Source organism: Streptomyces gottesmaniae, from assembly GCF_031845845.1.
In the GTDB taxonomy this organism is placed as follows: domain Bacteria; phylum Actinomycetota; class Actinomycetes; order Streptomycetales; family Streptomycetaceae; genus Streptomyces; species Streptomyces akebiae.
Genome location: NZ_JAVRFJ010000042.1, coordinates 57,672 through 101,969, shown reverse-complemented (window position 1 = coordinate 101,969; position 44,298 = coordinate 57,672). Strand labels below are relative to the sequence as shown.

Annotated in this window: 43 protein-coding genes and 4 pseudogenes (1 of these 47 cut by a window edge); 32 read left to right on the top strand and 15 right to left on the bottom strand. The window is 68.7% G+C overall.

What is annotated here, in order from left to right; genetic code table 11:
* On the bottom strand, positions 1–676 hold a 676-nt coding region (locus RM704_RS36095; protein ID WP_311592127.1), incomplete at its 3' end, for a TerD family protein.
* Between the two features lie 152 nt (positions 677–828).
* On the opposite strand from RM704_RS36095, the gene RM704_RS36090 reads away from it, so the two are divergent.
* From RM704_RS36090 to RM704_RS36075, 4 genes and pseudogenes are all read left to right on the top strand, one after another.
* A complete protein-coding gene (locus RM704_RS36090) occupies positions 829–1,194 on the top strand; it encodes a hypothetical protein (RefSeq protein WP_311592123.1) in 366 nt (121 codons plus the stop codon).
* A 380-nt stretch (positions 1,195–1,574) separates the two neighbouring features.
* On the top strand, positions 1,575–2,903 hold the full coding sequence (locus tag RM704_RS36085) for a pentapeptide repeat-containing protein (RefSeq protein WP_033525702.1): 1,329 nt from the start codon (positions 1,575–1,577) through the stop codon (positions 2,901–2,903).
* Positions 2,904–3,353: 450 nt separating this feature from the next.
* Positions 3,354–3,911, top strand: a pseudogene (locus RM704_RS36080) (Tn3 family transposase); the annotation flags it as partial.
* 138 nt (positions 3,912–4,049) lie between these two features.
* Positions 4,050–5,000: a hypothetical protein gene (locus RM704_RS36075; protein ID WP_033525619.1), complete on the top strand. Its 951-nt coding sequence runs from the start codon at positions 4,050–4,052 to the stop codon at positions 4,998–5,000.
* Positions 5,001–5,355: 355 nt separating this feature from the next.
* Here RM704_RS36075 and RM704_RS36070 read toward each other — a convergent pair whose 3' ends face one another.
* Both RM704_RS36070 and RM704_RS36065 read right to left on the bottom strand, forming a co-directional pair.
* A complete protein-coding gene (locus RM704_RS36070) occupies positions 5,356–6,135 on the bottom strand; it encodes an alpha/beta hydrolase (RefSeq protein ID WP_033525620.1) in 780 nt (259 codons plus the stop codon).
* Entirely contained in the window at positions 6,132–6,488 is a 357-nt protein-coding gene (locus tag RM704_RS36065; RefSeq protein ID WP_052145858.1) for a hypothetical protein, read from the bottom strand. Before RM704_RS36065 ends, RM704_RS36070 begins: the two co-directional genes overlap by 4 nt.
* A gap of 249 nt (positions 6,489–6,737) precedes the next feature.
* On the opposite strand from RM704_RS36065, the gene RM704_RS36060 reads away from it, so the two are divergent.
* From RM704_RS36060 to RM704_RS36040, 5 genes and pseudogenes are all read left to right on the top strand, one after another.
* Positions 6,738–7,613, top strand: coding sequence for a helix-turn-helix transcriptional regulator (locus RM704_RS36060; RefSeq protein ID WP_033525621.1), 876 nt, complete (start codon positions 6,738–6,740; stop codon positions 7,611–7,613).
* 311 nt (positions 7,614–7,924) lie between these two features.
* On the top strand, positions 7,925–9,250 hold the full coding sequence (locus RM704_RS36055) for an MFS transporter (RefSeq protein WP_063774456.1): 1,326 nt from the start codon (positions 7,925–7,927) through the stop codon (positions 9,248–9,250).
* A gap of 9 nt (positions 9,251–9,259) precedes the next feature.
* Positions 9,260–9,481 (top strand): annotated as a pseudogene (locus RM704_RS36050) (helix-turn-helix domain-containing protein); the annotation flags it as partial.
* Positions 9,482–9,571: 90 nt separating this feature from the next.
* Positions 9,572–10,339: an SDR family NAD(P)-dependent oxidoreductase gene (locus RM704_RS36045; protein ID WP_033525704.1), complete on the top strand. Its 768-nt coding sequence runs from the start codon at positions 9,572–9,574 to the stop codon at positions 10,337–10,339.
* Between the two features lie 359 nt (positions 10,340–10,698).
* Complete coding sequence (locus RM704_RS36040; RefSeq protein ID WP_311592109.1) at positions 10,699–11,052, top strand: DUF6233 domain-containing protein; 354 nt, start codon at positions 10,699–10,701, stop codon at positions 11,050–11,052.
* 127 nt (positions 11,053–11,179) lie between these two features.
* Here the strand turns inward: RM704_RS36040 and RM704_RS36035 are convergent, their stop codons facing one another.
* Complete coding sequence (locus RM704_RS36035; RefSeq protein WP_033525623.1) at positions 11,180–12,025, bottom strand: NAD(P)H-binding protein; 846 nt, start codon at positions 12,023–12,025, stop codon at positions 11,180–11,182.
* Positions 12,026–12,174: 149 nt separating this feature from the next.
* Here RM704_RS36035 and RM704_RS36030 point away from each other — a divergent pair, with 149 nt between their 5' ends.
* Positions 12,175–12,567, top strand: coding sequence for a winged helix-turn-helix transcriptional regulator (locus RM704_RS36030; protein WP_033525624.1), 393 nt, complete (start codon positions 12,175–12,177; stop codon positions 12,565–12,567).
* 218 nt (positions 12,568–12,785) lie between these two features.
* Here RM704_RS36030 and RM704_RS36025 read toward each other — a convergent pair.
* The 3 genes and pseudogenes from RM704_RS36025 to RM704_RS36015 all read right to left on the bottom strand — a co-directional run.
* A pseudogene (locus RM704_RS36025) lies at positions 12,786–12,881 on the bottom strand (recombinase family protein); the annotation flags it as partial.
* 593 nt (positions 12,882–13,474) lie between these two features.
* Positions 13,475–13,639: a hypothetical protein gene (locus RM704_RS36020; RefSeq protein WP_311592106.1), complete on the bottom strand. Its 165-nt coding sequence runs from the start codon at positions 13,637–13,639 to the stop codon at positions 13,475–13,477.
* A gap of 344 nt (positions 13,640–13,983) precedes the next feature.
* Positions 13,984–14,622 (bottom strand): TetR/AcrR family transcriptional regulator, encoded by a 639-nt coding sequence (locus tag RM704_RS36015; protein WP_033525625.1) that lies wholly within the window; start codon positions 14,620–14,622, stop codon positions 13,984–13,986.
* 138 nt (positions 14,623–14,760) lie between these two features.
* On the opposite strand from RM704_RS36015, the gene RM704_RS36010 reads away from it, so the two are divergent.
* Positions 14,761–17,097, top strand: coding sequence for an MMPL family transporter (locus RM704_RS36010; protein ID WP_033525626.1), 2,337 nt, complete (start codon positions 14,761–14,763; stop codon positions 17,095–17,097).
* Between the two features lie 498 nt (positions 17,098–17,595).
* Here RM704_RS36010 and RM704_RS36005 read toward each other — a convergent pair whose 3' ends face one another.
* Positions 17,596–17,718, bottom strand: coding sequence for a hypothetical protein (locus RM704_RS36005; protein WP_311592104.1), 123 nt, complete (start codon positions 17,716–17,718; stop codon positions 17,596–17,598).
* Positions 17,719–17,754: 36 nt separating this feature from the next.
* Positions 17,755–17,922, bottom strand: a complete 168-nt coding sequence (locus tag RM704_RS36000) for a hypothetical protein (RefSeq protein WP_157856652.1) — start codon at positions 17,920–17,922, stop codon at positions 17,755–17,757.
* Between the two features lie 178 nt (positions 17,923–18,100).
* On the opposite strand from RM704_RS36000, the gene RM704_RS35995 reads away from it, so the two are divergent.
* The 4 genes from RM704_RS35995 (at position 18,101) to RM704_RS35980 (ending at position 20,347) form a co-directional block, all read left to right on the top strand.
* Positions 18,101–18,871, top strand: a complete 771-nt coding sequence (locus RM704_RS35995) for a hypothetical protein (RefSeq protein ID WP_192829587.1) — start codon at positions 18,101–18,103, stop codon at positions 18,869–18,871.
* Entirely contained in the window at positions 18,813–19,337 is a 525-nt protein-coding gene (locus tag RM704_RS35990; RefSeq protein ID WP_157856654.1) for a transposase, read from the top strand. The genes RM704_RS35995 and RM704_RS35990 overlap by 59 nt, the downstream gene beginning before the upstream one ends.
* A 79-nt stretch (positions 19,338–19,416) precedes the next feature.
* Positions 19,417–19,776: a hypothetical protein gene (locus tag RM704_RS35985; protein ID WP_157856655.1), complete on the top strand. Its 360-nt coding sequence runs from the start codon at positions 19,417–19,419 to the stop codon at positions 19,774–19,776.
* A gap of 58 nt (positions 19,777–19,834) precedes the next feature.
* Positions 19,835–20,347, top strand: a complete 513-nt coding sequence (locus RM704_RS35980; RefSeq protein WP_157856656.1) for a hypothetical protein — start codon at positions 19,835–19,837, stop codon at positions 20,345–20,347.
* 131 nt (positions 20,348–20,478) lie between these two features.
* Here the strand turns inward: RM704_RS35980 and RM704_RS35975 are convergent, their stop codons facing one another.
* Complete coding sequence (locus RM704_RS35975; protein ID WP_311592100.1) at positions 20,479–21,048, bottom strand: hypothetical protein; 570 nt, start codon at positions 21,046–21,048, stop codon at positions 20,479–20,481.
* 464 nt (positions 21,049–21,512) lie between these two features.
* Here RM704_RS35975 and RM704_RS35970 point away from each other — a divergent pair, with 464 nt between their 5' ends.
* Positions 21,513–22,511: a YdcF family protein gene (locus tag RM704_RS35970; protein WP_052145859.1), complete on the top strand. Its 999-nt coding sequence runs from the start codon at positions 21,513–21,515 to the stop codon at positions 22,509–22,511.
* A 1,272-nt stretch (positions 22,512–23,783) separates the two neighbouring features.
* Here the strand turns inward: RM704_RS35970 and RM704_RS35965 are convergent.
* A pseudogene (locus RM704_RS35965) lies at positions 23,784–24,409 on the bottom strand (IS6 family transposase).
* Between the two features lie 165 nt (positions 24,410–24,574).
* Here RM704_RS35965 and RM704_RS35960 point away from each other — a divergent pair.
* Positions 24,575–25,114, top strand: coding sequence for a hypothetical protein (locus RM704_RS35960; protein ID WP_052145860.1), 540 nt, complete (start codon positions 24,575–24,577; stop codon positions 25,112–25,114).
* Between the two features lie 151 nt (positions 25,115–25,265).
* On the opposite strand, the gene RM704_RS45230 is transcribed toward RM704_RS35960, so the two are convergent.
* Positions 25,266–25,529, bottom strand: a complete 264-nt coding sequence (locus RM704_RS45230) for a transposase (protein ID WP_369015710.1) — start codon at positions 25,527–25,529, stop codon at positions 25,266–25,268.
* Here RM704_RS45230 and RM704_RS35955 point away from each other — a divergent pair.
* Entirely contained in the window at positions 25,488–25,787 is a 300-nt protein-coding gene (locus RM704_RS35955) for a hypothetical protein (protein WP_033525630.1), read from the top strand. The genes RM704_RS45230 and RM704_RS35955 overlap by 42 nt on opposite strands.
* A gap of 589 nt (positions 25,788–26,376) precedes the next feature.
* On the opposite strand, the gene RM704_RS35950 is transcribed toward RM704_RS35955, so the two are convergent.
* The gene (locus RM704_RS35950) at positions 26,377–29,535 is read right to left on the bottom strand and encodes a DUF1349 domain-containing protein (RefSeq protein WP_052145861.1); all 3,159 of its coding nucleotides are present in this window, start codon (positions 29,533–29,535) and stop codon (positions 26,377–26,379) included.
* Positions 29,536–29,745: 210 nt separating this feature from the next.
* Positions 29,746–30,513: a FadR/GntR family transcriptional regulator gene (locus RM704_RS35945; protein ID WP_202808127.1), complete on the bottom strand. Its 768-nt coding sequence runs from the start codon at positions 30,511–30,513 to the stop codon at positions 29,746–29,748.
* A 131-nt stretch (positions 30,514–30,644) separates the two neighbouring features.
* Between RM704_RS35945 and RM704_RS35940 the strand changes: the two genes are divergently transcribed.
* The 14 genes from RM704_RS35940 (at position 30,645) to RM704_RS35875 (ending at position 43,711) form a co-directional block, all read left to right on the top strand.
* Complete coding sequence (locus tag RM704_RS35940) at positions 30,645–31,760, top strand: enolase C-terminal domain-like protein (protein ID WP_033525710.1); 1,116 nt, start codon at positions 30,645–30,647, stop codon at positions 31,758–31,760.
* Between the two features lie 94 nt (positions 31,761–31,854).
* Positions 31,855–33,219 carry an ABC transporter substrate-binding protein gene (locus RM704_RS35935; RefSeq protein WP_033525631.1) on the top strand — a complete coding sequence of 455 codons (1,365 nt, stop codon included), beginning with the start codon at positions 31,855–31,857 and terminating at the stop codon, positions 33,217–33,219.
* Between the two features lie 12 nt (positions 33,220–33,231).
* Positions 33,232–34,152 (top strand): carbohydrate ABC transporter permease, encoded by a 921-nt coding sequence (locus RM704_RS35930; protein ID WP_033525632.1) that lies wholly within the window; start codon positions 33,232–33,234, stop codon positions 34,150–34,152.
* A 77-nt stretch (positions 34,153–34,229) separates the two neighbouring features.
* Positions 34,230–35,114, top strand: a complete 885-nt coding sequence (locus RM704_RS35925) for a carbohydrate ABC transporter permease (RefSeq protein WP_033525633.1) — start codon at positions 34,230–34,232, stop codon at positions 35,112–35,114.
* Between the two features lie 163 nt (positions 35,115–35,277).
* A complete protein-coding gene (locus RM704_RS35920; protein ID WP_033525634.1) occupies positions 35,278–35,616 on the top strand; it encodes an L-rhamnose mutarotase in 339 nt (112 codons plus the stop codon).
* 61 nt (positions 35,617–35,677) lie between these two features.
* Positions 35,678–36,529: a fumarylacetoacetate hydrolase family protein gene (locus tag RM704_RS35915; RefSeq protein ID WP_033525635.1), complete on the top strand. Its 852-nt coding sequence runs from the start codon at positions 35,678–35,680 to the stop codon at positions 36,527–36,529.
* A gap of 29 nt (positions 36,530–36,558) precedes the next feature.
* The gene (locus RM704_RS35910; protein ID WP_033525636.1) at positions 36,559–37,317 is read left to right on the top strand and encodes an SDR family NAD(P)-dependent oxidoreductase; all 759 of its coding nucleotides are present in this window, start codon (positions 36,559–36,561) and stop codon (positions 37,315–37,317) included.
* Entirely contained in the window at positions 37,314–38,381 is a 1,068-nt protein-coding gene (locus RM704_RS35905) for an aldo/keto reductase (protein WP_052145862.1), read from the top strand. The genes RM704_RS35910 and RM704_RS35905 overlap by 4 nt, the downstream gene beginning before the upstream one ends.
* A complete protein-coding gene (locus RM704_RS35900; RefSeq protein WP_033525712.1) occupies positions 38,362–39,267 on the top strand; it encodes an amidohydrolase family protein in 906 nt (301 codons plus the stop codon). Before RM704_RS35905 ends, RM704_RS35900 begins: the two co-directional genes overlap by 20 nt.
* On the top strand, positions 39,258–39,998 hold the full coding sequence (locus RM704_RS35895) for a (Fe-S)-binding protein (RefSeq protein WP_033525637.1): 741 nt from the start codon (positions 39,258–39,260) through the stop codon (positions 39,996–39,998). The genes RM704_RS35900 and RM704_RS35895 overlap by 10 nt, the downstream gene beginning before the upstream one ends.
* Positions 39,995–41,479 (top strand): LutB/LldF family L-lactate oxidation iron-sulfur protein, encoded by a 1,485-nt coding sequence (locus RM704_RS35890; protein ID WP_033525638.1) that lies wholly within the window; start codon positions 39,995–39,997, stop codon positions 41,477–41,479. Before RM704_RS35895 ends, RM704_RS35890 begins: the two co-directional genes overlap by 4 nt.
* Positions 41,476–42,144, top strand: coding sequence for a LutC/YkgG family protein (locus tag RM704_RS35885; protein ID WP_033525639.1), 669 nt, complete (start codon positions 41,476–41,478; stop codon positions 42,142–42,144). Before RM704_RS35890 ends, RM704_RS35885 begins: the two co-directional genes overlap by 4 nt.
* A 65-nt stretch (positions 42,145–42,209) precedes the next feature.
* Positions 42,210–43,130 carry an SDR family NAD(P)-dependent oxidoreductase gene (locus RM704_RS35880; RefSeq protein ID WP_078936984.1) on the top strand — a complete coding sequence of 307 codons (921 nt, stop codon included), beginning with the start codon at positions 42,210–42,212 and terminating at the stop codon, positions 43,128–43,130.
* 308 nt (positions 43,131–43,438) lie between these two features.
* Positions 43,439–43,711 (top strand): hypothetical protein, encoded by a 273-nt coding sequence (locus tag RM704_RS35875; RefSeq protein WP_052145864.1) that lies wholly within the window; start codon positions 43,439–43,441, stop codon positions 43,709–43,711.
* A gap of 5 nt (positions 43,712–43,716) precedes the next feature.
* Here RM704_RS35875 and RM704_RS35870 read toward each other — a convergent pair whose 3' ends face one another.
* Positions 43,717–44,298: the 3' portion of an MmyB family transcriptional regulator gene (locus RM704_RS35870; protein WP_311592088.1), read on the bottom strand. It continues 180 nt past the right edge of the window; 582 of the gene's 762 nt are visible here — the last part of the coding sequence; the start codon falls outside the window, past its right edge — the gene reads right to left on this strand; it ends in the stop codon at positions 43,717–43,719.

The following is a 44,298-nucleotide window of genomic DNA, read 5'->3' as shown; positions in this document are numbered from 1 at the left end:
GGGGGGCGGGGGGGGGGGTGGGAGGGCCAGGCTGGGGCGGAGCGCTCGCGACGGCAGGGGTGGACGCCGGGGCGGCGGGCGCGGACGGGAACGTGGGTGCGGGCGTGGCCGCGGAGGAAGCCGTCGAGGCGGTGGCGCCCGGTTCTTCGTCCACGCTGATCCCGAAGTCCGTGGCCAGCCCCGCGAGTCCGGACGCGTACCCCTGTCCCACCGCACGGAACTTCCACTGACCGGCCCGCCGGTACAGCTCTCCGCCGATGAACGCCGTCTCCGTCGTAGCCTCCATCTCGAACAACGCCAAATGCCCACCCGTCCCGGCGTCGAGCAGCCGCAGCCGCAGACCCGACAACTGGCCGAAGGTGCCCCCGTCTGCGGAAGCGCCGAGAACGACCCGTTCGATCTCCGGCTCCAGGGCCCCCAGATCCACCCCGACGGTGTCCGTCGTGCCGTCACCGCTCCGCCGCTTCCCCAGATGACGTACGGCACCCGAGGCGTGCTGCGGCTGGTTGTAGAAGACGAAGTCCCCGTCGTCCCTCACCCGCCCATCGGCACGGAGCAGCAGCGCCGAGGCATCGGCGTCCGGCGCACCCGGGCCCCCGGACCAGCCGAGCTCGACCTGCACCGCCTTGGCGGCGACGGAGAGGTTGCCACCTTTGCTCATCGATGTCGCTGTCATGCGCCCAGTCTGCACAGAGAATCCGGCACCGGGACCGTCCGATACATAACTACACGCACACGGCCTGCGGTTCGCCGGCCCGTCCCGGCCCCGAGCGGGAGCAGGCACGGGGGTGGCCAGCATCGGCTCGGGCAGCGTCCACGTCACGCGCGATGTCTCCCCCACAGGTCATCGGCCGCCCGAGTGACTTGCCATGGCCGGACCGGTCTTGGTCAGGACAGTGGAAGATTTCCGACCCCTGTGCCCGCCACGTCCTCACCCGACGGCTCTTACGACGCCACTCCCTGCGCGCCGCAGCGGTTCGCCGCCTGCTGCGCCTGCTGCGCCTGCTGCGCCTGCTGCGCCTGCGCGACACCGAGCGCCTGACCCACCACGACGTGCGCACCGTCGCCGCCGCTTTCACCGTCGACTGGCGCACCGTGCGCCACTGGATGGACAACGCCGACACCCGCAACGGCACCTACACCCCCAAGGCCGCCGCCACTTCACCCTCACCCCGGCCATGCACGACGCCCTGACCCAATGGCACGGCAACGCGGCAGCCGCCTACCGCGAAGTCGTCGACGACGGCATCTTCGGGAGCCCGCCCCGCGAATCCCAGGCAACCTTTTACAGCACGGCGGCAGCGGCTCGAAGGAGACCGGTAGCACGGGTCTTACGAGCCGCCCACTCCACGCGGCGCGGCCGCACCCCATCCCTATAGCCGGGACTTCGTGCGCGCCGTCCTCAGCCGACTCGATCCCACCCAACGCCACACCGACACAAGCGTTTCCGCATTCACGCCATGCCGGCAGGGAAGTCTCCTCACCACCGGTCCACCGTGTGAACGGCGTTCGTGACGGGCCTGTCAGGCAGGCCGAGGTGCAACCACAGATACTCGCGATGCATCCTGATGGTCATGAGTCTCCGTCTTCCCGGCCGCCGTACTGAGCAGCGTGGCCTGCGCCTCTGGCCGGTCGGTATCGCCCTCTGCCTCGCCTTCCTCACCGCGATACTTGTCGCTTCGGCCGTCTTCTACACGGGATGGGACCTGCTCGGAGCCAGGGGGATGAAGGCTCAGCCGCAGATCGACTCCAAGACTCTGTTCGACCTCGTGAAGTTGTCTTTCGGAGTCGTCGCCGGAGCCGGAGCGCTCGTTGCTCTCGTGGTGGCCTATCGGCGTCAGCGCGTCGACGAGGACGGTGCTCTCCGCGATGCAACCCGTCTTCACACCGAACGCTTCACCACTGCCGTATCCCAGCTCGGCGACGGCTCCCCCGCTGTCCGTCTCGGCGGTGTGCACGCTCTCGCCGGACTCGCAGACGACGCCCCCACCCGCGACCTGCGCCAAACCTGCATCGACGTCCTGTGCGCCTATCTCCGCCTGCCCTATACCGCCAAGAGTGCCCTGCCAGCCAATGATCCGGAGGCCCTACACACTTACCTCGCACTCCGTGAAGTCCGACACACGATCATCCGTCTCATACGCGACCACCTCCGCCATCCGGCAGACCACCCCCACTCCTGGCAGGGACACGACCTGGACTTCACGGGCTCCGTCTTCGACGGCGGCGATTTCAGCGGTGCGGTCTTCTCTGGCGGAACCGTCAATTTCGCCGACGCCACGTTCTCCAGCGGAACGTTCCGCTTTCTCAACTCAACCTTCCGCGGGGGCACCGTCAACTTTACAGGTGCCAAGTTTGCCGACGGCACCGTCGGCTTCAACAACGCCACCTTCGACGGCGCAACGGTCACCTTCCTGCGCACGGAGTACACGGGCGCCACTGTCGTCTTCAACGAAGCCGCCTTCACCGACGGCACCGTCGCCTTCAACAACGCCGCGTTCCGCAGCGGTACCGTCAACTTCGTCCGAACGAAGTTTCTCGGAGGCACCGTGAATTTCCGGACCTCAACGGTCGATGGAGGCACGATCAACTTCACTGACGCCCGACTGGACGGGAGCTCCGTCCATTTCACGGGCATGACGGTTCTCGACGGCAACTTCCGCTTCAAGAGGACAAGATTCGAAGGCGGCACAGTCCTGTTCAAAGGCTCATCCTTCAGAGGCGGTTCCGTCACCTTCCCCCGGGCGGTGTTTGCTCGTAGCACTGTCGTCTTCAACAGCACGACGTTCGGTGGAGGCGTGGTCACTTTCGCTCAAGCCACAGGAAATGCCCCAGTCGGTCTCCCCGGCGTCGGCGGTGGAGCACCTACGCCCACGGGCTTGGTCCTGGCCACAGGCTGGTGAGCAGGGGTGTCACAACTGCTCCCCGACGCGACCGCGACAGTGCTTCCGGGCCGCGTACGGGCACTTCGTCTGCTGTCCGTTCTCCGGTTCTGGCTCAGCTTCTGTGACGCGGCCACGCTGAGTAAACGGTTGGGGTGACAGTCCCCCGACTGACGTCATGCGGTTGAGGCTGCATCGGGACCTGCAGAATGACTCGTGCCGGTGCGGGGTGTTGGGCTCGATCGGTACTGCCGGGGAACGCTGCGGTGGTACGGGCGATCACTGCATGGCGCAGGGTGTAGTTCTGGGAGTTGTGCTCCAGCAGTCCCACTTCGACGGCACGGGTGAGAGCGGTGGGCAGCCGCATGGCGCTGAGGTCGCGCAGGAGCACAGGGCGCGAGATCGCGGCAGACAGCCATTGGCCGGTCGGGGTCGTCAGGAGTGCGAAGCGGAACTCGATGATCACGATAGGAGGTCGTGTTCGACAGCACCAGCGAGCAGGTCGACACCGACACCGGCGAGATCACCCCGCCCGAGGTGGAGACGCTGGAGGCGATGTGGGAGCGGATCGAGCAGGTGGTGCCCCGGCATGAGCTGGCGGCGGCGATTGCCGCGCTATTCGAGCTGACTCCGCCGCTCGACTCGGACGCGGACGAGGCATGGCGGACCCAGCTGGTCACCCGGTTCGGCACCGTACGGCCGTTCCTGAAGCTCCTGGTGACGGTGGTCGACTTCGGCGCCACGCCGGAGGGCCTGCCGGTCCGGAAGGCGTTGAAGCCGCTGTCGGACCTGATGGGACGCAAGAAGGTCGGCCCGGCCGAGATCGACACCGGCCTGCTCACCGGGTCGTGGCGGCGCCTGGTGTTGTGCGCGCCGCACCTGGAGCCGGGCACTGTCGACTGGAAGGCGTACGCGTTCTGCGTGCTGGAGCAGGTGCACCGGATGCTGCGGAGCAAGCAGGTGTTGCGGACGCCTACCAGGACGCACTTCAACGCATCGCCGAAATCGCCGCCGCGACCAAGGCGTCTTCCTCGACGAGGCACAACGCTCCTGAGGAGATGACCATCGGGCCTCGAACCCGTCGATGCGGGGACCCCTCCACCCGGCCACGGAATCGGGGACCGGGATCTACGCTGGGCACTCCTTCCGCCCCGTCCAAGGAGTAGCGTGCCGCCGGCCTACGTCCACCGGATCACCAAATACGACCCCGCCGACCGCGACGAGCACGGCCACTACGCCGGCGCCGAGGACGCGGTCAGCGACCACGGACCTGTCGAAGCGGCGTACCTCGCGGCGATCGCCGCCTTCGCGGAGGCATCGGACATCGACCGGTTGGAGATCCGCGAACCTGCGGTCACCGGCTTCGTCCACTTCGGTGTGGAGCCGCCGGTTGAGGGGCACGGTCTCGGCGGGCTCTTCCCGCCCGACCTCACCGGCTACCACGACGGGGCCGAGGTCTCCCTTCCGGTCGCCCTGGAACTGGTCCGAGCCATGCTCCGCGACCAAGGCGCTTGGTGCCGACTGGAAGTAGGGGATTTGTTCACCGTGCATGTCGGGTGGGACCAGTATGTGTACGTGGGCAGCGATCGGCCCTGTGCGGACGCCGTGGCCCGTACGCGGGAACTCGGCCTCTTCCCGGAACCGCTTACGGCCTCGCCCTACGCGGCCGAGGTCGACGAAGCGGAAGTGACGGAGCCAGCCGACGAGCACTTCTGGATACGCTTGCACACCGCGCTGGCCTCACGGCATGCGTTGCTCCTCGAGGAAAGCTACGTTCGCAACGCCGCACGCTGGCACCGAATCACGCCGGAGAACCTCGGCGCAGTGCGCGCCAGTCTCGGCCCGCGCGCCTTGCTGACCGTCTGGCCCGACCTGACCCCGGACGTCGGCGCCGTCCTCGCCGCATTGCCCCAGGAGGAATCCATCGACTTCGTCTGGGAGGCGCAGGACGGGGCGATCAGCCACGCGATCGTCGACGACACCGACTACCAGGCGCTCAGCGCCCACGTGGCCGATGCCCGAGCCGCCTGCGCCCTGCCCCTGTCCTCCGCCGAACACCACCCGCTGCTCTGTGCTGCCCTCCCGGACAGCGACGGCGTACTGCGCGCCCGGTGGTGACCCGGTTCGCGCGCCGGGCGAGCCAGCAGGCCCTGTGCATCGAAGTTGTCCTGCCAGACCAGATGTCGCACTTAGTCACAAGAGATGTGACTGAGTGTGATAGTTGGCGCTTGAGCGCGCTAGTGCCGCGACAGGCGACGTTCGCCCCGTCGCGACGCCCGGCACGCCCTCTCGCCGCACCGGCCGAAAACCCAAGTACATCCAGTACGAGGGCTTCCGGCCGGCACACCGAGAGCACGCACCGGACGCCGCTCCTTGACGGGCAAACGTTGCCTGCCGCAGCACTAGTTGGCGGCTGAGCGCGATAGCTGGCGCGCAGGGTAGCGGCCAACCGCCGTTAGGGAGCGGAACGCACTTACCAGGTGTGGCGGTCGAGCCAGGTACTGATGCGCTCCGCGGTCTCGCGCCAGCCCGGTTCGAGGAGGACGTTGTGGGAGCGCCCTCGGACGAAGAGGTAGTCGGAGCCGAAGTGGGCGGCGCTGCGGCGGATGGCTTCGGCGGGGACGATCACGTCGTTCTCCGCTGCGATCACCAGCGAGGGTCCGTCGATGCGGGTGCGGTCCACTCGGAGTGAGGTCGACAGCGTTTCCTTGATGGCCATGGCCGATTCCCTGCACAGCAGAGCGTAGTAGCGGCGGGCGTCGTCCTCCGGGCTGCCCTCGAACACCGTCTGCCATGCGGTCTCGAAATCGGGGATGTCGGTCGGCTGCGTGAGGTCGATCTCGGTGTGGGGGTGGAGGCCCACTTCGGCGCTGATGGCAGGGGTGATGTGGACCTGCGCAAGGACGGGGTGCTTCTCTGCGTACTTCAGTCCGACCAGCGCACCCATGCTGTGAGTGATGAGAATCGGCACGTGCCCGATGTGGTCGACGACGGTCTCCAGCTCTTCCACGGTGTCGGCCATGGAGCGGAGCGTGAACTGGTCTTCCGGCAGGTCCTGAGACCCGTGGTGGTTGAACCAGCTGAACGCGTAAGAGTCGTGGCCGGCGGCGGCGAAGTAGGGCAGGTAGTTCTCCCACGCCCAACTGCCCTGTAGACCGCCATGAACGAAGACGATGGGCGGACCGGACGGACTGCCTTCCGAGGGGACATGCTCGATGAAGACACCATCGATCGTCTTGTTTTCAACCTTCACTGTGATTCCTTCTCGCGGAGTGGGGGCAACGCGGTGGGGAGTGGGGTGCGGTGCCGTGAGCGGAGTTCCGCTGGTTCCGGGGAACCGGCGGCCGGGGCCTCGCATGCAGTCACGCGGCTGGTCAGCACAGACGGCTTGCCGCTGTCGGTGCAAGCCGCGATGGCCGTATCCGCGACGGCGGCCTGGACGGCCGCGCTGGTCTCGTCGCCCGGGCTCGCAGTGTGGATCGTGCCGTCTGCCTGGGCCATCTGGCCGGCGAGCCAGGAGCTGTCGGTGGTGTCGCCAATCACCGGCGTCGCGCTGGCGGCGGTGACCTTGGCCGCGGGCGTCTCGCTACGCACGAGGCCCGTCACACGGTTCCGTCGGCGACCAGGCGCCGCAGCACTGCCGAACCGATGAAGCCGGTGCCGCCGGTCAGAAATACATGCACGGTGATCTCCAGAATCCATGGGTGCCCGAGGTCCGCCGAAGGGGCGCTACAGGCCCGAACCCACACGGGGCAATGAAGAGAAAACCGGCTTTAGCCCGCCGGTGGGAGTTCACGCTGTGAGGGGTACTGGCAGGGACCCCCACCATGCGCTTCGGCTTCCTACGCTGGAGCCATGGACAATCGGGCGGAAGTCAGCGCGTTCCTCAAGTCCCGCCGTGGCAAGATCACCCCCGAGCAGGCGGGCCTGCCGGCGTACGGGCGGCGGCGGGTGCCCGGGCTGCGCCGCGTCGAGGTCGCGATGCTCGCCGGGGTGAGCGTCGAGTACTACACGCGCCTGGAGCGCGGCAACCTCGGCGGTGTTTCCGACAGCGTCCTGGACGCCCTCGCCAAGGCCCTGCGCCTGGACGACACCGAGCGCGACCACCTGCACGCCCTGGCCCGTGCGGCCAATGCCCGGCCGGCGCGCGTGCGCCGCCCGAAGAAGACGGCCGTGCGGCCCAGCGTGCTGCGCATCATCAACGGACTGCACGACCAGCCGGCCTACGTGCGCAACAACCGCATGGACATCCTGGCGGCCAACGCCCTGTCCCGGGCCCTGTACGGGGAGGTGCTGGAGCAGAAGCCGGCCAACACGTGCCGGTACGCCTTCCTCGACCCGCGGGCCACCCGCCTCTTCCCCGAGTGGGAGCGCGTGGCCCGTGACGCGGTGGGGGCGCTGCGGGTCGAGGTCGCCAAGAGCCCCTACGACCGCGAGCTGTCCAACCTGATCGGCGAGCTGTCCACCCGCAGTGACGCCTTCCGCACCCTGTGGGGCGCGCACGACGTGCACGCCTTCACCGACGGCGTCAAACGATTCCACCATCCCGTCGTCGGCGAGATGGAACTGGTCCACGAGAGTCTGGACCTGCCCGGTGACGAGGGGCTGTCCATCACCATCCACAGCGCCGATCCCGGCACCCCGGCCTCGGACGCCCTCCAGTTGCTGGCGGCCTGGGCCGCCAGCCAGGACCGGTCGACGGCCGTCACGCAGGACGACACCGAGAACTGACCGCTTCCGGCTCGGCCGCTCGCCCCGATCCCCCTGTTCCACGATGACCGCCGTCACCCGGAGCCTTCCTGAGGGTCGCGGCTGCCTCAGCATGCCTGTGTCGTGCTTCCCCTGCCTGCCGTCGCGGCCCGGCCTGGGGGTCCCTGCCATTACCCCTCACGAGCGTGCCTGTTTGCGGCGCGCGGCGGCTGGTTCCATAAATCTCGGCGCGGTCCACGAGGCCCCGCCCGCACATCCCCTCGGCACGCCCTCGGCCTTCCGGCCGGCTCCCCGGTGACCGTCGTGCGCGCCGACGCTTGAAAGGACCTCTGGTGACTGCTGCCGCCTCCCCCACACCCACCCGGCCGGGCGCCCCGGCCGTCGCAGGTCCGCCCCGGCCCGACGGCGACACGACCGCTCCGGCCGGGAAGGTCAAGCTGCCGCCGGTGGTGTGGCTGCTCGGTGCCGTCTCGTTCGTCATGAGCACCAGCTCACTCATCGTCGCCGGCCTGCTGCCACAGATCTCCGACAGCCTCGGGGTGCGCGTGTCCAGCGCCGGACTGCTGATCACCGTCTACGCGCTCGGCATGGGCATTGGCGCGCCCGTGATGTCCCTGGCGACCCTGCGGCTGCCGCACCGCTCGGCGATGATCGCCGCCCTTCTCGTCTTCGCCGCCGGGCACATCCTCGGCGCGCTCGGTTCCAACCTGGCGCTCGCGCTGGTGGGCCGATTCGCCGCGGCGCTGGGCAACGGCACCTTCTGGGTCATGGGCGCGGTGGTCGCCACCGCCGCGGCCGGACCGGCGGCCCGCACCCGCGCCATGAGCGTGATGGTCGGCGGCATGACCCTCGCCAACGCCGTCGGCGTCCCGCTGGGCACGGCGGCCGGCCAACTGGTCGGCTGGCAGGCCCTCTTCTGGACCCTCGCCCTGATCTCGTTGGCCGCCACCGTAGTAGTGGCCCGCCGAGTGCCCGCCGACAACGGCGGCGGCGACAGCTCGCTGCGCGCAGAACTCGGGGCCCTCAAGCACCCCCGCCTGTGGCTGATCTACCTCGCCGCCGCGCTGATGCAGGGCGGCCTGCTGGCCTTCTACAGCTACATCGCCCCGCTACTGACCGAGCGGGGCGGGCTCTCGACGACGGTCCTTCCGCTGGCCATGCTCGGCTACGGCGCCGGCGCCCTGGCCGGCACCGCCTTCGGTGGGCGTCGCGGAGACCGGCGGCCGTACGCCACATTGATCCCCGCCGCCGCCGTCACCGCCACCCTCCTGGCCACCATCACCTTGTGGGCGACCAACAGCGTCGCGGCCGTGATCCTGCTCGTGCTGCTCGGCGCCGTCGGCATCTCGTCCACCCCGATCCTCGTCGGCCAGGTGATCCGCATCGTCGGACCGGGCCGGGCCCTGCCCGTAGCCCTGACCACGTCCGCCTTCCAGGTCGGCATCGCTTCCGGCTCCTGGATCGGCGGCGTCGCCCTCACCTCCGCCCTCGGTCTCAAGGGCCCGTCGCTGGTGGGCCTCGCTCTCGCCCTGGCGGCCCTGCTGCCGCTGAGCCTGCTGGCGGCCGCCTCGCAGCGCACGGCTGGGGCTGCTGTCCTGGGGGGTTCTCCCAGTACCCCTCACAGCCGAGACTCCCACCTTCATCCGCCTCATTCCTAGGTTGGACGTATGGACAAGCAGGCCGAAGTCAGCGCATTCCTCACATCGCGCCGCGCCCGGATCACGCCCGAACAGGCAGGGCTGCCGTCCCACGGAAAGCGCCGGGTACCCGGCCTGCGCCGCGGCGAGGTCGCTCAGCTGGCCGGCATGAGCGTCGAGTACTACACACGCCTGGAACGCGGCAACCTCAGCGGCGTCTCCGAGAGTGTCCTGGACGCCCTGTGCGACGCCCCGCACATACCCCCTGCTCCGGCGTCCGCGCACTGGATGGACGACCGACGCCCACCACCCCTGTTCACCCCTTCACAGAAACCCAAGGACATGACGATCAACTTCTCTTTCACCAACAAGGCTGCCCTCGTCACCGGCGCCGGCTCGGGCCTCGGCCTGGCCGCCGCCAAGGCGTTCGCAGAGGCGGGCGCCGCGGTCGCGCTCGCCGACCGGGACCTGGACGCCGTCCAGGCTGCGGCCGAGCAGCTGACGGCGGCCGGACACCGGTCGATCGCCCTGCGCTGCGACGTGGCCGACGAATCCGACGTGGCCCGGGCCGTCGACGAGACGGTTAAGGCGTTCGGCAGTCTGGACGTCGCCTACAACAACGCCGGCATCCAGGCCCCGGTCAGCGAGGTGGCGGACGCCGACGGCGACGACTTCGACCGCGTGATCGCGGTCAACCTCCGCGGTGTCTGGAACTGCATGAAGCACGAGCTGCGCCAGATGCGCGAGCAGGGCGACGGAGCGATCGTCAACTGCTCCTCCACAGGCGGCGTCGTCGGTACCGGAGGACTGGGCGCCTACACCGCCTCCAAGCACGCGGTGATCGGCCTGACCCGCAGTGCCGCTCTGGAGTACGCCACCCGCGGCATCCGCATCAACGCGATCTGCCCGGGCGTCACCGAGACCCCCATGGTCACCAACGCGATCGCCGAGGCGCCCGAACACATGGCAGCCATCATCAACGAGATCCCCATGAAGCGCTCCGGCAGTGTCGAGGAGATCGCCTCCGCCGTGCTGTGGCTGTCCAGCCCGGGAGCCGCCTTCACCACAGGCCAGGCACTCGTCGTCGACGGCGGCTTCACCGTCAAGTAATCACCAGCGGCGCGGTACGGCCGGGACACCGGCCGTACCGCGCCACCCAGCCAGGCTCCTGATCGTCAGACCCGTATACGCGTGCCGCGTTCGCTCCCCTCGCGTCGGCCCGCTTGTCCCCATCACCCCGCACGTTTCGCCGACGCTGCCTCCGGGCCCGTTCCCGGCCGCGTAGCCGGCCCGCCTGTACGAGGAGGACCGCGAGGCGTACGCCATCAAGGTTCGCGAGGCCGTCAGGCGCGCAGGCTGATTCGACCTGCCTCCTCTGTCCTCTGCGGGCGCCGTGGGCCGTCGTGCTCCAGAGGGCGCCCGGGTCCTCTCCCGATGAGCATCGAAGTTGTCCATGAGCACCACCTATCGTGCTCGGTCACAACGTCTTCGACGACCTGCCTCCGGACCTGGAGCGGCTGCGCACCCTGCGGGTGTGGCACGTGATGTGGCTGGAGCGCATCGACCGCAAGATCGCCGCTCTGCGGCAGCGGGAAGCCGAGCAGGAACACGGACGGCGCTCCCGCCCGCCTAGGCCGGACTGGATCGTCGAACTCGGCATCGGCACCGGACGCCCGCCCGTCGCGGTCCACACCGGTGACTGCTACGCCGCCGGGAAACGCCACCGCCCCGTCGGCCGGGACGAGGCCCGCCGGCTCCTCGCCGCCGGACTGCCCGCCTGCACCCACTGCTACCCCGACCAGCACCTCGGCATCCTCGACTGACCCACCTCAGGCACTGCGCCGGGGTCGCTTCGCCGCCGTCACTCCGAGGTGCAGGAATCGTCTGGGTGCGGTCGGCGATGCGTCGTGATGGATTGTTTAGGAATGCCTTCGCCGGGGACGCAGGCCCTTATCGGAAGGCGGCGATGTGGCGCTGGGCCCAGTCGGCGAAGGTGCGGGGCGCGCGGCCGAGGAGCCGCTCGACGGCGGGGCTGATGCGCTGTTCGGCGGGTGTGGGCTCACCCAGGATGGTCAGCGTGGTCTCGACCACGGGCTCGGGCATGAACCGCAGCATCTGCGCGTGGGCCTCGTCGCGGGTCTGCTCGATGAACCGGACGGGTTCGCCGAGTGCGTCGGCAATCGCCTCGGCCCGCTGGCGGGGCGTGCTGAGGGTGGGGCCGGTCAGCTCGTATATCTGTCCGGCGTGGCCGTCCTCCCGCAGGGCTGTGGCGGCGACCTCGGCGATGTCGTCCGGGTCGATGGTCGGCAGGCCGATGTCGGCGAACGGCGCGACGGCGGTCCTTCGGGCGCGGACCGACTCGGCCCAGGCGTACGCGTTGGAGTTGAAGCCTCCGGGCCGCAGGATCGTCCAGTCCATGCCTGATTGCTGGACGGCGTTCTCGATGGATCGTCCCAGGTCCCCGTGAGAGGCCGAATGCGGTCGGGTCGCGACGCCTTGGGAGGACAGCAGGACGACCCGCCCGACACCGCCGGCCTTGGCGACGTCGAGTATGTCCTGTGGGCTCAGCAGATGGGCGCTGGGGCCGCCGCTTTGCAGGAACAGCGCGTCGGCTCCGTCGAAAACGGGCCGAAGGCTCTCAGGATCGACCAGGTCAGCCTGCGTGTACTGGACGCTCTCCGGCACGTCCGCGTCCGAGATCCCCCGGGATGTCGCGGTCACCTGCGCACCGGCTGCCGCGAGGGCCCGCACGAGCGATCGGCCGACGTTACCAGTCGCACCCGTCACTACGAACATGAACAACTCCCGTGTCGACTCAGCATGGTTGTTGCCGCCCGAGCGGGCGGGGGCCGCCGTGGAGAGCTGCTCTCCAGGCGACACGGGGACGCTAACACCGTCGATATAGTAGGTACCTATAGGAAAGTGACTATCCCGAGGGAGTGTGTATGGCTGGCGACGCTGACTGGGTGGCAGCCGCTGCGAGCGACCCGGAACTCGCCTGTCCGACCAGTGCGGTCGTGGATATCGTGTTCAGCCGGTGGACCACGCCGATCCTGTGGACTCTCCACATGCATGGTCGGCAACGGTTCGTCGAGCTGGAACGACGGATCGGCACGATCACACCGAAGGTACTGACTCAGCGGCTGCGTCAGCTGGAACGCGACGGCATGGTCGTGCGTACGTATCACCCGGAGGTCCCCCCTCGGGTCGAGTACGAGATCAGCGAGCTGGGCCGCAGCCTGGCCCCCCTCTTCGCGCACCTCGCCGAATGGGCTGCCGTCAACCTGGACAAGGTCGAGCAGGCCCGGCACGACTACGACACCGTTCCACCTCGGTAGCGCGTCAGCGAGAGGGCTCGATCCTTGTCCGGACTTCCGCTACCTGGTTGATCCCGCAAGCAAGTGGGGTGAAGAGCTGGACTGGCGTTTTGACGGCTCTGGCCGCGGTCCCGTGATCCCCAGGAGAGCGAGGGGAACGAGGGATCGTTTCGGCAGAGTGTTTCCTGCCAAAGGCGAAGAAGGTCCCTCGCTGACTCCGGCGCTGGTGGCCCGAGGCCCGACAGCAGTTCTCCGGTGCGCGGGTGGCGGGCGGTGAAGTCCATCGCGGAGAACGCCCCGCCGTGGATGCGCAGGGCGAGACGGTCCGGGTGGATCCAGGCTCAGTGGCCATCACGGGCTCGCCCTCGGACGGCTCCAGAGCCCGATTCGGAATCAGGAACGCCGCGATCACCGCACCGACCACGAAGAACCCGGAGCCCCACGCCAGGGTGGCCGTGCAGCCCTCGACCCCGGCCTGCGCCGCGGCCAGCGCGCTGGGCTTGTGCGAAGACAGGTAGTCGGTCGCGGCCGACGAGGTAACGGTGGTCAGTAGCGCCGTACTGATGGAGCCGCCCACCTGCTGACCGGTGTTGATCAGCGCCGAGGCGACGCCCGTGCCATCGCGGTGCAGGCCTGAGGTCGCCCCCTGGAACGCGGTGGTCATCACCCCGCCGATGCCGAGACCCAGCAGGATCATGCCGGGCATGCTGTGGGTGGCGTAGGCGCTGCCCCACTCGAGCCGGGTCAGCAGGGCCATACCGGCTGCGGCGACCGCGAAGCCGACGCTGACGACGACCTCAGGGCCGGACCTTGGCCAGCACCAGCAAAGGCATCGTGGTCGACGAAGCGACGACGCCCGCGACCATCGGCAGGAACGCCAGACCGGTCTTGATCGGCGAGTAGCCGAGGCTGGTCGCAAAGGAGTAGGTCAGGAAACAGGAAGATCGAGAACATCGCCATGCCCGGGACGAACACCGCCATGAACGAACCACCGCGGGTCCGGGTCCAGCACGAGGCGCAGTGGCAGCAGCGGATGCGCGACCCTGGACTCCAGCCAGACGAACACCACGAGCAGCACCACGCCGACGATCATGGAGTCGAGGGTGACCGGGTCGGTTTAACCGTGAGCCGATCACCGCCTCGATGAGCGCCCGCTGCCCATCGAGCAGGTCGGTCGTGGAAGGCTTTCGCTCGCTCACAGCAGTCAGCCCTGCGCGTCCGTGCCCGCCCGCCGACTGAGATGCCGCAGTTCCACGCGTTCAGGTGGTGGACAAAAGCACCTACCGCTTACCGCTCACTGAGGCGGCCCACATTGTGGGCGCCGACAGCTGTTTTCAGTTGAGCCTTGGCGCTCCCGGCGCGGTCCGTCGGCATGGAGGGAGGCGCGTACGGCGGGTCGGACCCCTCGGTTCGGCTCGGCGGGCCGGATGACGTGGGTCAGGTGCGCGCGACGTTGCGGACTGAGGCGCGCAGGTCGTCGCTTTCGGCGAGCAGCGGGGGCAGGGGAGTGGCGTTGGCCGGGTTGAGGGAGTCGAAGAGCAGGGCGATGAAGCGGGCGCGTAGAGAGGGTGTGGCGCCGGGGAGCGCGAGGCCGGCGACCGCCATGACGAGGAAGTGAGGGATGTCCTCGGCGGTGAGGTCGGCACGGATCTCGCCGGCTTGCTGCGCGCGCACCAGGAGCGGGTGGAGGGAGGCGCTGAAGCGCTGGAGGACGTCCACTGCGACGTCGGCGAAGTTGCCGGCGAAGGGGACCAGGCCCCGCTCCTCGGTGATGAGTTCGAGCAGATGCGTGGCGATGTCCTGAAGGGCCTGGCGTGTGTGCGGGGAGTCGGCGGCTCCCTCGATGAGAGGGAGAAGGTCGGTGTCGAGGATGTCCTCCAGGACAGCCCGGACGATGGCCTCACGATTGGGGAAGTGGCGGTAGAGCGTGGCGATGCCCACGCCGGCTTCTGACGCGATCTGCTCCAGAGAGGCTTCGCCTCTGCCCAGGACCGTCCGTCCCGCAGCGGTGATGCGCTCCACGCTGGAGCGGGCGTCGACCCTGCGCCGGGGCACGCGGCCGTCCGTGGTTGCCATCTGTGACTTCCCTGATCTCGGATGAGTCGCTTCGATAGCACCCTACCGCATCGATAGTCCACTCTCGTTTTGATAGTAACCTCTCACTTCGTGGTGCGACCTGGCTCGTCAGGTCGCATGAAGGAGAGGGAGAAATCTGTGTCCGTTCTGCTGTATCGGCTGGGAAGGTTCGCCTACGGCAAGCCCTGGTACGTCATCGGAGGATGGTTGGCAGTGCTGGCGGCGGTCGTCCTTCTGCTCGTGACCCATCCGGTCAAGCTCAGCAACGAAGTCCGCATCGACGGCACCCCGTCCCAGCAGGTCATCGACGACTTGGCCACCTCCCTGCCGGAGGCATCCGGCGGCCAGGGCATGCTGCTCTTCACCGCTCCGAAGGGTGCCCGGATCAACGACGAGAAGGTGCGGTCCGCCCTGGTGGCTGCCGTCGACGCCGTCTACCGGCACGACCACGTCATCGACGCGAGGAAAGTGCTGGCCCGGGAAGCCGCCAAGGGTGCGAACAGTCCCCTGTTGCAGGCTCAGGCAGCGGTTGCCCAAGCCGCTGGAAGGCCGTCCTCCGGCAAGACACCCGTCCCCTTGCGGCACGATGGTCAGCCGGTGCCGGGAGTCGTCGTCTCCGACGACGGCTCAGCGGCACTGATGCAGTTCCAATTCGACCAGCAGACCTTCGAACTTCCTGCCGGGACGATCGACAGCACCATCCGGGCCGCCGAGGAGCAGGCCGCACCCGGAGATCTGGAAGTCCTGCCGTCGGCGGCCATGATGGAGATCCCCGACATCATCGGCGTCGGGGAGATTGTCGGCGTCGTTGTGGCGGCCCTTGTCCTGCTGATCACCCTGGGATCGGTCATCGCGGCAGGTCTGCCACTGATCATCGCCCTGGCCGGCGTCACGGTGGGAGTCGGCGGCGCCTTCACCCTCTCCACCGTCTTCGAGATCCATTCACTCGCAGCGGTGCTGGCGCTGATGCTGGGGCTGGCCGTCGGCATCGACTACGCACTGTTCATCGTCATCCGGGAACGCCGGCTGATCCTCGACCAGGGTATGGACCCCCATGAAGCGACCGGCCGTGCGCTCGGCACCGCCGGGAGCGCGGTCTTCTTCGCCGGCAGCACCGTCATCATCGCCCTGGCCGGGCTCCTGGTCATCGGTATCACGCTGCTCAGCACCATGGCCCTTGTCGCGGCCGGCACGATCGCGATCGTTGTCCTGCTCGCCCTGACCCTGCTGCCCGCCCTACTGGGCCTGGTCCAAGGACGCATCTGCCCCGCCCGCACTCGACAAAGGGAACAAGAGCGGACAAGGAGTGCCGAGCACACCCGGGCCACCCGCTGGGGAGCCTTCCTGGTCCGTCACAGGTACGCCGCCCTCGTGGCCTCGATCCTGATCCCCGTGATCCTGGCGGTGCCCGCCGCCGGGATGAAGCTCGGCCTCCCCTCCGGTGCCAGCTACAACACCGACACCGGTCAGCGACGCAGCTATGACCTGGTCAGCGATGCCTACGGGCCCGGTTACAACGGCCCCCTCCTGATCGCCGTCGATTCCACGACGAACGGACAGCCCCTCGCGCCCGCGACTCTCGCCGCGGTGACCTCGGACCTGCGAAGCGTCAAGGGTGCCACAGCGGTCTCCCTGGCAGGGATGAACCAGACCAGAACCACTGCCATCCTCAGTCTGATTCCCGGCAGCGGCCCGAACGACGACGCCACCAGGGATCTCGCCACCGCCCTACGGGACAAGAGCGCGCAGATCAGTGCAACCCACGGTGCCGACATCGGCATCGCCGGTTTCACCACCCTCGCGATCGACGTCTCCGACCGGCTCGCCGACGTCCTGCCCCTCTACGTGGCCACCGTCCTCGGACTGTCCCTCATCGTTCTGCTCCTCGTCTTCCGCTCCCTCATGGTCCCGGTGATGGCCACCCTCGGCTTCCTGCTGAGCATCGCCGCCACCTTCGGCATCACCACGGCAGTCTTCCAGTGGGGCTGGCTGCAGAGCCTGATCGGACTCGACGCCACAGCACCCGTCGTGAGCCTGCTGCCCATCATCATCACCGGCGTCCTCTACGGGCTGGCCATGGACTACCAGATGTTCCTGGTGACCTCCATACGCGAAGCACACGTCCACGGAGCCACCGCCGTCAACGCCACCGTCACCGGCTTCGCCCGTGCCAGCTCCGTCGTCCTGGCGGCGGCCACCATCATGGTCTCCGTCTTCGCCGGCTTCGTCTTCAACGCCCAGCCCATGATCAAACAGGCTGGCTTCGCACTGGCCGCGGGCATCCTCATCGACGCTTTCGTCATCCGCATGACCTTCATCCCGGCCACCATGGCACTCGCCCAGGAGAAAGCCTGGTGGATTCCCGCCCGGTTGGACCGCTTGCTTCCCGACCTCGATGTCGAGGGCGACAAGCTCGCACAGAAGATCCCGCTGCCCCACCCCAGCGCAGCTCAACAGGCCCAGACGGCCGGCTAACGGGCGGCACCGTCTCCTCCCGCACCGCCCTCACGTCATCGGTGAGGACGAGACGGTCCCAGGCAGACCACCTTGCCCTGGGTGCCGCACTGGGAGCCAGATACCTCCTGCGGCATCCCATCACGCGGCGGCCAGCTTGTTCCGCCGGACCGAGGAACTCGCCATGCTGCGGCGCATCGTGGAGTGCGCACGTGTCGGCGACACCACGATCGGCGTTGTCGAAGGCGAACTCGGCACGGGCAAGACACGGCTGCTTGGGCTCGGGCGGTGTTCTGGCCTCCCACTGAGGCTGAAGCTGCCGGTGCTCGCTGTCGCTGTGGCGCCGCAACAACTTGGAGACAACGAGACCGTCCGTCATGCCGGTACCGGGGGTCAACGACTCCGATCCGGCGGCGCCGCGGCCAGGGTCTGTCGCCGCCCGTGGCCCGCCCCGCTGCATCGCCACGGTTCACCGGGCCGTGATCGCGGTGACTATGGCACTCAGAAGTGCCAGAGCAGTCAGGCCGACCGTGAACGGCTGTGCCAGTTCGGAAGGCGGTGTACGGCGTAGGTGTGGACGCCGGCGATCAGCAGGCCGACCAGAAGCAGCAACAGGAGGGTCAGCAGGACGAGCGTGGGCATGACGGTCTGGTCCTTTATGAGATAGGTGACTGTGTGTCAGAACTTCAGCCGATAGCACCGGTTGCCGGGCAGCATCGGATGCGCCCAGGCCTTGCGCCGGCCGGGGTTCGGCACATCCAGCGTCGGGGTGTCGGATTGTTGCTCCAAGCGCAAGAAGCCCTGGAGCAGGACTGCCTCAAGGAGTTGCGCGGTGGTGGAGAGCACGCCCGAGCGGCCTGGAAGACCCCGCAGTCCGCTCGATCGCGACCGTCTGGATCCAGCGGTCGTGGGCTGGGCGGAATATCTGCGTGGACTGGTCGACAGCGCGGGGTTCACCAAGGACGCAGACGCGGCAGGCGCGCTCGGCATCGACGCGCCGGACCTGTAGAGGTTCCTCTCAGGCATGAAGATTCCAGACCGTTCCCTCGTCCCGCGCGTGCACGCCGTCTGCGCAGGCAGGCGGGACGAGGCCGTCGACGAACATGCGGTGGAGCACACGGACGCTTTGGAGGAACGGCAGCGCATGACGCTGCTGCGCAGCTGGGTGGAGCGGTCCGAGGACCAGGTGATCGAGCTGAGGGAGGAACTGCGCAATGCCCACCGGGGACGGGACGATCTCACCCTGAGGGCGAACGGGCTCGGGCACGATGTGCGCGCCCTGCAAGGGAGTACTGACCTCATCAGGGCTCTTATCGCTGAGCAGTCCGCCCGCGAGCGGACGCCCTGCTCGCGGCTGACCGTACCGTGGAGCAGCCGTCTGATCGCTGCGTGCGCGCTTACCGGCGTGCTCGGTTTGTTTGTGGCCTTCGTCGGCACTGCGCTGTTCGGCGACAGCGCGCCGTGGCGGATCCACCTCTGGCAGACCGTCGGCGCGGCGACCGTGATCGCCCTGCTCGCCCGCTGGTCGCGTGCCCGGGCGCTCACAGCGGCTCGGAGTCGATGGGGAGACCATCAGCACCGACTGGATCGCGCCCTTCCTGGCCGTTCTGGCCTTCGCCGTTCCCCTCTAGGCGTTCGGCATGGCCCTGCGCAACCAGGGGGATCATGCGGGAACCGGTCAGAGGTGACCGCCGCGATCAGCGACTGCCGCTCGCCCTCCAGTCTCGACGAATCAGGTGATCACATGCCTGTACACCTGGACGATCGAAGGGCGCACCTATCACGAGCGCCATAAGAGCCTGCGCGGTGATGAAGGCACCAAGACCACCCAGCAGCAGCCGGTGTCCCGGCCGCAGCCCAGGCAAGGCCCCGAAGCCCCGACGCGTTGTCCGCTGGATCATGACGCATCCCCAGCACCTCGCGGCCGCCGACGCCGCGGAACTGAAGGAGATCCGTACGGCTGCCCTCATCTCGACGCCGCCGCACGGCACGTCCACGACTTCGCCGAAACGCTGCACCACTTCCGCAGAGACCAACTTCCCGACTGGATGGAGCGAGTCCTTGCTGACGACCTACCAGCCCTCCACTCGCTGGTCAGCGGCCTACGACGAGACTTCGACGCCGTTACCGCCGGGCTCTCCACCTCATGGAGTTCTGGCCAGGTCGAGGGCCAGGTCACCCGTGTCAAACTCCTCAAGCGCAGGGCCTATGGACGAGCAAACCTCGACCTCCTACGCCAACGCGTACTCTTGGGCCCATAACCCTGTCCCAGGGACCTTGTGCTGTGAGATCGTCCGAGCCCGCCGTCAGAGCGGCTGGCTCTTGCGTCCGGCCGCCGCCGTGCCCGCATCGCAGCTGGAGGCCGAGGACGGTGACCGGGACCTGGTCCTCGAGGACCTGACCCGCGAGCAGGTCCTCTGCTGGCGTACCCGCTCCGTCCGCGACCACCAGGTCGGGTTCGACCGCATCGACCGCCACGGCGAGAGGTCGGCGCTAAGGCTGTTCACCAGGGCCTTCCTCGCGGACGTGATGGCGGGCGTCGACCAGAGCGACGGCGCACCCGGCGGCGGCTCGACAGTGCCGCCCAGCCGCCCCCGCTCCGCGTCTCGCCTTCAACAAGGAAGAGCTGGTCAGGGCTTCACGCTGACCCCGAACCGAGCGGGCAGGTTCTTCGATCTTGCGGCGACCTCGTATCTCTAGATGCCATGGAAGAGACGAACGTGAGGGGGCGGACGAGGTGAGGCACGAGGACATCCACATGGGTGAGCGCGGGACCCACGAGCGGTGCCTGCCCGAGCCGTGGATGTGCGATGTCTTCCATCGTGACGGCAGCCTGAGGGACATTCGGGTGCTCCATACGACCCGCGTCGAGTGGATCGCCGTCCTCGAACGCCTGCGTGCTGTGGCCGACGAGAGCGAGGTGGAGCACCCTTACCCCCAGGTCGATCCCGGACGGCCCGCCATCGCCGACCTCTTCCGCGTCTGGGCAGACGAGCCGGAGGGGCAGGGGACGAGTTTCTCTTTCCGGGCCCGCTTCGGCGCCGTGTGGTTCTTCGCCCTGCCCTACGACGAGGAGGAGATCGAGTTTTCCGTCTGGCCTGAGGACGTCCTCGACGGAGCGGGGGTAGCCGCCGTCGTGCGGTTCCTGGTGGAGATCGCAACGGCCAGTCAACGGAAGGCCCTGTTGACTGGCGAGACCGTCCGGTATGACCCCGGGATGCCGACACTGATTTCCCACGACCCTGATACAGGCCTCACCTCCCACATCTGACTTACGGCGGAGTAGGTGCATGAGGAGACAAATGACACCAGCCCTGCCTGCACCCCCGCCGCGGCGGTGCAGCGCTGCGAAAGGCCGCCGACTTGGGGGACTTGCCCACCGTCCCCGCCCGGTCTGGCCGCTCACTGCTGTCGCAGGGTCTGACGCATCTGGCGGAGGCGGTCCAGGGAGCGGCGGCGCATCCACAGGACCCAGGAGCACAGCGCGACCGTGCCGAGCGCGAAGAGAAGGGGGAAGGCGAGGGACCCGCTGACGGCCCCCAGGACGAATACGCCGACCGCGATGAGGCACATGGCGCCGAGCCAGTACGGCAGCCACGTGCCCGCCCCCTCCATCTGGCCGAGCTGCTGGGCGATCAGCTGTCGCATGGCCGCCTGCTTCTGGGGGTCCTGTGGCACCTCATGGTGGCGGATCTTCCGGTTCAGATCGGCGAGTCCGTCCGCGTCGGTGCCCACGGCTCGGGCGGCCCGGCGGCGCTGGACGGCCAGGACCGCGACGGCGACCCCGGTGTAGAGAGCACTTTGGAACACCCAGACAGCCGGGTGCTCGTCTCTGCGGAGCAGGGCCGTGGTGCCCAGTCCCAGCAGGAAGACCAGGGCCGCCTGCGCGGTCAGACTGCGGTCGAGTAAGCGCTTGAGCCGGAGCACAGCGCAGACCTCCTTCACGGGGAGTCGGGACAGCATCGTCATCATCCGGATACCCTGCGTTCTCCCGCTCATCGAGTCCGTGCGCTGTCACGTTGGGTGCAGGTTGCCGGCTGAATCGTGTCGTGTTGTGTCTGCGCTGGTCTGGTACGGCTTCGGTGACTGGCTGATGCGGAGGGGGCAGGGGGGTGGGTAAGGCGAGCAGGGGCAGGCGGGAGCGCAGCAGCGGCAGGAGCGGGCAGTGGACTGCGGCTGCTGCGGCACGGGCGGCGCACCGCCTGCGGGCCGGGCTATAGGGCACACCGTCCCTGTGTGTCCTGCGCGGCCGCCAGGCAGGACCACTGGCACGACGTGCCGGTCCTGCACTACCGCCGCCCGCGTGCGGCGCACCACAGCAGGTCTGGGAGGATGGCCGGCAGCCGTTCGTACCGTGTCCGGGAATCCGCGGGCGGCGAGAGGCGGGCGGGTACGGGCAGCGGCCCGGTGGGCGGGAGAGCGGAGCGGTGCGGCATATGCCGGAGTACCCGGAGTACCTCGCCGCGGTCGTGTTCGCCGCGGGCGGTGTCGTCAACGCCCTGCTGGCACCGCACCGGTTCTCCACCGCCGTTCTGCTCTGCCTCGCGGTGACCTCTGCCGGACTCGGCGTGGCAGGCCGCAGTGCCGCAGCCCACCCGACCATCGCCACCGTCCTCGCCGTCGCCGCCCTGCTCCTCGTGCTCGCGCTGGGCCTGCTGCTGCTGGCCGACGGCGTCCTCCTGGTCCGGCGCTACGGACCGCAGGCAGCCCTGCTGGCGACCGGGGCCGCCGGCTGCGCGTTGCTGGCGGTGCTCGGCCTCAACGCGGTCTTCCACGCGGTCGGCGGCGAGGCGTTCGGTGCCCTCGTGGTCGCGGTGAACGCGGCCGCAGGACACCTCACTCTGCTCTTCCTGGCCTTTGCCAGCTACGTGTTCGTCCAGGGCCGCAGCACGCCTCTGCCGGAAACCACCCATGTCGTCGTCCTGGGCGCCGGGCTCAACGGCGACCGGCCCGGCCCGCTGCTGACCCGCAGGCTGGAGCGCGCCCTCGCGATCGACGCCGTCCGTGCACCGGACACGCCTCGTGTGGTGTTCGTCGTCTCGGGCGGCCAGGGCGACGACGAGGTCCGCTCCGAGGCGGACGCGATGGCCGACTATCTGCGCGGACGCGGAGTGCCCGCCGACCGAATCGTGCGGGAAGACCGCTCCGTCAACACCGGGCAGAACCTCCGCTTCAGCGCGGCCCTCGTGGACGGCACTACTGCCGGCCACCGTGCCACGGTGGTCACCAGCGGCTTTCACGTCTACCGCACGACCCTGCTGGCCCGGCGCGCCGGCGTGTCCGTGCACGTCGTGGGCGCGCCGACCTCCCCCGCCTACTGGCTGGCCGCGACGCTGCGCGAATTTGCCGCCATCCTGTGGCTGGACCGCCTCTCCCTGATCGGACTCAGCCTGCTGCTGGCAGTGCCGGTGGCGACGGCGGCATTCGAGCACTGAAGCCGTCGGCCGCAGATCTTGTAAGAGAGGGCTGGCCGGGCTGCCGGACCGCTGCACAGGGTGCGGGAAGCCGGCTGCCTCGACCAATCCGTAGAACGCCGTGGTGGCCGCCATGCAGGCATGATCCGTGGCCGTCATGCTCGGTCAAGTCCCCGCGGCAGGAAGCAGGCGGTGCCAAAGTTCGATGGCACAAAGTCGTCTCCATCAAGCTCCGTTGGCACGCACTCAGGATCCGGTGGCACAGGACAACGCCCCCGGCCGGTCACCCGGCCTGCTCTCACCGGCCGAGAGGGTGGGAGGCTGGGTGAGGCACGCAGACTTGCCGACGCAAGAGGGCCACTTCCCGCCAGGGTCCGTCACCGTGCTACGCGTTGCGTGTGGGTGACCGTGGTCCGGTCGATCGCACGCCATTCGGCGTGTGACCGGAACCGCTGTTGACCTCGCGCTGATTGGTTTGTGAAGCCGTGGCCGTACGTCGGGTGCCCTTGAACGGTTTCGTGTATATCCGCCGGGCCGATGGCGCTGTCCCTGACGGAGACACAGATGCAGCCGGTGGTGTACCGCTTGGCTGATCCGGATCGCCGGCTCACCCCCTCAGCAGTGTCCTCACCGCCTGGCGTGACCTCTCCCGCGGTGCTCGGCGATCTGCCCTGGGCATGCGCTTCGGGAGCGCGCGCCGGGGTGAGGCGGTGCTGTCGCCGAATCACGAGGCACCATCAGGGTTCACTTGCGTTCGCCCGTCCAGCTTTCCCCTCGCCTGTGGCACCCGATGGCCGGGACGTTCTTGGGCTTGAACACTCGGCATCACACCCTGCCGTTACCAGCGAAACGCATGCGAGCGCGGGGACGGGCCTTGGATACTGGCGCGAAGTTCAGCCGATCGCTACCTCCTTCACGTGGCTGTCCTTACTTACCTGGAGCGACTTCGTGTCGCACACTGGGCGCTTCAGTTGACGAGAAAGTGGTTGAGTCGGCAGGTTGAGCTGCGCCATGCGTGTGGGCTGGTCTGCGGCAACACGACAGCCGCACCGCAGGCCAGCACAGACGCCGTCAGAACGCTCCCGGGCGGGGCAGCCGGGTTGGCTGTCGGTGCACGAGGGGCGGTCTACTGCCCACTCCGGCCGGCCCCGCCAAGTCCGCCGACGGGGTGGAAACCTCGCCGTCGTCGAGTTCGGCGGCGTCAGGCACCTGGAACGGCGTTGACACGTTGTTGGGGGTGTGGCTGCCTGACGGCGCGTCGGGGCAGGGTGGGCTTGGGAGCCGGGCCTGTGGTCAGGCCGTGGTGGGACGGTCGGCAGCGCCGGTGATCTGGTCCCAGATCGCGAAGCGGACGGTCGTCTCAGCTCGGTGGGCGGCAGCGGTCGTCAGGTAGCGGCGAGGCCGGAAGTGGGGCGAGATGCCGCTGAACGCAGACAGGAACCGCTGGGCCCCGCCCATCGGGCGGAAGCCTTTCATCGCCCGTTCGCGCCGTCTGGTGGGCTGGTGGCTCTTCTCGGCCCGGTTCTTGAGGCACTTCGACTGCCGGTGCTCGACGCAGGGCATGACCTCGCGGTGGGCTGCGCCGTAGGAGCGGAGCTTGTCGGTGACGATCATCCGCGGCACCGCGTGCGTCTTCTTCATCAGACGGCGCAAGAAGCGCCTGGCCGCGGCCGTGTCCCGGAGGCTCTGCACGAGATGTCCAGGACGTTGCCGTTCTGGTCGACAGACCGCCACAGGTACTTCTGTTCCCCATTGATCTTGATGAAGACCGCGACCAGGTGCCACCTGTCACCGCCGCGCTCGAGCATCAGCTCCTCGACCTCACGGAATGGCAGCGGGAAACGGAAGTACAGCCACACACAGTGGGAGATGACCTCGACCGGGTACCGGTGCCGCGGGCGGCTCAACGATGCGCACAGGGGCGGGAGAGGCTGTTTGAGCCGAACTGCGACTGCATGCCGCCAGGAGTGTGAAGAATCCGTGACGGACCCATGTGGGTGTCGGATGCTGATTCGGGCTCCGGCCCGGAGATGACGCACCAGTGATCAGCACACACATGCTCGCGCCTGCCACAAGGAGTACCCATGAGGAAGTTGCTCCGCCAGGGCATCATCGGCCTCTCGGCCGCCGCCTCGCTCACGCTGTTACCGGCAGCCGTCACCCCTGCCCAGGCTGTCCCGTCCGCCATCCCGTCCGGGATGACCTGGACCGTGCTCGCCGAGGGAACCGCGAACGGCACGGTCAGAGTGGGGGCGGACTCCGCGACCGATCCCTACTACGGCGACACCCCGGCCACCGCCACGCTGCCGCTGCTGTGCCTGCGCGTCACCGGCAGTGGCGTACCCAGCGGAATCACCCCGGACTTCTACGCGGGCTGGGCTCGCGGCACCGTCGCCGCCACACCTCCCGTCCAGGGCAAAGCACTGACCAGCCTCGCCGTCGCCGACAACCTCTGCGTCCAGTACTACGGAAGCGGCTGGCGCATGGCCGAGTTCCACGACGGCCGCTACGGCAGCAACCTGGAGTCGAGCGGCGGCTGGTCCTTCTGGGCCCATGGCTACCTCCCCGAGAACACGCGCTTCTGGACCACCATCAACGACCAGCCAGCAAACCCCTGGAACTGAGCCACCGCCGCCCGCCTGACTCTGCCGGTCCGCAGTTCCGCACCGCACCGTTCGGGAAGGCATCACCGCGACGCCTTCCCGATCTGGGAGCGGCGCCGCATGCAGCTTTCGGGTCAAGCAGCTGCCGAGAGTGGAGCGGGGGCGGTGGTGCTCAAGGCGATCGCTTCGTCGAACTTCTGTGGTGGTCACCGGTGTCCCCTCGGCGGTTGTAATGGTCGTGTGCGCCGGGGGAACCGGTCAGCGCGGCTAATGCCCAGTACCGGCCGGTTGCCGCCAGTCGGTTGTTCTTGATTCTGCGGTGGGCGACGTGGCGGCTCTTGCCGGACTGCCGGGTCACGGGTGCGCTTCCTGCGGAAGCCTGCAGATTGCCGGAGTGAGTGAACCGGGCGCGGTCGTCGCCGACCTCGGCGAGAATCCGTGCGCCAGTGAGCGTGGCCAGACCAGGGAAGCTCGTGATGATCTCGGCATCGGGAGGCTGCAGGAACAGCTCTTCTGTTTCGGATGCGAGGTCGTCGCATGCCTTGCAGACTGCGTCGAGCTGGCCAGGGAGCGCGAGTGTCTGCCGTCCCATCGCCTTCTCGACCAGGGCGGGCTGGCGAAGCCGGCGCTGGCGAAACACTTGAAGCAGCCGGTCGGTCTCGGCGTCGATGCGGCGTTGGTCCGGCTTTGGTGACGGCGGTCCCTGGTGGTGGGGGGCGGAACCGTGCCGGACCAGAAGATCCGCGGGCTGGTGGCGGCAGCGCTCCGATAGCCCACACCTGCCGGCACTGGGCGGGCCCCCAACGACCAGCCACCGCAGTAAACATCCTCAACCACGCCCTCACCCGCGCCCAGAATCCCGCTGCCCGCTGCCCGCTGCCCGCTGCCCGCTGCCCGCTGCCCGCTGCCCGCTGCCCGCTCCAGCTACGCCTCGCCCGCACCCTCGCTGCAAGAGCGGGGTGGAGGTGCCGCACTCAGCATCGTGCGTGAGCGTGGAGTGCCGCAGCCGGTGCAGGGTCCGGCCGTCGCACCTGATCGACGGCTGCCTCACCGCCACAGGCCTGACCTTCGCACCACCCTGAAAGCCTCAGTGATCCATGCGGCCATGGACCGGTGTCGATCGCGAAACTGCCTGGCAGTGGTTTCGTCGCCCCCGACGCCGCCGTGCTCGTTGTCATGCTGCGCTCAGGTCGGCCCGGACATGACGGCGCTCCGCGTGCCGGCGCTGAGGTCGCACCGGCACGCGGAGCTCGTTTCGGAGATCGCGATCCGAACTGGCTTCGTCAGCTGACGGAGAACTGGCTGAAGGTCGCCGTGCCGATGGTTCCGGCGTGGGCCGTGGAGAACATGCCCGCGTCCAGGGTGCTGTTCGCCCCGGTCAGTGTCGCGGTTCCGACCGTGGTCCAGGTGGTGCCGTTGGCGGAGTAGGAGCCGGTGACCGACGTGCCGCTCCTGACCAGACGGAGCCAGACCGGGGCGGCGGTGGCGCTTCCGGTCTTGATGGTGTTGGTGTCGAGGTAGCCGTCACCGTTGGAGTCCGACGACAGAGCGATTCCGTTGCCGGGGGTGGTGGCGAGGGCGAGGTACCCGGTGGACGAGCCGGCGGAGGCGATGTTGTTGCGCAGCATCAGGCCGGCTTTGGCCCAGCCGTTGGTCTTGTCCTGGCTGGTGACGCGGACGGTGACGGTCGAGGACGTTCCAGCGGCTCCTGTCTGGTAGGCGGCGGAGTACTCGTCGTCGTAGGCGGTGCCGGTGCGCCATATGTCGATGCCCGCGCTGGTCAGGGAGGTCACTTGGCCGCTTTGGCTGACGGCGGCCGGAATCGAGCTGTATGCCTTGTAGGGAGAGGTGACGATGCGCAGGTTGCTGAAGGTCGCGCTGCCGGTGGTGGTGCTGTGGGCTGTGTGGATGACACCGGCATCTTGGGTTGTCGCCATGGACGGCAGGGTCACCGTCGAGCCGACCTGGGTGAAGGTGGATCCGTCGGTGGAGTAGTGGGCGGACACCTGGGTGGCGGTGCGGGTGAGCCGCACCCAGACCGGTGCCTTGACGCCGGCGGCGGTGTTCGTGAGCTGGTCGAGGTATCCGTCGGCGTTGGAGTCCCGCTGGAAGCTGACGCCGTTGCCTGGGGTCACCACCACAGCCGCGTATCCGGCGGAGGAGCCGTCGTTCGTGAGGTCGTTGCGCAGGACGACGCCGGCCTTGGCCCAGCCGTTGGTGTTGTCCAGGCTGTCGACGCGGGCGGTCACCGACGTGCCGTCGACGGCTGCCCCGTTTCGGAAGACGGTGCCGTACTCGTCCTCGTGCTGTCCGCCGGCACCCCAGATGTCCTCGCCCGCGTCGGTGATCGTGAAGTGACCGCCGCTCTGGCCGGTGTGGGCGGGAGTGGAGGAGTAGGCGCTGTAGGGGGAGGTGACGGGGGCGGTGGTCAGCGGACGGTAGAGGGGCTGGATACCGGCGTTGTTCATGACCGTTTTGGCGGCTGACGGCCAGTTGCCGTTGCTGACGACGACGGTGCCGCTCACCGCGTTGCCGCGGCCGTCGGTGTTGGTGATGATCGTGGAGCTGTTGCTCGTCCAGTTGTCGGTCAGGGTCAGGGCGCCGGTGTTGTTGACCGAGGTGCTGTTCTGTTGGGCCCAGCGGCCGGTGTTGCGGAAGACGTTGTTGGTGTCCGTGAAGTTCCGGGAGCCCTCGTCGTGGTAGAAGCCGAACCAGCCGTTGTTGTTGTGGCAGTAGTTGCGTTCGAAGGTGCTGCCCGGTGACGCCGACAGGGTGTACAGGCATCCTCCGTCGGTCATCTGCTGCATGAGGTCGTGGATGTAGTTGTCGGTGACGTGGTTGTTCGCGGCGGTGGTCGCGGTCGTGTAGGTGGGCTGGTAGTCGTACAGGCCCCGGTTGACGTAGTCCTGGCTGCCGCCGATGTCGTTGACGCCCCAGCCGTAGCCGATGGTCAGGCCGGAGTAGGGCAGGTTGTACACCTCGTTGTGCGAGACGGTCGCGCCGTTCACGTAGGTGACGAGGATGGCCGACATGTCGCGGTACTCCAGCGCCACGTCGTGGATGAGGTTGTTGTTCAGGGTGATGTTCTTGTTGGTCATCCTGCTGTCACTGGGGTGGTGCGCGTCCGCCTGAAGGCCGCCGACGACGATGCCGCCGCCCGCGTCCTGGGTGAAGACGTTGCCCGTCGCGGTGATGGTGTCGGCGCCGAGTCCCACGCCGGTGGTGTGGGCGCCCGCGTCGTTGCCGATGCCGAGGCCGCTCTGTCCGAGCTGGGTGAACCGGTTGCCGGTGAACGTGATGTGGTCGGCGGCCGAGACCTGGACGGCGGAGGGCATCTGGTCCCAGTGGGGGCGCGTCGCTTCGAAGAGAGGGCAGCCGCTCTGGCACGAGGTCAGCGCGTCCGACGGGCGGTCCCAGGTACCGGAGATGTACGCGCCGGTCTGCTGGCTGGCGTAGCCGTGGGTGGTGGGGTCCAGCCAGCTGGTGCCCGAGAACTGCAGCCCTGAGAAGGCGATGTGGGTGGCGGGGGAGGAGTAGGTCCCTCCGACGTCGATGAGTGACTCCAGCTTCGGCACCTCGACGTCGGCCTCGCTCATGTCCTGTCCGGTGAGCGGCTTGTAGTACAGGGTGCCGGCAGCGGTGTCGAGGTACCACTCGCCGGCCGTGTCGAGGAATTCGTAGGCGTTCTCGATGTAGAGGGGGCCGGCGTGGAAGGGACTCGTCAGGGTGTCGTAGCCGAACGTGTTGTTGTCCCACGACGGCTGGGCCATGGTGATGGTGCCGCTGTTGATGCTGGTCACCGGGGCATAGCGGTCGGTGAAGGATCCGATGCCGTGGATCTCGGTCCGGCCGGGCTGCGCCAAGCTGTTGAGGTAGCTCAGGGAGCTGTTGGTGAAGGTGTAGCCGTTCGTGGTCGCGGTCAGGTGGGAGCGGGTGACCGAGGAGCGTGCCCTGGTGGCCAGGACGCCGTCGACGGACAGATGGCGCGTGTCGAAGCCGGTGCCGACGTCGGCCTTCCAGATGTTCTTGGCCGAGTCCTGCACGGTCCACCCGGTGGCCTTCTGCGCTCCTGTGATGACGGGACGGGCGCCCAGCGCGGCCTTCCAGTTCACGGTGTAGCCGCCTGTGCCGGAGTCCGCCGAGGTGAAGGTGAGTGGCGAGGAGAGCCGGTAGGTGCCGTCGGCGAGCTCGACGGTGATGTCACCTGTCATGGCGTCATTGATCGCCCGCACCTGGGTCTTGGCCTGGGTGAGGGAACACGGCTGACTCGTGGAGCAGGCGGTGCCGGAGCCGTTCGGCGCGGCGTGGAGCGTCGTGTCGGCCGCGAAGGCGGGGCCGGCCTGGACGAGGAGCGAGGCCGTCGAGGCAGTGAGGACAGCGGCTGTGGCCAGCCATGATCTGAGGCGGCGGGGAACCGGGGGACGGATGCGGGTTGTTCGCACGTGACACCTTCCGGGAGGTTCAGGGGGCCCGTTGGGCTCTTGTGTGGGCAGGGGAGAGCCCAGTGGCAAGAGGGGGAAGGGGTAATAGCGATGTAACATTAGACGTCATACGAATTTCGTCAATAGGTCGCGCGCCGCCGACTCGGCCGGACCTGGACATGCGAACGCCCCCGGCCTGTTCGGCTCGGGGGCGGCCCGGTGGGAGTGCTCTCAGGAGGCGGGCGAGGTCACGTTCGGCAGGCGGCGGCGGCTCCAGGCGGTCTGGATGTGTGCCGCCATGGCTCGCGCCGCCCCCTCGGAGTCCCGGGCCAGCAGCCGCTCGGCGACTTCGCGGTGCTCCGCGTTGGCCCGCTCGCATGCGGCCGCGTCCGGGGTGCCGTTGTACAGGAACGTCGTGCGAGCCTGGGCGTGGAGGATCCGGATGATGGAACGCCCGAGCCTGTTGTGGGATGCCTGCATGATCCGGTCGTGGAAGGCCACATCGGTCTCGGTGAAGCGTGCCGGGGCGACGGTCTCCTCGTCGAGCCGGGCGAGCAGTCGCTCGATGGCCCTCAGGTCCTCGTCGGTGGCCAGCTCCGCGGCCTGGGCCGTCATCTGGGCCTCCAGCGTCGACCGGATGTCGACCAACTGGTCGAGGACGACGAGCTGGTCGTCATGCTGGACGGTCGCGGCGAGCACGACCGGGTCGAGGAGGTTCCATTCCTCGGGTGGGGTGACGGTGGTGCCGTAGCCCTGCCGGGCCAGGACCAGCCCCTTGGCCTCCAGGGACTTGACCGCCTCGCGGATGGTGATCCGGCTGACGCCGAACGTCTCGCAGAGCTCGGGTTCCACCGGCAGGGTCGATCCTGGGGGAATGGTGCCCGACACGATCGTGTCGGTCAGGCTCTCCACGACGGCCTGCGCCAGTCGGGCCGGACGCTTGGGCCAGGGTTTGAGGACGGGAGGCTCTCCGGTTCTGCCGGTGCTTTCCATGGCCATGCGTTTGTACCCCTTGCTGATGCGGATGACGGCGAGTCTACTGCGTGGAAGCCCCTTGACAGCATTCGTATGACGACTTACGTTACACGAAAATTTCGCCGCAGTACCTTCCGCTGCAAGGGGTGCAAGCCGTGCACATCACCGAAGTCGAGTGCCATCCGGTCCGGGTGCCGGGAGCCAGTCCGCCCTTCGTCTGGCGGGACGGACTTCTGGGTAGCCCGTCCGAGGGCGAGGCCTCGGTGCTGCGCATCCGCACGGACGAGGGTGTCGAGGGGGTGGCCATGTCCCCGCGGCGGGGCAGTGGTGTCATCCTGGCGGACCTGCTGGACCGCGTGCTGCGCGAGGAGTTGGTGGGGCAGGATCCCCTGCAGCGGGAATGGCTCTGGCACCGTATGTGGGAGCTGGACCGCACGGAGGAGCTGCCGCTCTATCTGCTGGGTCTGGTCGACACCGCGCTGTGGGACCTGGCGGGGCGGCTCGCCGACCGGCCCACCTGGCAGATGCTCGGTGGTTACCGCACCTCGATACCCGCGTACGCCTCCACGGTCACGTACTCCTCGGTCGAGGAGTACCTGGACATCGCCGACCAGGCCCTGGAACTCGGCTACCCCGCCATCAAGCTCCATGCCTGGGGTGACGCCCGCCGTGACGCCCGCCTGTCGGTGGCTCTGCGGGAGCATGTGGGGGACGACATCCCGCTGATGTTCGACGGGTCGGCGGGTTTCGACCTCCCCGACGCGATCCATCTCGGGCACGCTCTCTCGGACGCCGGCTACCTCTGGTACGAGGAGCCGATGAGGGAGTTCAGTGTCACCGCCTACAAGCGCCTCGCCGACGCGGTGGCCGTTCCCCTTCTCGTGGCCGAGACCTCCGACGGGGCGCACATGAACTCGGCCGACTTCATCCAGGCCGGCGCCGCCACTTTCGGAGTCCGCGCCTCCACCCAACTGCGCGGCGGCTTCACCGGCGCGATGCGCACCGCCCACCTCGCCGACGCCTACCGGCTGCGCGCCGAGGTGCACGGGCCGGAGATCCCCAACCGACACCTGTGCATGGCCATCTCGAACACCACCTACTACGAGTCGCTGGTCATGGGAAATCCCATCAGCCGCGAGAGCGGCATCGACACCCACGGCCTCGTTCACGCCCCCACCGGTCCGGGCGTCGCCCTTCCGGCGGGCCTGGACTACCCTCTCGCCCTTCAGGCATTTGTCGACAAGGAGACTGTCACCCCGCCCCGGGCCTGATGACCGGAGCCCCAGGCCCGACCGCCTGTCCCGAACACCCCTAACGCGGCACATCTCGCCGCTGTGCGCCATTTCCCAAGATCTGAGGTCAGTCATGAACGACGACGTTCCGGTTTCCTCCCGCCGCCAGCTCAGACACACGGCCGTCGCCTTCCTGGGCGCCGTCTCCCTGCTCACGCTCGCCGCCTGCGGCAGCGCGGACCCCACACCCGCGACGACTTCCTCCCCCGGCGCCTTCAAGCCTGTCGCGCAGAAGGAAGGCAGCGAGATCACGGTCTGGGCGGACGCCACCCGTGTGCCCGGCGTAAAGGCCTTCCAGAAGGCGCACCCGGACGTGAAAATCAAGATCGTCACATACAGCGGCAACGCCAACGGTGCCAACGACCTGCAGACCAAGGTCCAGCTGTTCGACCGGACCGGCAGCGGGTGGCCCGACGTCGCCTTCAGCGCCAACGTCAACGACGCCAGCTGGGCATCCCAGGGCAAGACCCCCTATGCCGCACCCCTCAACCAGGATGTGGTCTCCCAGTCCACGCTCAAGGGCTTCGCCGACGGCGCGCTGGACCCCTGCACCTTCAGCGGCAACACCTACTGCCTGCGCAACGACCTGGCCCAGAACGTGCTCTGGTACAACAAGAAGCTCATGGACAAGTTCGGGTACTCCGTCCCGACGACCTGGGAGGAGTACCAGGCACTCGGCAAGAAGGTCGCCAAGGAGCACCCCGGCTATCTGGTCGGAACCGCCGGGGACGCCTGGAGCCCCGAGGTGTACTTCTGGGCGAGCCAGTGCCCTGCCAGCACGGCGACCGGCGCCAAGAAGGTCAAGGTCGACCTGCAGGATGCCAAGTGCACCCGGATGGCCAAGCTGCTCGACACCCTGATCGCCAAGGGCTCGGTCTCCAAGGACACCGTCTTCAGCGCCGGCTTCATCAAGAACCAGGCGAGCAAGGTCCTCATGCTCCCCGGCCCTTCCTGGTACGGCCAGGTGCTCTTCAACTCCACCTTCAAGATCCCCAAGGGGCAGATCGCCGCCGCTTCCCCGCTGAAGTTCGCGGGCGACGCCAAGAACTACACCGGCAACGTCGGCGGTGGCCTGTGGTTCGTCTCCTCCCACAGCAAGAACCTCAAGGCGTCTTCCGACCTGGTGACCTGGATGGCGACCTCCCAGGCCTACCAGGCCACGGCGGGCACCTATCCCGCGTACAAGCAGGCAGCCGTCGCCTGGCTCGCCGGCCAGCAGAAGACCGGCTACTTCGCCGAGGACGTCAGCCCGGCCTTCCAGGAAGCGGCGGAACTCGTCTGGCCCGGCTGGTCCGCCACCCAGTACAGCCAGGAAGCGATCTACTCCTCCACCGTGATCCCGGCCCTGAACTCGGGCAAGACCCTCACCGACACCCTGGGCACCTGGCAGACGGCCATCACCGACAAGGCCACGTCCCTCGGATACACCGTCAACTAGCGAAGCGGACCGATGACCACCCACCTCGCAACGGAGCGGAGCGGCCGCCGCAGCGGCCGCTCCGCCCGCAACCCGGTCGGACGCGCCGGTTACGTCTTCGTCTCCGGCTACGTCCTCCTCCTGCTCGCCTTCGGCGTCCTGCCCACCTGCTACGCGGTGTGGCTGGCGCTGTCCAACTCCCGCAACCAGCTCGTCGGACTCGGCAACTTCACCCGGACGTTCACCGACTACCGATTCGGACCGGCCTTCCTCCACATCGGCCTGTACCTGGTGGTGTGGCTGGCCAGCCTGATGATTCTGGTGGTGCTGCTCTCCCTGATGCTGCACGGCCGCATGCGCAGGACCTCCACCAGTCTGCGATTCCTGTTCTACCTGCCGGGTGCCCTCGCCGGGGTGGCGAGCGTACTGCTCTTCCTCATCCTCCTCGACCCGGCGGCCAGCCCCGTCGGCTGGCTGCTGAAGGGCTTCGGTTGGAACACCCTCGCCCAGGTCAACGCTCCCGGTCACCTGCCGGTGCTCTTCACCGTCATCGCCTTCTGGACCGGGGCCGGCGGCTGGATCGTGGTCATGTACGGCGCGCTCAACAGCATCCCCGACGAGATCCTGGAGGCCGCTCGCATCGACGGCGCCAGTACGCTCCAGATCGCCCTGCGCATCCAGATCCCGATGATCACCAAGTGGATCGCGTACATGCTGATCCTGGCCTTCGCGGCCGGCACCCAGCTCTTCGTCGAACCGCAACTGGTCTCCCTCGCCAGCTGGGGCATGATCCCCGACAGTTGGTCACCGAACCAGCTCTCCTATCAGTACGCCTTCCAGGCAGGCGACTTCAACGGCGCGGCGGCGCTCTCCGTCGACCTCCTCATCCTGGGCCTCGCCTGCGCGGCGCTCGTCGTCTTCCGTACCGGCCTGTTCGACAGGGACGAAGGATGACCACGGCTCCCACGACCACAGCCCGCCGAACCCCGCCGCCCCGTACCGCCGGCGCCCGCACCAGCCCGAGGAAACCCATGCGCCGCAAGCGCCGCCCAAGCTCACTGGCCGCCCGGCTGGCCTGGCTCATCGTCATGGCCCTGTCCACGCTGTTCTTCTGTGTGCCGGTGGTGTGGCTCCTGCTGGCCCCGACCAAGACCGACGGCCAGATCCTGCGGGACAACCCGTTCTCGTTCGGCTCTCTCGGCGCGGTCGCCGACGCCTGGCACCACCTCTACGCGTTCCAGGACGGGGCCATTCTCACCTGGCTGCTGAACTCGGCGCTCTACACGTTCGGCGCGCTGGCCGTGACCCTGGTGACGTCGATCCCCGCCGGGTACGCACTGGCGCTCACCCAGTTCATCGGGCGACGGATGCTGCTGACCATCACCATGCTCGTGATGCTCATGCCGACGGCCGCGATGGTGCTGCCCCTGTATCTCGGGATGAACGCCGTGCACCTGGACGGCACGATCTGGTCGGTCATCCTGCCCTTCTCCTTCTTCCCGTTCGGGGTCTACCTCACCTACATCTACTTCTCCTCCAACGTCCCCTCCGACCTGCTGGCCGCGGCGCGCATCGACGGCTGCTCGGAGTGGCAGGTCTTCCGTCTCATCGCGATGCCGCTGGCCAAGCCCGTGATCGCCCTGGTCGGCTTCTTCAACTTCGTCGGCAACTGGAACAACTTCTTCCTGCCGTTCGTGATGCTGCCCGACAGCTCTCAGTATCCGGCGCAGGTCGGGCTGAACAACCTGCTCGCCGCCTCACCGCTGTTCAACACCTCCGGTGGCACGGGAAACCAGATCATGCGGCCCGAACTGGCCCTGGCCACCCTGGTGACCATCGTCCCCGTTCTGCTCGTGTTCCTCTTCTCCCAACGCGCTCTCGTGTCCGGCATGCTCGCCGGCGCGACGAAGGAGTGAGGAGGCAGCCGCACCCTTGGCGCCTCCGCCGTATTCAACCGGCGTTCCCTGACGTGGGGCGTGCCGAGCCCCACGCCGTGCGGACGGCCACGCCAGCGCGTCACCAGGCAGGCCCATCGCGGGCTGTCCGGCAACGCCGCCCGCACTCACCGGAAGGAGCCCGATGAAACGGGTAGCCCAGACGATCCGCCTGCGGCCCGAGCACCGTGAGCTGTATCTGCGCCTGCACTCCGCGGTCTGGCCGGGCGTCGAGGCCGCGCTGCGGGCCGCGAACATCCGCAACTACAGCATCTTCCTGCGCGAGGACACGCTGTTCGGCTACTTCGACTACCACGGCGACGACTTCGAGGCCGACATGGCCGCGATCGGCGCCGACCCGACCACCCAGGCCTGGTGGAAGCTCACCGATCCCTGCCAGGAGCCCTGGGCCGATACCGGCACCGGAGGCAACTGGTCGGACATGACCGAGATCTGGCATCTGAGCGATCCCGGCACACCGTGACGGTCACCCCCCATCCCTCGCCCGAGCCACCTGACAACCACTCATGACAAGGAAACGCCCGGTGAAACTTCTACGAGTCGGCGCGCCCGGTGAGGAGCGGCCCGCCGTCCGCACCGACGAGGGCCGACTGCTGGATCTCTCCTCCGTGACCTCCGACATCGACGGCGTCTTCCTCGCCTCGGACGGTGTCGACCGAGCTCGGGCGGCGGTCGCGGCGGGAGCACTGCCCGCACTGGACGCGGACGGTGTACGGATCGGAGCACCCGTAGCCCGCCCCGGCAAGATCGTCTGCGTCGGTCTGAACTATCGCGACCACGCCGCCGAGACGGGCGCCGCGATCCCCCCGCGGCCGGTGGTGTTCATGAAGGACCCAGGCACGGTGGTCGGCCCGTACGACGAGGTGCTGATCCCCCGCGGCTCCGTGAAGACCGACTGGGAGGTCGAACTCGCGGTCGTCATCGGACGACGGGCCCGCTACCTCGACGGACCGCAAGCCGCGCGGGCCGTGATCGCGGGGTACGCGATCAGTCACGACGTTTCCGAGCGCGAGTTCCAGCTGGAGTACTCGTCGCAGTGGGACCTGGGCAAGTCCTGCGAGACCTTCAACCCGCTCGGTCCGTGGCTGGTCACGACCGACGAGGCCGGCGATCCACAGGACCTCGGGCTGCACCTGAGCGTCAACGGCGTGAAGCGGCAACAGGGCCGTACCGGCGACATGATCTTCGCGGTCGACCACCTCGTGTCGTACCTGAGCCGGTACATGGTTCTGGAGCCGGGCGACGTGATCAACACCGGTACACCCGCGGGCGTGGCCCTCGGCCTGCCCGGCACCCCCTATCTCCGCCCCGGCGACACCGTCGAGCTCGCCATCGACGGCCTCGGCGCTCAACGCCAGACCTTCGGCCAAGCGTGAAAGGCGCCCCCTTGAGCAAGTTGAGCAGTTTGAGCGACCTGTCAGGACTCAAGGCCGTCGTCACCGGCGGCGCGTCCGGGATCGGGCTGGCCACATCCCGGACGCTGACCGAGCACGGCGCCACGGTGGCCGTCATCGACCTCGACCCCTCCGCTGCCCCCGAGCCGCTGATCGCCCTGAAGGCCGACCTTGCCGAGGACGCCTCGGTACGTGTCGCCGTGGACGCCGCTGCCGAGCGGCTCGGTGGCCTGGACATCCTGGTCAACAACGCGGGCATCGGCGCCGTCGGTACCGTCGAGGACAACCCGGACGAGGAGTGGCACCGCGTCCTCGACGTCAATGTCCTCGGAACGGTGCGCACCATGCGCGCCGCCCTGCCGTATCTACGGCGCTCGTCGCACGCGGCAGTCGTCAACACCTGCTCCATCGCGGCCACCGCGGGCCTGCCCCAGCGCGCCCTGTACTCCGCGAGCAAGGGCGCGGTGCTGTCGCTGACCCTGGCGATGGCCGCGGACCACGTCCGTGAGGGCATCCGCGTCAACTGCGTCAACCCCGGCACCGCCGACACACCCTGGGTGACCCGGCTCCTGGACGCCGCGGACGACCCGGAGGCGGAACGCGCCGCCCTCGACGCACGCCAGCCCCTGGGCCGCCTGGTCACCGCGGACGAGGTGGCGGCGGCTGTGGTCTACCTGGCGAGCCCAGCTGCGGGGTCCGTCACCGGCACTGCCCTGGCCGTCGACGGCGGCATGCAAGGGCTCCGGCTGCGCCCGGTGGCCGGCGCATGAGAGAGACGACGCTGGGCGGCACCGGTGTCAAGGTCACCGAGTTGTCGTTCGGGGCCGCCGGTATCGGCAACCTCTTCCGCCCGGTCACCGACGAGGCCGCGTCCGCCACGGTGGAGGCCGCCTGGGACGCGGGTGTCCGTACCTTCGACACCGCTCCGCACTACGGACTCGGGCTGTCCGAGCGACGCCTGGGCGCCGCGCTGCGCGGACGCGACCGCGACACGTACACCGTCTCCACCAAGGTCGGACGACTGCTCGAACCCAACCCCGAAGGCGGCCACGGCGACGACCTCGCCCACGGCTTCGCCGTGCCCGACACCCACCGGAGAGTCTGGGACTTCAGCCGCGACGGAGTCCTGCGCTCCCTGGAGGCGAGCCTGGACCGCCTCGGCCTGGACCGTGTGGACATCGCCCTGCTGCACGACCCGGACCACCACGCCGAGCAGGCTCTCACCGAGGCGTACCCAGCGCTGGAACGGCTGCGCGCTGAAGGCGTCGTCAAGGCGATCGGCATCGGAGTGAACCAGTGCCCACTCCCCGCCCGCTTCCTGCGCGAGACCGACATCGACGTGGTGCTGCTCGCCGGCCGCTACACCCTGCTGGAGCAGGAAGGGCTCGCGGAGGTACTGCCGGAGGCCGCCGCCCGCGGCAGGAGTGTCCTCGTCGGCGGGGTGTTCAACTCGGGCCTGCTCACCGACCCGAAACCCGGGGCCAGGTACGACTACGCGCCCGCCCCGCGGCATCTAGTGGACCGTGCCCTGCGTATGAAGGCGGTCACCGAACGCCACGGCGTACCGCTGCGCGCAGCCGCTCTGCGCTTTCCGCTCGGCCATCCGACGGTCGCGAGCGTACTGACCGGCGCGCGTTCCGCCGATGAGGTCCGCGACACCGTGGACCAGCTGCGGCGAACGGTACCGGCCGCGCTCTGGGACGGACTGAGCACCGAGCGACTGCTGCCGCCACACGTCCCCGTCCCCGTCGCCACCCCGGTCGGCGAAACCGGTCGACCGGAGGAGGAGTCGAGCAGTCGTGGAGGTGACCGCCATGAAGGACACCACCGCTGAGGGCGTCATAGACGCTCACCACCACGTGTGGGACCTGTCCGTCCGCGACCAGGACTGGATAACCGGACCAGAACTCGCCCCGCTGCGCCGCGACTTCCTGCTCGCCGACCTGGAGCCCGAGGCCCGGACGGCCGGCGTCACCGCGACGGTCCTGGTCCAGACGATCGACGTGCCGGAGGAAACACCCGGGTTCCTGGCAATGGCGAAGGACAGCGACCTGGTGGCCGGCGTCGTGGGCTGGACCGACCTCACCTCCCCGGATGTCGCCCGCGCGCTCGCGGCGCTGCGGGAGAGGCCGGGGGGAGAACTCCTGGTGGGCATCCGCCACCAGGTGCAGGGCGAATCCGATCCACGCTGGCTGCTGCGGCCGGACGTACTGCGCGGGCTCGCCGCAGTGGCCGAAGCAGGCCTCGTGTACGACCTCGTCGTCAGGCCCCATCAGCTCGCGGCCGCCCTCGACACCGCCCGACTGCTTCCCGGCCTCACCTTCGTACTCGATCACGCGGGCAAGCCCCCCATCGCCTCGGGCGAGCTGCGGCCATGGGCGGACGCGGTGCGCCTGCTGGCCTCGCTGCCCAACACCGTCTGCAAGCTCTCCGGCATGGTGACCGAGGCCGACCCGAACCGGTGGAGCGTCGAGGACCTCCGGCCGTACGCCGACACGGTCCTGGACGCCTTCGGACCGCGGCGGCTGATGTTCGGCTCCGACTGGCCCGTTTGCCGATTGGCCGCCACCTACGCCGAAGTCATCGGCGCGGCAGGGGAGTTGACGGCCACCCTCCATCCCGCCGAACGCCACGAGGTCTTCACCGGAACCGCCCTGCGGACCTACGGCCTGACCGTCACCGGCTCCTCCCAGGCCGCTCAGGAAGCACCATGCGCATAGCTCTCTTCATCACCTGTTTCAACGACATGATGTTCCCCCGCACCGGCCGCGCGGTGACCGAACTGCTGGAACGGCTCGGCCACACCGTGGAATTCCCGCAGGGCCAGACCTGCTGCGGCCAGATGCACTTCAACACCGGCTACCGCCCCGAGACCCTGCCCATGGTGCGCCGATTCGCGGAGGTCTTCGCGGGTTACGACGCCGTGGTCACCCCCTCCGGCTCGTGCGCGGGCATGGTGCGCGACCACCACCGGGTGGTGGCCGCCCAGTTGGGGGACCTCGCGCTCGGCGAGGCGGTCGAGCGGGTGGTGCCGACGGTGTACGAGCTGTCGGAACTCCTCGTCGACGTCCTCGGCGTCACCGATGTCGGCGCCCACTTCCCGCACCGGGTCACCTATCACCCGACGTGCCACTCCCTGCGCATGCTGCGCGTCGGCGACCGGCCGCTCAGGCTGCTGCGCGCGGTGAAGGGCATCGACCTGGTCGAACTGCCCGCCGCCGATTCCTGCTGCGGCTTCGGCGGCACCTTCGCGCTCAAGAACGCGGACGTGTCCAACGCCATGCTGGCCGACAAGATGCGCCAGGTCCTGGACACCGGCGCTGAGTACCTGTGCGCGGGCGACAACTCCTGCCTGACGCACATCGGCGGCGGCCTGTCCCGGCTGCGTACCGGCGTCGGGACGATGCACCTGGCCGAGATCCTGGCCTCCACCGAAGGGAACGTACGGTGAGCGGCGCCGACAACGTCGTATGGCTGGGCACCCCGGCCTTCCCCGAGGCGGCACGTGCCGCGCTCGCCGACACCCGGCTGCGGGCGAACCTGCGCCAGGCCACTGCCACCATCCGGGACAGGCGGCTGGCGGCCGTCGCCGAGCTCGACGACTGGGAGGACCTGCGGGAGACGGCGGCGGCCGTCAAGCGCCGCACGCTGCGTCACCTCGACCACCATCTCCTGCGGTTGGAGGAGACGGTGACCGCCGCCGGCGGCACGGTCCACTGGGCGGTGGACGCGGGCGAGGCGAACGCCATCGTCACGCGGCTGGTGCAGGCAACCGGCGAGGGCGAGATCGTCAAGGTCAAGTCGATGGCGACCCAGGAGATCGGCCTCAACGAGGCTCTCGCCGAAGCGGGCATCCGAGCCTACGAGACCGATCTCGCCGAACTGATCGTGCAGTTGGGCGGCGACCGGCCCTCGCACATCCTCGTACCGGCCATCCACCGGGGCCGCTCCGAGATCCGCGAGATCTTCCGGCAGCAGATGGAGAAATGGGGCCGACCGGCCCCCCAGGGGCTCACCGACGACCCACGCGACCTGGCCGAAGCGGCCCGGCTCCATCTGCGGGAAAAGTTCCTGCGGGCCAAGGTGGCCGTCTCCGGGGCCAACTTCGCCGCCGCCGACACCGGAACGGTGGTGGTCGTGGAGTCCGAGGGCAACGGTCGGATGTGCCTGACCCTGCCGGAGACCCTGATCACCGTCATGGGCATCGAGAAGGTCCTGCCCTCCTTCGCCGACCTGGACGTCTTCCTCCAACTGCTGCCCCGCTCGTCCACGGGCGAGCGCATGAACCCGTACACCTCGCTGTGGACCGGCGTCACCGAGGGAGACGGGCCCCAGGACTTCCATCTGGTCCTCCTCGACAACGGCCGCACCGCGACCCTCGCCGACGAGGTGGGCCGCCAGGCGCTGTCCTGCATCCGCTGCTCGGCCTGCCTGAACGTCTGTCCCGTGTACGAGCGCACCGGCGGCCACGCCTACGGCTCCGTGTACCCCGGCCCCATCGGCGCCGTCCTCACCCCACAGCTCGTCGGCGTGGAGAACGCGGCCTCGCTGCCTTTCGCCTCCACCCTGTGCGGGGCGTGTTACGACGCCTGCCCGGTCAAGATCGACATTCCCGAGGTGCTGGTCCATCTGCGGGCGAAGGCCGTGGAGGCCAAGCGCCGGGACCGACGCCTGCCCACCCCCGAGACGCTCGCCATGAAGGCCGCAGGCGGGGTGCTGTCCTCCCCGAGGCGGCTGGCGGCGGTCCAGCGACTCGCCGCCCTCGGCGCCCGGCTGGTGGCCCGCGACGGCCGGATCGGAGTTCTGCCCGGCCCGTTCGCCCGCTGGTCCGCCACCCGCGACACGCCGGTGCCGGCCCGCGAGTCCCTGCGTGCCTGGTGGCGACGGACGAGAGATGAAGACCGTACGACGACGGGAGGGATGGGCCGATGAGCGGCCGCGACACCGTACTGGGCGACATCCGGAGCGCGCTGGCCGACGTACCGGGCGCCGAGGCCCCCGACAGCGACCCCGTCCCGCACGATCCGCGCTCCCAGCAGGCGGGGCTGGACGTCGTCGGGCTGTTCATCGAACGCGCCGCCGACTACCGCGCCACCGTCGTCCGCGTTGCGCCGTCCGACGCCGTCGCCGCCGTGGGCCGTGCGCTGGGGCGCACCGGAGCGAAGTCTGTTGTGCTGCCCCCGGGTTTCCCTGGAGCTCTGGTACCCGAAGGGCCCTGGTCCCGGTTGGAGGACACTCCACCGCTCACGGTCCGACAACTGGACGCGGCGGACGCCGTGCTCACGACCGTCGCCGCAGCGATCGCCCTCACCGGCACCGTCGTCCTGGACAGCGGACCCGGACAGGGACGCCGTGCGCTGACTCTCCTGCCCGACCAGCATGTCTGTGTGGTCAGGGCGAGCCGCATCGTCACAGACGTGCCCGAGGCGTTGAGCCACCTTCCCCGGGACCGGCCACTGACTCTCGTCTCCGGGCCTTCTGCCACCAGCGACATCGAACTGGACCGTGTGGAGGGTGTGCACGGACCGCGAACGCTCGACATCATCGTGATCGTGGACGAGCAGGGCACGGACACAGGACTGTCCGGTCGCGCATGACGGCCCGCCTCCAGCCCGTCGAACCCGACCGGTCGGAGGGGTGGCCGCTGAGCGGGCGTTGAGCCATGGCCAGTGGGGTGGATGTCGTGGATCAGGACAACGTCTTTCAGGCCAGGGTGTTCATGTCCCACAGGACGGGGAGAGACAGGACGGGGAGAGACTGGTGGCCTGCGGATCGTGCCGTCGATCGCGCCGTACGGCGGGTGGAACAGTGTCGGTTCCGTGCCGGCGGCGACCTTGGTCGCTGCGTGGGCGCGCTCCACATGGGAGTGGGTCTGGGTGGGGGTGAAGAACGGGCGATCAGCGCGACCACAGCGCGGAACAGGCTCCGGACGGGCGACGACTCTGTCGTCCAGGACCGCCATCACGTCCAGCTGGGTGGGATCGATCCGCACGTCTCTCCCGGCCGGGCGGCCATCGACGGGGTGGGGGCCCGACGCTCAGCGGTCAGGTATGGCTGCACACCTACATTCGCCACCGCGGACACACCGCGCTCAACGATCGCGGTCGACGTCACGGCTGTGGTGCGACTGACGCACGAGATGCTTCCCGCCATGCGTGCCCGCGGCCGCGGACGGATCGTCAACGTCGCCTCGACGATCGCTTTCCAGCCCGCCCCCCTCCATGCCGTCTACGGCGGCGCGAAGGCGTTCGTCCTGTCGTTCAGCCAGGCCCTCGCGGAGGAGACGCGCGGCAGTGGAGTCACTGTGACCGCGCTGTGTCCGGGCCCCACGCGCACCGGCTTCACCGACGCGCTGAAAGCCGACGTCTCTCATACGGCGATCTACCGCAAGCTTGCCGAGCCCGGACCGGTCGTCGACGCCGGCCTGCGCGCGCTCGACCGCGGCCGCCCCGTCATCGTCCCGGGCCTGTGCAACCGGGCCATGACCATCCTCGGCCGGATCACCCCGCCGGGGCTGCTGATCCGCCTGACCGCCCGAATGCTGTCCGCCGCTGACAAGCCGGGGCACGCGGCGAGCCGGTGAGAACGTTGACATTCTGTCCGGATTGCCCCTGTCCGCGGTCGATCATGTCCCTAAATGCTGCAACTCTCTCAACGGAGCTGGCCATGGCGCTGCCGATGTTCTCCCTCGAACCGGTCGATGAGACCTACTTCGACCATGCACCAGTGCGATTCGTCCACACGTGGTCCATCAGCCGACCGGCCGAATCGGTCTGGGCGGAACTGGTCAGCGACGACCCCCTTCACTAATGCCGCGGCCTGAAAGTCCGATGGACATCACGCCGGCCTTTCGGTGTCGGCACTACCCGCCGGGCGGTTGCTCTGGGGGCCATGGCCAACGACGCGTACTTCTTCGCCTGGGAAGAAGGCCGCCGCCATTCCTTCTACTTCAGCCGCGCCAGATTTCCTCTGTTCGTCAGCGCCGGAGAGGACTACCTGGTCGAACCCGACGGACCGGACCACTGCCGATTCACCTGGCGCGTCGGCATCACCCCGACCGTCATGGGCCGCGCCGGAGCTCCGCTCAGCAAGCGCCTTTTCCGCAGCTACTTCCGCGACACGGGCCGCTATTTCGACGCCGCCCAGTCACTCCACACCCGGTAGCCGAGTCAACAATCGCATGCCCGGGTCCTGCCGGGCGGGGCCGCCTGCCGTTCGGCGTTGTGGTATTGGCCCTGGGTCATCTCCGGTCCGTGCACCGAGGGCAGGACTGAAATGTCTCGGCACATGCCCGACGCGTTCGCCGCGACAGGTGAAGGACGGATCGGCCGAACCGATGTACCGCCGGGCGAGGCTATGCGGCCCAACTGGCGAGGAGTTCCAGGCGCTCGCGAGGCTGTGCCGGGTGCGGCGGTGCAGGCCGTGAGGGGCAGGCCCGGGTCTGTGGGCAGCGGCATCGCTTCGTAGGTGAGGCTGAGGGTGCCGACGGTCGGGTGGTGGAAGGCCTTGGTGCCGGTGCGGTGCAGGCGTACGTCGTGGGTGGCCCACAGGGTACGGAATTCGTCACTGTGGGTGGACAGTTCGCCGATCAGGTCGGTCAGGTCATGGTTGTAGGGGGCGCGGCCGACCTCAGTGCGCAGAAGGGCGACGGTGCTGGGGGCGGTGTTGTCCAGGTCGGCGTAGAAGTCGGCGGCGGCCGGGTCGAGGAAGCGGAACCGGGCAAGGTTGGCCGGGCGGGCACCGCCGGTGAG

What these genes read in the sequence shown, in the direction of transcription:
- RM704_RS36090 (WP_311592123.1), top strand. Translation starts at nt 829, where the DNA reads ATGTCTCCCCCACAGGTCATCGGCCGCCCGAGTGACTTGCCATGGCCG.
- RM704_RS36085 (WP_033525702.1), top strand. Translation starts at nt 1,575, where the DNA reads ATGAGTCTCCGTCTTCCCGGCCGCCGTACTGAGCAGCGTGGCCTGCGC.
- RM704_RS36060 (WP_033525621.1), top strand. Translation starts at nt 6,738, where the DNA reads ATGGACAATCGGGCGGAAGTCAGCGCGTTCCTCAAGTCCCGCCGTGGC.
- RM704_RS36045 (WP_033525704.1), top strand. Translation starts at nt 9,572, where the DNA reads ATGACGATCAACTTCTCTTTCACCAACAAGGCTGCCCTCGTCACCGGC.
- RM704_RS36035 (WP_033525623.1), bottom strand. Translation starts at nt 12,025, where the DNA reads ATGTTCGTAGTGACGGGTGCGACTGGTAACGTCGGCCGATCGCTCGTG.
- RM704_RS36030 (WP_033525624.1), top strand. Translation starts at nt 12,175, where the DNA reads ATGGCTGGCGACGCTGACTGGGTGGCAGCCGCTGCGAGCGACCCGGAA.
- RM704_RS36020 (WP_311592106.1), bottom strand. Translation starts at nt 13,639, where the DNA reads ATGATCGTCGGCGTGGTGCTGCTCGTGGTGTTCGTCTGGCTGGAGTCC.
- RM704_RS36015 (WP_033525625.1), bottom strand. Translation starts at nt 14,622, where the DNA reads ATGGCAACCACGGACGGCCGCGTGCCCCGGCGCAGGGTCGACGCCCGC.
- RM704_RS36005 (WP_311592104.1), bottom strand. Translation starts at nt 17,718, where the DNA reads ATGCCCACGCTCGTCCTGCTGACCCTCCTGTTGCTGCTTCTGGTCGGC.
- RM704_RS35995 (WP_192829587.1), top strand. Translation starts at nt 18,101, where the DNA reads ATGAAGATTCCAGACCGTTCCCTCGTCCCGCGCGTGCACGCCGTCTGC.
- RM704_RS35980 (WP_157856656.1), top strand. Translation starts at nt 19,835, where the DNA reads ATGGGTGAGCGCGGGACCCACGAGCGGTGCCTGCCCGAGCCGTGGATG.
- RM704_RS35975 (WP_311592100.1), bottom strand. Translation starts at nt 21,048, where the DNA reads ATGATGACGATGCTGTCCCGACTCCCCGTGAAGGAGGTCTGCGCTGTG.
- RM704_RS35970 (WP_052145859.1), top strand. Translation starts at nt 21,513, where the DNA reads ATGCCGGAGTACCCGGAGTACCTCGCCGCGGTCGTGTTCGCCGCGGGC.
- RM704_RS35960 (WP_052145860.1), top strand. Translation starts at nt 24,575, where the DNA reads ATGAGGAAGTTGCTCCGCCAGGGCATCATCGGCCTCTCGGCCGCCGCC.
- RM704_RS35945 (WP_202808127.1), bottom strand. Translation starts at nt 30,513, where the DNA reads ATGGCCATGGAAAGCACCGGCAGAACCGGAGAGCCTCCCGTCCTCAAA.
- RM704_RS35935 (WP_033525631.1), top strand. Translation starts at nt 31,855, where the DNA reads ATGAACGACGACGTTCCGGTTTCCTCCCGCCGCCAGCTCAGACACACG.
- RM704_RS35930 (WP_033525632.1), top strand. Translation starts at nt 33,232, where the DNA reads ATGACCACCCACCTCGCAACGGAGCGGAGCGGCCGCCGCAGCGGCCGC.
- RM704_RS35925 (WP_033525633.1), top strand. Translation starts at nt 34,230, where the DNA reads ATGCGCCGCAAGCGCCGCCCAAGCTCACTGGCCGCCCGGCTGGCCTGG.
- RM704_RS35920 (WP_033525634.1), top strand. Translation starts at nt 35,278, where the DNA reads ATGAAACGGGTAGCCCAGACGATCCGCCTGCGGCCCGAGCACCGTGAG.
- RM704_RS35905 (WP_052145862.1), top strand. Translation starts at nt 37,314, where the DNA reads ATGAGAGAGACGACGCTGGGCGGCACCGGTGTCAAGGTCACCGAGTTG.
- RM704_RS35900 (WP_033525712.1), top strand. Translation starts at nt 38,362, where the DNA reads ATGAAGGACACCACCGCTGAGGGCGTCATAGACGCTCACCACCACGTG.
- RM704_RS35895 (WP_033525637.1), top strand. Translation starts at nt 39,258, where the DNA reads ATGCGCATAGCTCTCTTCATCACCTGTTTCAACGACATGATGTTCCCC.
- RM704_RS35885 (WP_033525639.1), top strand. Translation starts at nt 41,476, where the DNA reads ATGAGCGGCCGCGACACCGTACTGGGCGACATCCGGAGCGCGCTGGCC.
- RM704_RS35880 (WP_078936984.1), top strand. Translation starts at nt 42,210, where the DNA reads ATGGCCAGTGGGGTGGATGTCGTGGATCAGGACAACGTCTTTCAGGCC.
- RM704_RS35875 (WP_052145864.1), top strand. Translation starts at nt 43,439, where the DNA reads ATGGCCAACGACGCGTACTTCTTCGCCTGGGAAGAAGGCCGCCGCCAT.